Raw genomic sequence first — 57,671 nt, forward strand, 5'->3', positions numbered from 1 at the left:
TTTTGCCACGCCATGACCTGCTCCAGCAAGACGGCATAAAACTGCCACGGCACCTGATTTCCGATTCGTTTAAACGTCGTCGCCGTAATTGCTGCAATATCCCATTGAAGCTGTGGTTCTCCTTGAGCCAACGCCGTTTGTAGCCATTCGCTAAAGAACCGCTGGACAGTGGCATCCACAGTTGCTGGTAACCGATTACCTTGTACCAAGTGATAGCGCCCCAACAAGAAGTCCTCAACCTGATCCCAAGCAATGGTACGACTGGCCTGTTGGCTTTTCTTTCGTTTAAGCTGTCGGAGTTGTTTTAAGCGACTCGACTTACCATAATTTCCTGGTCGACTCATCGTTTAACCCCATTTCATGACTTGTTTGCTTTTTCTCGTGGTTGATACTTTCTGAAGTAGATGATGGTCATAACCACTAAGAACACCACACCTACCAGAATTGAGACCCGGGTTTCTGGATTCAGAAACATGAAGATCAACGTAATCGCTAAAAATACTAGCGTAATATAGTTAGACCAAGGCGCAAACGGCATTTTAAATGGATGTTCTGCCATGTGCTGCTGGTTTTGCTTACGAAAGGCAATCTCACTAATCAAAATCACGAACCATGGCACCATGCCGGGTAACACGCTGGAACTGTAAACCATCACGAAGATTTGACTGGCATCCTTGAAGTACATGGGCAAGACCACATTTAAGACCACGCCGATACCAATCCCAATGGAGATCGCTACCACGGAGTAAAAAGGCACACCGTGACGATTTAACAAGGTCATCTTCTTCGGTAATTGATGCTTCTCCGCCAGGGTAAAGGCCATCCGACTGGCACTGTAAATCCCCGAGTTAGAACCGGACAACGCCGCCGTGATCACCACAAAGTTAATGATGGAAGCCGCTGCGGTAATCCCGATCTTCGCAAACGTCTGAACAAACGGTGACCCAATTTGGTTCAGCTGATTCCACGGATAGATGGCGACAATCACAAAGATAGCCCCTACGTAAAAGATCAAAATGCGGGCCACCGTCGACCGAATTGCGGCGACCAAGGTGTGTTGCGGATTTTCCGCTTCACCAGCCGTGACGCCAATCAACTCAATCCCTTGATACGATGCCAACACAATGGCTAGCGCGTAAATAAAGCCCTTGGCACCGCCAGTGAAGAAACCACCATTACGCCATAAATTACTGATACCAATTGGGTGACCCCCGTTACCAAATCCAAATATAATGAGACCTAAACCAGCAATGATCATTAAAATAATCGTAACCACTTTAATCAAGGCAAACCAAAATTCTAGCTCGCCAAACATTTTCACCGAAATCAAATTGGCGATACAGAGAAACGTAATGGCCACTAATCCTGGAATCCAATCCGGTAAGTTGGGCCACCAAAACCGGAAATAACCACCTAACGCGATCATTTCACTCATTCCCACCACAATAAATTGAAAAATATTACTCCATGCTGTGAGAAATCCAAAGACTGGATGCATGTATTCCGACGCGAACGTGGCAAAGGACCCGGTTGTAGGGTGCACGTACAACATCTCACCTAGAGCTCGCATAATCAAATAGAGAAAAACACCCGAAATAATATAGGCAATGAGGACGGATGGACCCGTCCACTTAATGGTGGAACCAGACCCCATAAATAGTCCAACGCCAATCGTACCGCCCAGTGCAATCATCTGCATTTGACGGGCGCTCAGTCTTCTTTGCAATCCAATTCCCTCTTTCTGTTCAAAATATTAAAACTTTATTAGGAAATGCTACCTGATTTAGACGTTTTTCGCAATCGTTTTTTCCTATTTTGATTACAAACCAGCCCAACTCCCTACCCAGTATGCCGCAAAATCGGGATTCTTTCAATGGTTCTCGCTAATCCTTGATTCTTTCCGCCAGTCTTCTAAACATGCGTTTTATATGAGTCGTTGTAGCCGTTTACCTACCTGATCCGCCTTCCAGACACGTGTCTCATATGAGTCGCTGTGGGAAGTGGCAAATGGGCTCAGTACCGTCATTATCCTTAGGGCGCGTTCTTGGTGCGCTTAGGATAAGGCCGAGCTTTAAGACAAGCGGGCAGACCCCACTTCAATTCAAAAATAAAAAAAGCGCATCTCATCATGAGACACGCCATCACTTTGCTTACTTCGTTAATAATTTTTCGTAGACAAAGCAAATGTCGGACGGATTGTAAACACCAACAATTTCGCCGACCTTTTGAAAGCCAAACTTTTCAATCAAGTGTTGCATCTTCTTGTTATCTTTGTGGGTATCAATCCGGATACTTTCGCTTTCAGGATGGTGTTCACCAATATAGCTAAACAGATCTTGGAATAATTTAGACGCATAGCCTTGGCCTTGGTGGTGGGAGAAGATGGCTACCCGGTGAACCGTCACGTATTTATCCGTTGGCTTTAGCCATTCACCTTGCAACGTATCATAGGAATGATCAGGGGCTTGCACAATCGCCGCCACCCCTAATGTTTCGTGGTCATCACTATTGTAGATCACGGCCCGACCATTGGCGATGTCATCCTTAATCACGTCACGGTTGGGATAGTTGTCTTGCCATTGATCAATCCCGGCATCGGCTAACTGTTGCTTGCCATCTTCGATAATGTCACAAACTAAATCCAATTCTTCAATCTTTGCCTTACGTAAGTACATTTTACCTTCACCTCGTCATTAAATTCTCTAAGCTAAACTGGTTAACACACGTTGGGCCAACTGATCGACACGTTGCCAATCGGCATCGTCGGGGTCCTGATCGATCTTCACGGAGTCGGCAACCTGTTCACCGTTGCTAGAATTTAACTGCATGGTCAAATAATCGACCGCGCGACCGAAGTGAATGTGTGTTTTGGAACTGGAACCTAGCACGGCAAATTTTGTCCGCCCCAAATCAACTTCTTTTAGATCTTCAAAGAAGTCTTGGGCCTCGTCCGGCAGGTCACCATCATGGTACGTATACGTCACTAAAATAATCGCATCGGATTCGGATAATGCAAACGCATCGGCTTGTGAGATTTCTGTGACCACCGTTTGGACTTTAGACGCTAATTGCGCTTGTAAATGTCCGGCAATGGCTTGGTTCCGACCAGATTGACTGGCATAAATAATTTGAATTGCTGACGTCATAATTTAGGGTCTCCTCGTTCAAAATAGACTAGCGCCTGTCACAATTTCGCTAGAAACTGCTAAGTATTATAGCCCTTTTTGGCAAGATTCCCTAGTAAAAAGACGCAATTTCGGGGGATTTTTTTCTGATTCCGCTTGCATAAAGACACTGATATCACGCGGTTAATTTTAGTTTACTCGGTTATTCATGCGGCCGCACTAGACAAAGCACGGCTTTTGCCTTGTTAGTAAGTCAATCCTTGTAAATCACCATCCGCCAATGTATTGGTAACCCCGGGGACCGCGAACCCATTTAATTGCCGAAATTCGCGCCGTAATTGCTGGTAGCCGGGTAAATCTGTCGTAAAGGTTGCTGGCGTTATTTGTGGCAACAACTGCATCACTTGTGCCTGCACTGCTGGCGACAACTCGGCGGCATCTGGACGTAAGCGCCCCCGCGCATCCAGCTCACGGTGATCGCCGTAGATCATTTGCCGCATTAATCGGTCAATCTGCTGGACGGGGACTTCATGACCCCCAGTTGCTTGCTCAACTTGATACAACGCCATGCAGTAACGTGAAAAACCGGGGATCACCATGGAAGCTTTGGTCGTCACTGACCGATTAACGCTGATCAAGGCCTCACCACCACTGGGCGCTAATAACGTTTGCAGGCGCTGGGCACTGGCTTCGGCTGCCCGCTTAGCCTGACCCAGTGTACCATCATGATAGATTGGCGCCATGGCAGTTGGCCCTTCATATGAATATAAAACCGTCTTAAACTGGGGAGCTAACACCCCGGCGGCCTGTAACGCGTGGACCCATAATTCCCAATCCTCGCCCCCCATGACATGAATTGTGGCGGCCAGTTCGGTAGCAGTGGCCGGAGGCACAGTCGTCGACACTAATTTTTCATGCTCCAAATCTAGCGTCGCATCCGTGACGGCTCGGCCCAGCGGCTTAATCACTGAGCGCCAGACCTCGGTGGGATTCACCGGATTCACGCGCTTAGGCGCAGCTATCGAGTACACCAGCAGATCGATAGCGCCACCAAAGTGCGTTTGAATCTCCTCGATCACTGCCCGTTTCGTGGCCGGCGAAAAAACATCTGCATTCAAGTTGCGGGCGATATGGCCCGCCTGCTCAGCGGCTTGTTTAAAGTAAACTTGATTCCACCAGCCAGCACTGCCTAAAGACTCACCTTGTGGTGGCCGATCATAGCCGACTGATAATGTGTCAGCCCCGGCGCCAAAAGTTGCCGTTAAGCGGCTGGCTAGTCCATAACTCGATGAACCGCCCAAAACTAAAACGTGGCGGGGTCCCGGATAGGTTCCCTGATTCGTAATCGCTGTCATTTGTTGGGTCATCATTGCTCGTAATCCCAAGGGGTTCACAGACCGCGCCACATTACCTGTTATTTTTTCAGTCAACTGCACGTGGGTCATCATGTCATCACCTTTTTACTTATTTCCTCTAACTTACCACTTTGGTCGCGAAAAGCGGTAGATTTACCCTGCTAACGTAAAAAAGCGCGCCACCAATAATCAAACACTTGGTGAAACGCGCTAAATTCATTTATTTTTGGCAATGATTACTTCGTCAGATCGGAGTCGGCTAACAACTGACGGACTTCATCAGTCGTATGCGTCTCCATCATAGCGTTACGTAGGCTCGCCGCATTACGCTGGTTGCGCACATAAATTTTGAAGAACCGCTTCAATGACGCAAAACGCGAGGTATCAAATCGTTGGGCAAACTCATCGTAGAGATCCAATTGGTAATTTAGTAGACCCAACAGTTCTTTAATGTCATGTTCTTGTGGTGTCGCTTCAAACGCAAAGGGGCTAGTGAAAATCCCCCGCCCAATCATAATACCATCAACTCCGGGGTGCGCCTGGGCTAGTGTCACACCATCCGTATAGTTTTCGATATCCCCATTCAATTGAAGTAACGTATCCGGCGCAATCTCATCCCGCAACTTAACGATGTCATCAATCATTTCATAATGGGCCGGCACCCGACTCATTTCCTTTTTCGTCCGCAAATGAATCGTCAATAATGGAATATCTTGTTGGAACAAGAAAGTTAACCAGTCACGCCATTCATCCAATCGGCTGTACCCCAGTCGTGTTTTGACACTGACTGGTAGTCCGGCCGTTTTAGCACCTGCAATTACCGCCGCTGCACTATCGAAATTACGGATTAGATCACTACCACCATGATTTTTGATAACCGTCGAATCAGGACAGCCCATATTGATATCAATGGCCTCATACCCCAAGTCCTTGACCGCCTCCGCAGCCCGAGCAAAGGCTTCACCATCATTCCCCCACAATTGGGCGACTGGCATGTGGGCCTCTTCAGGGGCAACGTATAGCCGGCCAGCCACGGTAAACTTGGCTTTGGGATGGGTAATGCTAATGGCATTGGTGAACTCCGTAAAAAAGACATCCGGCGCCGCAGCTCTCGCGACGACCCGCCGAAAAATAGCGTTGGTAACGGCCTCCATGGGCGCCAAACTAAAAAAAGGTCGGTTTTCCGCCCGCGCGTGGTCAGCAATTTGTTGCCAATAAGTTGAATCAGGCACGATAAAGTCTCCTCTATAACTTAAATTTGATGTTTAATCCGGTTTAACGCAGTTCCTACATTTTAACACGTTTGGTCTTAGAAACCAGCAAAAAAGGCCGTAACCGCAGTCACCGCCTTTTTACTGGTTTCTCCCCTACTCGTCTGACCACCACTTATTGTGTCACGGTAATATCCCCATCATCCGTGGACAATCGGTACTGCGCACTGGCAGCGCGCCGCAACCAGTAACCACTAGACCGCGAGTGACCCACGACATGAATTTCATCATCGCTATCCGTGGTCGTCACCTTAGCTCCCGCGGCTGGCGCAATTCGCGCTGAAATATCGCCATCAGTCGCCGTTGCCTTTAGAGTCCCCATTAGTCGATTATCGTGTAACTGAATATCGCCGTCACTAGCGACCACGTGACCACCGCCCAATTGGGTTGTGGCTAAGCGAACATCGCCATCTCCACTGATTACACGGTTATTGACTGCTTTAAAATGGCTCTGCGTGAGGCTAACGTCCCCCTCCTCAGCAGTTAAATCCACGCGATCTGCTTTGACCTGTTTACCACTAATATCACCGGCAGTCGTATCCACGGCTAAGGTCTTCGTTACGCGAACATCATTAAAACTGACGTCATCTGTGGACTTGACGGAAATTTGTTTGACGGTCATCTTTTTTAAAGATAGCTCTCCACCCTCACGCTTAGAAATGATGCTATCTAACCGCTGTGTTTTAGGTACCGTGATGACGACACCGCGTTTATCACCGTTACTACTAAAGTTAATTCCGCCACCATCACTCCCAAAGCCTAAAACATAGTTCATTGTTGTCGAACCCCCGGTAACTGTCAGTGTCCCCTGACTGACCCGTGCGCGGAGCCGATTATTAGCACTACTGAAATTATGTAGCGTCACCTGGCGTGTGTCGCCTTGGCGAATCGTAACCGGCGCTGTCGTATCAATCACAATGCGTCGATAACTGTCTAACCGCTGGCGTTGTTTTTTCTGTTGAATCACTTCAAATCGCCGATCTTGGTGGTTCCACACAACCGGCTTGTCGCCACGATGTTGCCAGCCCCAGCCTAACAAGATCGCCCCTAGAATTAAAAGACCTCCGCTGACCATTAAACTTCGCTTCATAGTTTTCGCCCCCGTTCTGCGCGACTTCGTGGAATAAAACGGTCATAAATCCCCTTGGCCGCCCACGATAAGCCACTAATCAATTTGATTCCCAACCACTTGATGACTAACCAACCTAACAGACTGGCGCCCAATGACAGACAGCCAACACCGAGATAGAAGACCCCCGTCCACGGTGCTTGAAATAACATCACAATTCCCACAATCGTGGCTACGACACCTACAATCACGATGCTAGCAAAAACAGCTAAAGCCGCGACCGCTAATCCAAATAAAACAGCGGCAAAAGCAATAAATAGCGCACCAACTACCAATAAAATGGGAATCGTAATAGGCGTCGATAATAGTGCCAAAATAATTAACCAAACTGTTTTAACATTATCTTTAGTTGCCTGTACCGAGGAACGTGTTCGTCCTGAAGCCTGATCTCCACCTTGTTCTGATAAACGGATCGAGTAATCCGCCAAAATCTTGCGCGCTAATGACCGCGGCGTCCCCAACTCATCAACTGCTTGCTGGTAAGTCTCAAGGTTAGCATCTAATAAGTATTCTCGATAATAATCCACAACATCATGTTGCTCCGCCGTTGTTAGTTGGCCGATCAGGCGATGGACCGCCTGTAAGTAATCATTCATGTGTGTGTCCCCCTAATAACGTCGTAATCGCTGGCTGAAACGCTACCCAGTCCGTTTGAATCTCGGTTAAGCGCGTACGACCCGATGCCGTTAACTGATAATAGCGTCGGTTACGCCCCTGAAAAGGCTCATCATAGGTTGTTAACCAGCCATTCTTTTTCAGCCGTCGCAAGACCGGATACAACGTTGACTCTGAAATTGGAATCTGCTGGCGCACTTCTTGGGTTAGCGTATAACCGTAATAATCTCCCCGAGTCAACAGGCCCAAGACGCAGCCGTCTAATAGTTCAGTTGGAATTTGAATAGCCATTAATTTTCCTCCTCAATACTATACGACGTATAATATAGATTCACTAATAATATACGACGACAAAAATCATCTGTCAATGTGCATCTATAAAAAATAAATAGCCACTTTCATTGACAATTTATTGAGCGGCCAACATACTGTAATCAATCTCGTGGAAGTGAGGACCATTATGACTAATCAAGCTTTGTTAATCATCGACTACACTAATGACTTTGTTGCAGATTCGGGAGCCTTAACCTGTGGTCAGCCGGGACAGTTGCTAGCCCCCACCATTACGGAGCTGGCCCAGCAAGCCCAGCAAGCTGGCGACTGGGTGTTACTCCCAACCGATGTCCATACCCCCGATGACCCTTATCATCCTGAAAGTCGCTTATTTCCGACGCATAACGTTGCGGGGACCTGGGGGCATGAGCTCTATGGCCCGGTCAAAGACTGGTTTAATCAAAACCAGTCGGCAGATAATGTCTGGCAGTTCGCTAAGACCCGCTACAGTGCCTTCGCCGGTACTGACCTTGATTTGCGCTTACGCGAACGCCGTGTCGATACGTTAGTCTTAACGGGCGTCTGCACCGACATCTGTGTCCTACATACGGCTGTCGATGCTTACAACTTGGGCTATCAATTGGTCGTTCCAAAGAATGCCGTTGCCAGCTTTGATGCAACTGGACATACTTGGGCCCTTCGCCATTTTGAAACGGTGTTGGGTGCTGAGATTATTTAGACGTTAAAAAACCGTTGCCCACAGTTGAAGGGCAACGGTTTTTCAAATTAATCGAGTACAAATGTATTGAATGAGTTCGGCGCTAGTGTTACCTGAATTCCCTCATCCGGTTGATCAGGATCGGCAAAGGTAAACGGTAATTCGCGATTTAATGCATTCTGGACAACGACGACCACTTGCCCATCCGGATTGCGAAAAGCCTTTCCCATTGAGTTAAAATGTCCCGTTGTCGCTAATACGCGAGCCCCTGGCTTCACATAATGTGCATAATGCCGCATAACATAATATTCAGGATTACGGGTGACTGCTTGTGTCTTAGAATCAATTGAAAACATCGAGTTTTGGTGCCATCCCCATGTGCTAATGGTATCACCTAGAATCATATTCCAATACGTGTAAGCTGTTGCTCCTGCTGTGAAGTAATGGTTGACCAAATGGAAAATATATTCAGCATATTGCCACGTATTTTCACCATAACCACATTCCGATTCAGTCTGAATCAGCTCCATTTCTGGCCACGACGCATGCGTCCGTTCGATAGCATGTTGCCCAGCCCATTGATACCCAATTCCTGTGATATATTTTCGTGCCTGGTCATCAAATAAAATATTATCAACGTAGCGGTTATAGTTATCCATTTTAATGCCGGATGCATCAAATGACATGTCTTCTGGACCATTCAGCGTCCCCAGAAATATTTCAGTATCCAAGTTATTTTGCTTGAACGTCGGGCCAAGATAATCTCGAATAAAGATACGTAAGTCTTCACTATGCCATCGACAGGATGGAAACTTCTGGTCGGCAAATACTTCATTTTGCGGACAAACACGTTGAATATGAATACCTAGTTTTTCGTAAGCCCGAATGTACTTGACGAAATAATCCGCATACGCCTGTAAATTCTCAGGTGTCATCACAATTCGTCCAAAGTTATAGACTTTAGGAAACTTCATCCAAGTCGGCGGTGTCCACGGACTGGCAAATAATTCCAAATTTGGTTGATAACGCTGGGCATTTCTAATATAGGGAACCAACGTCTGTTCATCATGGGCTACTGAAAAATCATCCAGTGCATAATCCCCATCGCTTTCATCATAACTGTACCAAGTTTCTGCGAAATCATTCGCCCCAATTGGGGTCCGATTAAATGTAAAGTTCAGCCCTTCTGGTGAAAATAAATCACGATAAATCATTTGCTGCTGATCATCGGGTAACTTACTGAGGGGTAGGTACCCCAGTTCATTAAAACAACCGCCAAATCCCCGCAATTTCTGTAACCGTTCTCCTGTCAATTGCAAATCTGGCGAGGTGGTTGCTGTAATCGTTGTGGGTGTTTTCTCAGTTAAATACGCATCCGGCGTACTTTCAATCCAAGTTGTCATCTGTTATCCTCCTCAATATATTTGTAGCGCTTACAATCTTCCAAATTATTTAGTTGATCGGATCATCTGAATGAAGATACATGCTAATAAGACAAAGACAATCGCGATTGGGAAAACCAACTTGTAGCCACCCATAACAACAACGATACTGGTCACAATGGGTCCAACCGTTTGTCCCAGGGTTGTCGCAATATTTAAGATTCCCAAGTCTTTACCAGCCTCTTCTTTATTCGGTAAAACATCAATATTCAAGGCCTGGTCGACCGCACCATAAACGGCATATCCCAAACCGGCAAAACCGGCAAATAAAATCATTGAGGTTGCCGAACGCATTACCCAAGGTAGCAGGTAGCCAATCGCTAGTAAAATAGCAGAAACAATAACGGGTAACTTTCGTCGACCGATTGCATCAGAAATCGCACCAGAGGCTAAAGATCCAACTAATCCCACAATCATCGTAACAACCGACATCACTGAAATGGTAGCCGCTGCATTAGTTTTTCCTTGGCCAATGTAGCTTTCCAAAATATATAACTGATAATTCAGAATCATATAATAACTAAAGATTAACAGCGTACGGCCTAAAAAAGCTAACCAAAAATCACGGGCACCCTTTAATGGTGGTCGAAATGATGCTAGTAATTCACTAAAACCACCCGCAACAGCTGGTAAATCTTTCGAAGATGGTTCAGTCGGCCAGACAATGACTGTACAAATGCCCGCAACCCCCATTAAAACACCGGCAATCACAAATCCAGGAATTTGTAAGGTGATAAAATAAGCGCCAATTAGAGTTCCCAAGGAAGTTCCACAAGTCGTTCCAGCAGACATAAATGCTGACATCGTTGCTCGCATATCGTCTGAAACACGATCAGATAGTGTTGCAATAACTGGTGCGATCATCATATTTAAGCCAACCATGCTAATACAATAAGCCACGCCAATCGTCCACGCGTTATTCAAAATTCCAATTGCAAATAAGGAAATTCCGCCAACAAGTCCACCACCAATAACCCAAGGCGTCCGTCGACCTAATCGCGACCGCGTACGATCGGATAAATTTCCAAAAACTAAATTAGATAGTAATGATGCAATGGCTGTTGCCGCATTAAGAACACCAAAAATGGCTGTTGAAGCTGTCGGTCCCACTAAATCCTTCAGATGTTGTGGTAATAAAACAGCAGAAACAATTCCTAAACCACCCATCCATAACAGCGCGAAGATAAAGAAGCTAATAGAAAACCGAACTTTGTGAGCTTTACTCATCGTTAATTTCGATACAACTGTCTCGCTATTTTTTGCTGTATTATCCATGTTTTTTCTCCTTTTATACGGACTCAACAATCGCTACACCCCACGGGTTTAATACTAACTTGTTGACCACTTCTTGATTGCTCAACAAGTCAGTGCCGCGAACTGGATTCGATACGAGTTGTGTTTCACTTGAGTAGTTGAAGTAGTAGGTCACCGTCTTACCTAAGTCATTCGTTCCCTGCTTAATAATGACTGGAAAGGCCGCAGTGAACCGTCGTAATCCTAACTCTTGCGTATAATCAGCCACTAATTGAGAAATTACCGCCGCAGACGGATAACAGCCTAGATAAATTACCAACCCTTGACCGTAATGATTTTTAGTGATTGCTGCATAATTTGACCAGTTAGGATCATCGTACGTTGCTAAAATCTCCGCTGTATCAGGAATTAATAATTCCATCCAATCCTGTAATGACGTATCTGCAATCTGTCGCAAACTTCGAGACTGACCAACTAATTGTGTGCCATCTGGATCTACAAATAGGTTGTAGTGGACCCCCGTTGAGCGGGTAAGTCGGCCCGGTTGTTGATCCATGCGTACTTTGACGTGTTCATTTGTGAAACCTGACTTAAACGTATAGATCACATGTCCACCACGTTTTACGTAGTCATCGAGTTTATCCAAGAAAGCATCGCTCACACTATACAAAGCCGGCACAACAATTAATTGATAGTCCTGTAATCGAATATGAGTCTCATCAGTTATGTCGGTCCGAATATTCAATCGATAAAATTGATCATATAGCGATCGGAAGAGGTCATTATAGTTATGATTATCAGAAAATGGAAAGGCATTGAGTGCTGTAAAACTACGATTACTAGCCAAGAAGGCAACATTTGCCTTAATTTTTAAATTGACCAAATGACTTGAAAGACGCTTCAATTCCGTGCCGGTTTGTTTAACCTCGTCATAAATTGGATTCGGCTGAAAATCATGGCTGAGAATCCCCTTCCAGTAAGTCTCTGCCGAATTATGAATCGAATGCCAGTGCCAGTATTCCACCATATTAGCCCCCGAAGCTAGATGGCTATAAGCCAATTGGCGCAACTGTCCTGGATAAGGAACCTGCTGCTTAAAGGCTTGCGCCTGAGTTTCCATTACCAAATAATTATCATGCTTTAGTGTTCGCAACTCATCACCCGCAAAAGAGAGTTCAGTTCCCGTCAAGTGCTTACGCGACGGGTGATAAATATCACCTCCGGCATAAGTCAACGCGGCACTAGCATCAAAATGATTGACTTCTGGTTGAATACCATATGAATAACCACGCCATTCAAAATCAAAATTATGGGTAACAAATTGATCAGCGAGACGATAGTCATCAACCAGAGAAACCTGCCAAGATAAGTAATCTGTGACTAGTTTCTGCCGATAAGTCTCAAAGGCCGTTTGTAGGCTTCCGTTAATTGTGCCGTCCATTGAGGGAAAATCTTCCCATGCGTTAATCCGATTACTCCAATAATCCAGTCCAAATTCCTGATTTAATTGTTTTAAATCGCCTTTAAATTCACGCTTTAAAAACTGAACAAACCCTTTTTGAACATTATCGCTTGACGTACCATAGTGTTTGGTTTCGTTGTCTACTTGGAATCCAATGACTGTAGGGTGGTGTGCAACATGTTGCATCATTTTCCGAATGATTCGTTCAGCATATCGTAGAAATGTTGGATTTGTAATATCAAAAATTTGCCGAGCACCATACGGTTTACGCTGACCATCAACCTGTACCATAACTTCTGGATACGTCTTGGCCAACCAAGTTGGAATAGCGTAAGTTGGGGTACCAACAATTACATGAATCCCGGCAGTATGCATAGCATCAAGCACTTTATCCAAAGGTGAAAAATCAAAAACACCATCCTGCGGCTCATAAGTGCTCCATGTACTTTCACCAATGCGAACGACATTGATGTTAGCAGCTTTCATCATCTCGATATCCTTATCCAATCGATCAACAGGTAAATATTCGTAATAATAGGCCGTGCCATATAAAATATCTTTCATCACTTGTCCCTCACTCATCGTTTCTGTAAACGCTTACCTGGTAATTATTACCGATTAGTGTATGCTTGTACATGGCTATGTTCGGCTAAAAAAGACCCAAATCAAACCTTTGGGAGAAAGAAATTGACTATGGATATCCTAAAAAATGCACATCGCCTACCAGTTCTCGATTGGAATTTAAATTTTTTTGGCGGTCATTATCAGCAGGTCGCTAATGATTGGTTCGTTCCACAAGATAAACACCAAGCCTTTGAATTAATTTTTATCTTGCATGGTCAGGAATGTCTCACTATTGAGCACGAAAAGTATCACTTAAATCAAGGGGATTTTGTTCTGATTCCCCCTGGATTTCGTCACACGGCACAAGCTATTGACCAACTAACTTATTTCTGTTTTCACTTTGATTTAGATGAGCCCAATTTCATTGTGCAATTGATTCAAAACTCCCCCGTGTTTTTTCCCAAAATGGATCCAATCAACCGAGAAATTCGCCCAATTTTAGGTGCAATGGTTGAGTTAGTTTCACCAACCACGACCTATTCTTTCGAGGATAAAATGCAAATTCAAATTTACCTGTCACAAATCCTTATGGCCTTCAATCGCTTGATTCCAACAAAAACCGCTAGCACCAATGCTAATCAATCTCGCTACGCTAAGATTATTGCGGAAACCCTCAAATCAACACTTAACGAGGCTATTCTTCATCCGATCGATGAAACATCCATTCAGATTTCAATTGCTGATCTTATGTCCTCTATTGGTATCAGTGAAGGCTATGGGAACCGCCTATTCAAGGAGGCCTATGGTTTTTCACCCCAACAGTATTTATCGACGCTTAAGTTAAAATGGGCTAAAAAGATGCTACTCAAGCCACAATTTAGTGTCAGTGAGATTGCCCAAACACTGGGCTACCAAAATGCTTCACATTTTAGTCGCCAATTCAAGCGCTGGACCGCTATGTCGCCCAAAACCTATCGTCAAATTGTCGCTAAAAATTAGGGAGTTTCAGCCTATCATGCTTCCAGTTTTGCTCACAAGTCATTTGCACTATTGGATCCTCAGTAAGTCAGATTTGGGTCATTTTTCGTTCAATTCAGTACTTTCAGCTATTATGGATTCCTGATACACTGATTCTTGTAAGCGTTTTTATAAAATGACAAAGGAGCCTCTCTATGACAGCCATTCCTTCTAATGATTTTATTGATCAACTGACTTTGACCGAAAAGGCCAGTCTGGTTTCCGGCAAAGATTTTTGGTTTACTGCTGGCGTCGAACGACTAAACTTGGAAAAAATTATGATGACAGATGGTCCTTCGGGTTTGCGAAAGCAAGCCAGTAGCGCGGATGCTTTGGGTCTTAATCAAAGCGTCAAAGCGGTAACCTTTCCAGCTTCAGCACTGACTGCTAGTTCCTTTGACCGCAGTGCTTTAACTCACCTCGGGCAACATCTGGGGACCGCGGCTAAAGCCGAAGGTGTCAGCATTTTATTAGGCCCAGGTATTAATATCAAACGTAGCCCATTAGCCGGTCGAAACTTTGAATATTTTTCAGAAGACCCCTTAGTGGCTGGTGAACTGGGTGCTGCATACGTAACTGGCGTCCAGAGTCAAGCTGTCGGCGTTAGTGTTAAACACTTTGCCGCCAATAACCGTGAAAATCAGCGGTTCACCTCATCCTCAAATATGAGTGAACGAGCACTGCGAGAAATTTATCTCGCTGCTTTTGAACGGATTGTGACCAAAGCCCATCCTGCAACCATCATGTGTTCTTACAATGCGATTAACGGCACCCTAAACTCACAAAACTTCCGTCTATTAACGACAATCTTGCGTGATGAGTGGGGGTTTGATGGCGTTGTCATGTCAGATTGGGGCGCAGTTGCCGACCATATTGCGGCATTGCGAGCTGGTCTTGATCTAGAAATGCCCGGAAAGGGTCCTCAATCTACAACAGAAATTGTCGAGGCCGTACAGCACGGCGACCTAACCGAGGCCACTCTCAATATTGCTGTCAAACGTGTTCTTAAAATGATTCACGAGTGGCATGTGGATAGCACGCCACATGCTTACGACCAAGAAAAACAACATCAATTTGCTCGCCAACTGGCGGCTAATAGTTTTATTCTGTTAAAAAATGACCACCAAGTCTTACCATTAGATAATCTCCAAGATGTCACAATTCTAGGCGAATTAGCGGAAAAGCCACGGTACCAAGGTGGTGGTAGTTCCCACGTCAATGCTTTTCGGGTTACAACACCGCTCTCAGTAGCTCAAGCTGCTGGCAACACAACTTATCAAGCCGCTTATCAAGTTAACGCCACGCAGTCTGACCCCAATCGATTGGCACAAGCCGTAGCGGCCGCTAAAAAAGCACCCGCCGTTGTTATCTTTGCTGGCGTCCCTGAAGCATTGGAATCAGAAGGCTTCGATAAGACCACCATGGCCTTACCCGAAAACCAAAACACCCTGATTTCCCAAGTTGCTGCCGTGAACAACCGTACCGTTGTCGTTTTACAAAACGGTTCGGCTATTGAAATGCCTTGGGCAGATGACGTCGCAGCTATCCTAGAAACCTATTTGGCTGGAGAAGCTGTTGGTGAGGCCACTTGGGACGTATTGACTGGTGCAGTCAATCCCAGCGGAAAATTAGCGGAAAGTTTTCCATTTAAGTTAGCCGATAATCCGACTTATGGAACCTTTAATGCCAGTCCGTTAACGGAAGATTACCATGAAGATATTTTTGTAGGATACCGCTACTACGACTTGAAGCAACGGGCTGTACGCTATCCATTTGGCTTTGGTCTCAGTTATACCCATTTTAGCTATCATGATCTTAAGGTTACTGTCCAAGATCAGCAGGTGACGTTACGTTATCAACTTACTAATGATGGTCCGGTCGACGGACAAGAAATTTCTCAAATTTATGTGGCTAACCATGCCAGCCATATAGAGGTGCCGCGCCGTGAACTCCGTGACTTTGTCAAAACCGCTTTGCGTTCTGGCGAAACTAAAACAATTACTCGAATACTGACTCGACGTGATTTCAGTTGGTACAACGCCCGAACGGCTTCCTGGCAAATGGATGACGGTAACTATACGATTAGTGTCGGTCAATCATCTCGTCAGCTAAACCTCAGCCAAGATATCTCACTTACCTGGAATCCCAAACATTTGGCCCCCATTACCGCTAATACCTACATTGGGGATATCATGGCTCGACCAGATCTGCGTCCCGCTCTGGAACAAACAAAAATGGCAACCAGTCTTGATCAACTGGCTAATGATGACACTAACAGTGAACTCATGAAAAATATGCCACTCCGAGCTGCCATCATGGTCGGCATTGATGCGAGTCAGCTCAAGGAATTTTTACGCCTCACTAATCAAATTCAATAACCATAAAAAACGGCAGTTAACGTGTGCTTCACCACGTTAGCTGCCGCTTTTTTGTTTACCCATTCAACATTGTTTATCTTAAACATAACGTGTACAATAAGAATGACGCTAAGCCCGCATTTTGGTGGCTCGGTCATTCATTTATCATACATATTCTAAGGGGGAACCGTTTATCATGAAACGATTCATCAGTAGCATCGTGGCGTTAGGCGTCGGCCTAATTCTTAGCGGGTCGATTGGGGCCGCCGCCAGTACCACACCCGATGCCCAAAGTTCGTCTACCGTCACCCAACAACCCGTCTATCGTCCCGTCAGTCAACGTAAGGTTGTTAACTACTATACTAAGATTGGGCCAAATCAAACTCATAACTACAAGGTTTATCGTTCTGGCGGCGCCAAATCATCCGCAGCGAATGCCAAACCGATTGCCACTGGTCGGCAATACGCCAATCAGTCGGTTCACATCACCCGTGAAGAAACCATGGCCGATGGTAGCTGGTTAAAGTTCACCACAACAACGACGAAACAAGTTGGGTGGATTCACCGTAATGGAACGGTCAAAACTTACCGCTACCTAAAGGTGCCACTAATTGGTCAACGGCCACAATTACCAACGGGCTGTGAAGTAACTGCCACCACCATGATGCTCCAATATGCTGGGGCCAAGGTCACTAAGACCTCATTAGCCAATGAAATGCCCCGTAGTTCCAATCCGAATAAGGGGTTCGTTGGTAATCCTTATGCCAAATCCGGCTGGTGGATCTATCCCAAGGGCTTGATGCCACTGGTTAAAAAGCACGTTGGGTCGGCTACCAATTTGACTGGTGCGTCCTTTAACCAATTAAAGGCCAAGATTAATGTCGGACATCCCGTTGTTGTCTGGGTGGCTAACGTTGACGGCTTTGTTAATCACGCGATCACCCTCACCGGCTACAGTAAGACGCGGGCCTATTACAACGACCCTTGGACCAAGAAAAAAACTAATATGACATTAACCAGCTTACAGACACACCGCAAGCACGATGCTTATCGCGCATTAAGTTACTAACATAAGGGGAACTTCTCATGAAAAAATTAGGTTTATTGATTTTAGCCTTAACCAGTTTGGGACTCGGCAGTAACACTGTTGTTGCCCAAGCTAACACGAAATATTACACTGCCAATCCCGGCATTATCCGTACCAAAAAGACGGTCGTCTACTACCAAAACGCCGCCAAGACTAAAAAAGCAGCAACCATCAAGGCCAATCACTATGCCAAGATTATAAAAGTGGTGACAGTTAAGGGCCACGCTCCACTGCTCAAAACCAATACTGGCAAATACGTGACGGCCAACAAAGCCTTCGTTGCCAAAACCGCGGGTTATCAAAATCCTAAGAAGTACTACCAAGTCAATTACACCCAGATCAAGCCTTACGGCAAGGTCGGCTACACCGTTAAGCGCAACTATGAAGGCATTAAGACCTGGAAAATCATGAAACACTTGGGAACGGCCAACGGCTATAACAAGTACAACACCGCAACTTACTACGCCGTTCGTTCATTTCAAAAGAAGCATCACCTAAAGGTCACGGGTAACGTTGACGAAAAGACGTGGGTGAAGCTAGGCTTCTCCAAATCCAGTTGGACCAGCATTGATCGTTATGTTGCCCCACTGGGTGCCCACGCTTGGAATGGCCGTCAAGACCACATCGAAGCCATGATTAAGCAAGCCTACAAATACATGGGTAATCCTTATCTAGTTGGCTCTTCCACGAGTCCTGCTTATGGTACCGACTGCTCTGGCTTGGTCATGCAAGCCCTCTACGCCGGGGGTATTAACCCAGCACCAATCAGCTCTATTCATCATGCCTACCCCGGAAATGAATGGAACTCACGGAATCTGTGGGCTAGCAAGAAGTTTAAGCACGTTGCCTACAGCCACAAAAAACGTGGCGACTTGGTCTTCTACTATCAACCAGGTACCCACACCATCTGGCACGTTGCGCTTTATTTAGGCAAGGGTAAGGTCATCGAAAGCTGGCCACCACGGATCATGGTCCAACCCATCAAGAACGGCCAACGCTCTAATGTCGCTGGTATTGCGCGCGTCTTTAATTAAATAAGCATGGTCATTGGGCCGAAGATTCTCAGACTGAGAATCTTCGGTCTTTTTGACTAAAGACAACTAAAAAACCGTGGACCACCAGCACTCGTGCTGGCGTGTTCCACGGTTTTAATCTGCTTAATTTTCTGGCTTAAACGCCCGTGTCGCCGCCACGGCCTGTTGCCAGCCCGCGTATAGCTGCTGACGCCGGTCTTCTGGCATATCTGGCGTAAACAAGCGACCGTCATTATGAATTGCTTTGACCTCATCCAGGTTCTGCCAAAAACCGACAGCCAATCCGGCCACGATTGCCGCCCCCATCGCCGTCGTCTCTTCATCGGCTGCACGCCGAACTGGGGTGTTGATAATATCAGCCTGGAACTGCATGAGGTAGCGATTCCGTGAGGCCCCCCCATCGGCCATCAATTCTGAAATTTCAATACCGGTATCTTGCTTCATCGTGCGCAAGACATCGCGCGTCTGGTAGGCAATCGACTGCAAGGTCGCCTTCACAAAATCATTGCGATTCGTTCCCCGGGTAAGGCCAAAGACAGCGCCCTTCGCATCAGGATCCCAGTAAGGTGCCCCTAATCCGTTAAACGCGGGTACCACATAGACTTCATCGTTATTGATCGACGCCATAGCCGCTTGCCGGGATTCCGGCACATTACTGATAATCTGCATGCTTTCATGCAGCCAAGCCAACGCCGTTCCCGCGACAAGGATTGACCCTTCTAGGGCATACGTAATCTCACCATCGAGGCCATACGCAATGGTCGTCAATAAATTATGCTTAGACAATTGTGGTTCATGCCCCGTGTTCATCACGACAAAGGCCCCATCCCCGTACGTGTTTTTCACCGTACCGGGTGTTAATGCCAATTGTCCCAGTAACGCAGCTGATTGGTCCCCGATGATGCCGGCAATTGGGACTTCCACGCCATAAAATTGGAAATTCTGGGTCACACCATAAACTTCTGAACTCGATTTTACTTCTGGCAACATCGCGACCGGAATATTTAGCCACTGCAGAATTTCTGCATCCCACTGCAGCGTATGAATGTTAAACAGCATCGTCCGACTCGCATTACTGTAGTCAGTCACGTGAATGTTGCCGCCCGAGAGCTTCCACGCCAACCAGCTATCAACCGTGCCAAATAACAACTCGCCCCGCTCAGCGCGTTCCTGGGCACCAGGGACGTGATCTAAAACCCACCGCACCTTCGTGGCACTGAAGTAGGCATCCACCACGAGCCCGGTCTTTTCCTTAATCGTTTCTGCTCGCCCAGCCGCCACTAACTCTTTGGCGAGACTGGCCGTCTGCTGACTTTGCCAGCCGATGGCATGATAGATGGGTTCCCCGGTCGTCTTGTCCCACACAATCGTGGTTTCCCGTTGGCTACTGATCCCAATAGCTTCGATATTTTCGGGGTGAATTGACGCATCAATTAGCGCACTGGCAATCACCGACAACACACTGTTCCAAATCTCATTTGCGTCAGATTCGACCCAGCCTGGATGTGGGTAATACTGCGGCACTTCCTTGTACCCTTCGATCACCTTGCGGCCCGTGTGATCAAAGATTAATGCCCGTGTACTACTCGTACCTTGATCAATCGCCAATACATAATTTTCCGGTTGTTTAAGTCCCATCTGCTTGACTCCCTCCAAAATTCCATCATGACGAAACCGGTTCCAAAATCGTTGCACTTATCATAGCACGACTCTTGTGAAAAACGCCAACCTTTACTCCCGGCTTTTGGCGCTTTGATGGTTTCTTAAGCTTTATACCACGAGTTTTTTCCCTGCTAAAAAGGACGTCGCAAAATCACGATCGGTTTTCACTTGCTTGCCAAATTCATCAATCAACGCGTGAAATTCTTGGCAGTCGGTCAATGCCAAGGGAAACTGACTCAATACCCGCTTTTGAAATGCGGGATACGTCTTAGGCATCGCAGCTCCGAGCCAGTCAAACAGCCGGCGGGCATACGTATCCACCATAAACGTGCCATGATCGAGCGTGTACATCAAAATATAATCAGCGGTCTCGTGACCAATCCCGGTAATGGCCAATAATTCCTGACGTAACTGCTGACCATCCCGTTGCTCCAACGCGGCCAAATCATCATCGGCCTGCCCCAGCCACGCGGCCAACGATAAAATTGCGGCCCCTTTCCGCCGATAAAAGCCGCTGGTCTTAATCAAAGGCATCAGTTCCGCCGCTGTCAGCTGCCGTAGTGCTGCTGGTGCAAACCCCGTCGCCTGTTTTAAGTTCAGTAATGCCGGCTCAACGTTTCGCCAATTGGTATTTTGAACTAAAATCGCCCCCAACATGATCTCAACCGGCGTTTCAGCCCACGGCGTCCCTGGCCTAAGCCACGGTTGTGGGCCCATTTCAGCCGCCATTAGGTGATAGAGTTCCTCCACAGTCATCTGCGATAAGTCCTTTCTTCAATGCGTATCTACCTCTATGTTACCCAGTCCGAGCCAAAAAGGCCACTAAAAAACGGGCTCTCGGAAGAACCCGCCTACTACTTGATAAATTTATTGATCGTTACGTTTAATCACTAGGCGAATATCAGCATCGCCGTCTGGGTTCAATTCTTCTTGATAATCAAAGTTAGCGCTTTCGAAATACTTCTTAATTTCGTTGTTAATGGTTGCAACCTCGCGCACGTCTTGGTCCTGTCGGGTCAATAAAAGCGTGTATTCCTTGGAATCCTCATCGACGTTTTCAAAGCTATATTCCACCGCTTCGGAATTCAAAATTTCTTGAATCAACTGCCGTTCTGTCATCACGTTTACCTCGCTTAAATTTATTAGATTACCTCTTTATTGTAAAGTTATTCTGGAAATTTGTGAACTATTTCGTCACGAAAATACCAGATCGTTGGGTGACAAGAGGTGACACGCACGCGTATACTTAGGCATACTTATATCTGAAAGGAAGCGACGCCATGCGTCCACGCATAGCTCTCCCCGCTGATACACTCGACGAGGCTACGAATATTATTAATGAACGAAATGCCGCCTTCGCCCCCCGCCCCGTCATTGAGGCCATCGTGAAGACCGGCGGCTTACCCGTTATCCTCCCCAGTATTGACCCAGCCGATGTTGCCGATTATTTGCCCCTCTTTGATGGTGTGGCTTTCCTCGGCGGCTTCGATGTTGACCCAACCTTTTTCGGCGAAGAACCGCACGTCCGCTTGGGGAAGACCTACCGGAAACGCGACCTTTTTGAAATCGAATTGTTAAAACAAGCCGTAGCGGCTGATAAGGCTATCTTAGGTATTTGCCGCGGCTTGCAGTTAATCAACGTTGGCCTTGGTGGCACGCTGTATCAAGACCTTAGTGAAGATCCAACTGCGCAGATCAAGCACAGCCAGGCCGCTGCTGGTAATCAACCTAGCCATCACGTCACGGTGACTTCTGGCAGTACTTTGGCCACGTTAACAGGCGAGCGACCTTACGTGAACTCACGCCATCACCAAGCTGTTAACCGCGTCGCTCCGGCACTCACGGTAACGGCTCAAGCAGACGATCAAGTCGTTGAAGCACTGGAATCTACGGCCAGTGATCAAATTTTAGCCGTCCAGTGGCATCCCGAAAACATGTACAAGCACCATGCGGAATCGCGCCAGATCTTTCAAAATTTTGTGGATCGATCAGCAGCGCGGATGCCGCGCATGTAAATTTCTGGTAAAAGCACTTTTCATTGTGGGCGGCTTCAACTAAACTAGACTTAATATCAAAAATGAAAGTGGGCGACAGCAGTGGCGAAGATGCAGGACTTTGGACAACGAATGCGCTTTTTAGGGTTCTCCATTGTCCTGAATTCCGCCGCTAACGCTCTGACAATCTCGACCAACCTGGGGAGTGCGGTTTGGACCGGATCATCTGTCAACCTTGCCAACTGGATTCACGTGCCACTGGGTACAACGCTCTTCTTATACGGCATCGTCATTACACTGTTGAATCAGGTCTTGCTTGGCCAATTTGATCGGCGCCGCTTCGTGTCTAACCTACTGTACATCGTGCCATTTAGCTACCTCGTTGAATGGATTGGCTATTTCTGGGATTGGCTGGGCGTTGGCCAGTTGAGCCTAACTGGTCGTGTTATTGTCGATATCATCGGCCTATTCGGCGTGGCGTTTGCCGTGTCGATTTATAACCGCTGCAATATCATTATGCACCCTAACGATGACTTAGCCTACATTCTCCGCTTTAAATACTTGCGCGGGTCGGCCGTGATTGCCCAGTGGGCGAGCTACACGCCGCCACTGATTATTATCATCTTATCCTATCTCTTTACCGGGCAGCTTCACGCGATTGGGTTTGGAACGGTTTGGGCCTTGGTTACACAAGGGATCGTGATGGGCTGGGCCGATACCCACGTCTTTCCACAACTAAAACATCATGTTGATGTGTCATAAAAATAGCGACTACGGTAGTTGACCGTAATCGCTATTTTTATGACCGGGCTTATTGATAAGACCGGGCTAATTTTTCAAAATTAACGGTTCCCAAACCAGCCGCCTGATTATACACTTTCCCCGGCTGACCCACATAATACAGGTTCCCATTATTAGTTGCCGCATCAAGCCGAGTAAACGGCGAGTGGTCGGTTTGTGCCAAGGCGTAGAGCTGGGGATTCCAAAGGCCCATCCGCTGCGAGCGATCACTGTTCATGACCGCTGCCATCGCGGCAAATTGTGGTGCAACCGCACTGGTTCCCCCCATTAATTCCCAGCCATCATTCTTCGAGTAGATATCATAGCCCGTAATCGGATCGGCATTCGCTACCACATCGGGGTAGTTCCGTCCACTTCGATAGCCGTGAATCAACTTGGGACCTGACTTGGGGCCCACCGCCGTGAGATACTTGCGTGCATTATAGGTATTGACACCGGCAACACCTTGTTGGTATTTGGGAGTTCCATATAAACTGGAAATACCGCCACCGCTGGCCGCCGTCAACTCTTCTAGTAAGATGGGATGTTTGATAAACTGCAAGGGGTGCTGATGATAACTCTTAAAGAAGATATCGCCGCCCCACGTCCGTTCGCGGGTAACATTCACACTAATTCCTGGTGCAAATGTCTTTTTACTTGGCAGCGTACTACCACCGGTTGCCGTCACCCACGGACTATCGGCTGGAAAATCAGCTTCAATTCCCGGCATCGCTGACGATTCACTTAAATTTTGACCATAGGCTCCTGTGTCACCACTCGCCACAAAGGTCGAAATCCCCTGAATTGCTCCTTGAGCCAGTAAGGTGTTCATGATGTCGCCGTATAGCGGCGTTAACAGATGGTCGCGGTTCAAATCCCGTAAGATATTTTCTGAAAGTCCCCAACTAAGTGACAGGGAACTGGCACGATTCTCAGCAAAGGCCGTGGTGAACGCATCCAGCCACCCAATATCACTGAACTTGGCCGTATAAACCCGAACCTTCGCTCGGGGCGCAATCGTGCCAGCCTGTTCGGCATCCAGTGCCGTTTCATCATCACTATCGTCTCCATTGTCCATGACCGTAGCGCCACCCGTGGTTTTGGTTTCTAAGCGCCCCGTTGTGGGTACCCCCGCTTGCCGCCAAAAGTGTTTAATGGCCGCCGTCGGCACGTGACCAAAACTAATAATCCCTACTGTTTGGCCGGCCCCTTGTTGACCACTGGTCGCTAAGTTTGAGGCGTGATACTGTTTCAGAAACTTAGTGGGTGACCGTTTAGCGGTTAAATGCTTGACTTGAGCAGGCGATTTCGTAGTCAGACTCTTGGCAATCATTAGGTTCGTTACCCCAACAACTGCCCGGATGGGTTGGGCCACCTGCTTAGGCAACCGTGGGTTCTGCTTGGAAAACTGGATCTTTTTGCCGTGATACCGCGCAGTCTTGAGGTTTACCGCAAAGGCTTTATTAATCGTGGCGACATGACCCTTAACCCGGATTAACAGACCATTATTGGCTGCTGTGGCTTGCAAATGGCAGGCCCGAAAATAACGGGTCAAACGACTCGTAGTCGCACTGGATTGGCCGAACTTGGCACGAAATTGCTGCGGTGTTAAGTACCCCTTAAATGACTGACTATCGGTGGTGTTCACAGCCAAAGCCAGCTGACTAAGCGTTTTAGTTTGCCGTGGCTTTAACACAATATCCAACGACACCGTCTTCTTCTTAGCCACTTTCTTCACGTGGTACAAGTGTTGGAGCCGACTCTGGCGATACGGTGTGGCAACTGTCACCAACTTGGCTGCCTGTCCCTGTATCCCCCCGAAGCAGATGAGTCCGACAACCAGACTCGTCACAATTAATCCCATCTTTTTCATAAATGTAATCCCCCCTGATGGCTATATTATACGCTAGTTAACATGGGGCTTTACACAAAAAACAACACCACTAAATCTTTTTGCAGATAAATCAATATAAACCTGCTAAAACAAAAACGTATGACATTGACTACTTCTAATCAACGTCATACGCTCCACTTTAAAGTTCTCCTGTCAAAATAAACTGCTTAATCTCGGCCAACGTCTGCTTGGTCTCGGGTAACTTCCGCCACAAAATATAATCGTGCAGCATTGATGGCATCTGATGCGCCTGAAATGGCGTTCCACTAGCCGCTTGCAGTTTCTGCAAGAGTCGCTCATCATCCGCCGCCAACAATTCATTGGTGCCATAATACAATAACACGGGTCCCAGATTGTCGAAGTTACCATAGATGGGGCTGACCACCGGATCGGTCACCGGGTGGTCGCCCGCATAGTCAAAACCAATCTTTTTTAACGTGGCTAGCGTCAAGTAGGGATCTCGCTTAGCCGCCAGCGTAAGGTCGGGGTTCATCATACTCAAATCGGTCCATGGCGACACCAAAATAGTGCCCGCTGGCATTGGTTCTTGATGCTTCGCCAGTTGTTGAAGCAACGTTAACGCCAGGCCGCCCCCGGCCGAATCACCCATCAAGAAGAACTGATCGTCAGGGTACTGGGCGCGCAAATAATCATAAGCGTTCATCGCAAAGACCACCGTTTCATCTACCGTGGCTTCTGGCACCAGCGGATAGTCGACGTATGTTACCCGTAAATTGGCCTGTTGGATCAACGTTTCCATCAACTCACGATGGCTATCAATCCCTTGCATGGTATAAGCCCCGCCATGAAACAGTAATACATGTTGGGGTAACGGTGCCCCCGTGGCCGCGGTCAATAATCGGCCACCAAAAATTTGCCGTTCTTTGGTCACAATTGACGTTGCAAATTTTTCAGGAATGACAGCCCTATTTTGCCGACTAGGTTGCAAAAATGCCTGTTGAATCTGTTGCTTGAGCTGACTGTGCTGGGTCTTGAATAATAACCATTTCCCACGCAAACTCACGACTTATCACCCTATCTTTTACTTATTCTCAGCGTCAATTCTCGAAAACTCTTATTGCCAGTATACAGCGTTTGCGTGAAAAACGCTCTTAGAGAATCAATTACTAGGTAATTTATCCCAAAACCGTTAGAATAAGGGTATGTGACAGTTGCTAACGAAAGGGCAGGGAAAACGCATGACAAATAACCGAAATCTAAACGTGACCGGTGGCTTAAACTTCCGTGAACTAGGAGGCTACCCCACGCTAGACAATCAAACGGTCAAATGGCATAAGCTATTGCGGACAGCAGGTCTAGCAGGCTTAACACCGGAAGATCAGCAACATCTCAGTCAATATGGTGTCGTGGCCGATGTCGATTTTCGGTCAAAAGACGAGCAAACAATGGCCCCGGATCGGGTTCCGGTCGGTGCAACCTACCATTTTCTACCCGTTTTCCCAGCTGACGATCAGACCGATGCTTCGGCAACAGAAGCCGAACTCGAGCAGCGCTTCAACGGCGATGACCAAGCGGGTTATCGTCACATGGTAGATGTTTACCAAAAGATGATCACCTTACCTTCTGCCCAAGCCGCCTATCATGATTTCTTTGCGACTTTGTCCGCTAACGACACGGCGCAACAATCCGTGTTGTTCCATTGTACGGCTGGTAAGGACCGGACGGGCATTGGCGCTTTCTTAGCGTTAAGTGCCTTGAATGTCGACCCCCAAGTGATCAAAACAGATTACTTGTTGACCAATCAAAACGTCATGCCCAAAGTTGAGGCGCAAAGTGACGCTGCTCGTCGAGACGGGCACACCGAAACCTTTGTCACCAACATTCGGGCGCTTTCGACCGTCAATGCCGACTATCTAGACGCCGCCATTAAAGTGATTAACACGCAATATGGTGGGGTGCAAGATTACCTCCACGACGTGTTGAAGCTATCTCGTAACGACTTGAATAATTTAAAGCAACTCTATTTGGATTAGGCAATCCGACCAGACTAACCGTATTTGCGGGTAGTCTGGTTTTTTACCGCCAACCCTTATGAAAGGACCTGATTATCGATGAAGAAACGTACCTTGACCTTAACGCTCCCACTTATTGGTATCGCCGCCACTTCCCTAGCCGCCAGCGAACACCTCTTCAACTTTGCCTTTAAGCGGGTCAATTATGTTCCGGAAACCTCAGCTGACAAACAGAAATACGCAGACGCCTACTACGCCTACGTCGATTGGTACCAGCACGTGACGAAAGAAAAATGGTACTTACACGAACATGACCCCAAAAACCGAATGGTGGCCGAATACATCCCGGCTGCAACCCCTAGCCAACAAACGGTCATCATCTCACATGGCTACAAGGGCAACGGTGAAACCATGGCGAACTTCGCGCAAATGTATCATCACCTCGGCTTCAACGTCTTACTACCCGACGACCGTGGTCACGGCGAAAGCGCGGGTGAATACATCAGCTTTGGGTGGCTCGATCGACTGGATTATCTACAATGGATTCAGCAGGTCATCGACCGCTCAACCGCCGATGTCAACATCTTATTATTTGGTGTCAGTATGGGCGGTGCCACGATGGAAATGTTATCTGGTGAAACTTTACCCCCACAGGTTAAAGCAATCATCGCCGACTGTGGTTACTCCAGTATTGAGGCTGAGTTAACCTATCTGCTCAAACGCCAATTTCACTTACCCAAGTACCCGATCGAACCGCTCGTCAGCACAATCTCTAAACGCCGCTTGGGGTACTATCTCGGCGACGTAACGTCAACCGATCAGCTTCGTAAGAATACGCGGCCGATTCTTTTTATTCACGGCGAAAAGGATGTTTATGTCCCCGTAGGCATGGCTTACGAAAACTACGCGGCGACTCACGCGCCAAAACAGCTTTGGATTGTCAAAAATGCGTCGCACGCTGAGAGCTTCTGGATGAACCCAGAACGCTACCAACAACGAGTGACCGCCTTTCTGCAAACTTACTTTAAGTAATTCGCCCCATTTTCTTCACACTTTAGCTTTTCTTTACTAATTTATCGCAAAGTCATCATGACTTGCCCCGTTTATGTTCACAAAATCCGGGTATATTAGTAACCATAGTAATTAGCCAATAACTGTTACTAGTCAAATTCTATATCCAATCCCTTTTAGATTCTCTTCCCCCTAAGAGAATCATTCCTTGGTTAGGTTCCCTCAAGCCTAACCACTCCTCTAAATTGCATTCGCCCCCCTTATGCGAATGCACTCCTCATGATGGCCGCACCGTCTTCCCCGGATAGTGCGGTTTTTATTGTCCCATAATCAAAACACGCTAGCCCTGGATTTCATCCACTGGACTAGCGTGTTTTCGTTAATTAGCGTTTCATCGCATCCCAAATAAATTGATAGATCTCTTTGAAGCTATACTTATCAACCGGATAACGTCCCAATTGCAAGTTAGTGGTATGCCGATTAATGATCGCAAATACCAAACTCATGTGTAGACTGACCGGCAAATCTTTCAAGACCCCCTCATCAATCGCCGCCTGAAGTAACTGACTAACCGTATTATTAGGCGTCAATTCATTGGGCAATAAGTCGGGTGACTGGCCCCGTAAAAATTTGATTTGTTGAATCAACGTCAGACTATCCGGATTGGCCAATGAAAAATCATAGACTTGTTGAATGTACAGCCGAACGCGCTCCTCTAATGGTATTTTCTGATCCTGTAGGCTAGCGATCTCGGTAGTTGCCAAAATCTTTTGCGTTTCCCGTTCATAGACGCTATCGAGTAACGCCTGTTTATCCTTAAAGTAGAGATAAACGTTCGATTGGGCAATACCCACTCGTCGGGCCACCTTAGTCGTTGATACGCTAGCAGCACCTTCAGTCAGAATAATCTCAGCAACAGCATCTTGAATCTTTAATTGTTTACTCATATCTTTTTCAAGACGGTAAGGGCGACCATCATGCCCACACAATTGCCGATTAACCCAAAACGCCTGTACCCGGTCATCACTGGGTACAGGCGTTTTTCAATTTTCTAATCACAAATTTAATCGAGCAGGCCTAGCCGTTTAAAAATCTCATCCACGCGACGCAAGTGATAGTGGTAATCAAACGCATCGGCAATCTGTGCTGGTGTCAGACGGGCAGTAATCTCGGTATTGGCTTCCACCAGTGGCCGGAATTGCCGCTGTTCATCCCACGCTTGAGCTGTCAATGGCTGCACCAAATCATAAGCCGCTTCCCGACTCAATCCGCTTTCAATCAACTTCAATAACAAGCGTTGACTATAAATCAGGCCATAGGTCCGATTCATGTTAGCTTTCATCATCTCAGGAAAGACATCTAGATTGGTCAAAATCCGATTAAAGCGACTGAGCATGTAATCCAGTAGCGTCGTACTTTCTGGTAAGATCATCCGTTCAGCTGATGAATGCGAAATGTCGCGTTCATGCCAAAGGCTAACATTTTCATACGCCGTCACGACCGTGCCCCGTAAGACCCGCGCCAACCCGGTAACATTTTCCGAGCCAATCGGATTACGTTTATGAGGCATCGCCGATGAGCCCTTTTGTCCGGGATTGAAATGCTCTTCAACTTCATGAATTTCAGAACGCTGAAGGCTACGAATCTCCGTCGCAAATTCTTCAATACTCGTTCCAATTAAGGCTAAGGTCGCCACGTAGTCCGCATGCAAGTCTCGTGGCAGCACTTGACTAGCAATGGGCTGGGCACTGATTCCCAGTTGCTCACAGACCGCCGCTTCAACTTCCGGTGGTACATTCGCAAACGTCCCCACGGCCCCACTGATTTTCCCGGTTTCCACACCAGCGGCTGCCCGATCAAATCGCTCTAAATTCCGTTGCATCTCGGCATACCACCGAGCGATTTTCAAACCAAAAGTCGTGGGTTCCGCTTGAACGCCATGGGTGCGACCAATCATGACCGTCTCTTTATAGGTTAATGCCAGATTTTTAAGTGTCGCAATTAGCGTCACGATATCTGCTCGTAAAACGGCATTAGCCTGCTTTAAACGATACCCTTGTGCCGTATCAACGACATCCGTACTCGTCACGCCGAAGTGAATCCACTTTCGTTCAGCACCTAAAGATTCAGAAACATTCCGCGTAAAAGCTACCATATCATGGTGCGTTACGGCCTCAATATCCGCAATCCGTTCAACATCAAACCGCGCATTTGCCCGAATCTTCTGGGCATCGGCAACTGGAACCTCTCCCAACTTTGCCCACGCCTCGTCAATAGCAATCTCAACTGCCAACCAGGACGCGTATTGATTTTCTAATGACCAAATCTGACCCATCTCTGGTCGTGTATACCGTTCCAACATCACGATTTCCTCCTAATTATGCATTAAAAAGCGAACATTAATGGTTATTTATCATGATTATCCGGTAAATATCATAACATAGAACATCCCACAATTGCTATTAATATCGGTGTAAGTTTCCGGTTTTATTTGTTTCTATCCGCAATTATCAGAACTTTAAGACGCTTAATTCAAAAAATAGTTCGCTTTTAGGTTGATTTTTGATTCCGAACTTGGTACACTAATTCTTGCTGGGTGTTCGGCTCAGTAATAATAAACGATGAGGTGTTTGCAATGTCATCAACAGTAGTAGTTGGTAGTCAATGGGGCGATGAAGGAAAAGGAAAGATCACGGATTTTCTAAGTGAGAAGGCTGATGTCATTGCCCGCTACCAAGGCGGTGACAATGCGGGCCACACCATTGTCTTCAATGGTCAAACGTTCAAATTACGCTTAATTCCATCCGGTATTTTTTATGCCGACAAAACCAGTGTTATCGGTAACGGGGTCGTCTTGAATCCGCAATCGCTGATTGAAGAACTCACCTACCTCCACGATAATGGCGTTGCCACGGATAATTTACGGATTTCTGACCGTGCTCACGTTATCTTGCCATACCATATCTTATTGGACCAAGCGCAAGAAAAGGCTAAGGCCAGCAAGATTGGCACCACCAATAAAGGAATCGGCCCTGCTTACATGGATAAGGCTGAACGAATTGGCATTCGGGTAGCGGATCTCTTGGACCACGATATCTTTGCGGAAAAGCTACACCAAAACCTGATTGAAAAAAACAAGGTGCTCACCAAACTATATGATGAAGAACCACTAAACTATGACGATATTTTTGAAACTTACTACGCTTTAGGGCAACAGCTCAAGGGCTACGTGACTGATACATCCGTTGTCATCAATGACGCGCTAGATGCCGGCAAGAATGTTCTTTTCGAAGGGGCCCAAGGGGTCATGTTGGATATTGACCACGGAACGTATCCCTTCGTTACGTCCTCAAACCCCGTTGCTGGTGGCGTAACCATTGGTTCTGGCGTCGGACCAACTAAGATCGATCACGTGGTCGGTGTCTGCAAAGCCTATACTTCCCGGGTTGGTGATGGTCCATTCCCAACCGAACTCTTTGACGAAATTGGCGATACTATCCGCGAGACGGGTCACGAATACGGGACGGTTACTAAACGACCACGGCGGATCGGTTGGTTCGATAGCGTGGTTCTCCGGCATGCCAAGCGGGTCTCTGGCTTGACGACCCTATCACTCAACTGTTTAGATGTCTTAACCGGCCTCAAGACAGTTAAGATCTGCAAGGCTTACCAGCTAAACGGCGAGACCATTTACCATTACCCTGCTAGTCTAGTGGACCTTGACGCGTGCCAACCAGTCTATGAAGAACTTCCAGGTTGGGACGAAGATATCACCCACTGCCGGTCAGTCGCCGAATTACCAGCTAATGCCCAAACCTACGTTAAGCGGCTGGCAGAATTGGTCGGTGTGGAAATTGCCACCCTCTCTGTCGGCCCCGACCGTGAACAAACGAACATTTTACAAGATGTCTGGAACGCCTAAACTTTAATGAAAGAGTGATTGCCTATGCACCCTGCTGAAGTATTTGATTATGAAGATATTCAACTAGTTCCCAACAAATGTATCATTGATAGCCGCAGTGAAGCCGATACCAGTATTGAATTCGGCCCCCGCCGCTTTAAAATCCCCGTGGTTCCCGCTAACATGGAAACCGTCATCAATGAACCATTAGCGGTCTGGCTAGCTGAACACGATTATTTCTACGTTATGCATCGCTTCCAGCCCGAGGATCGCCGGGGATTCATCGAACGGATGCAAGCCAAGTCACTCTTTGCGTCCATTAGTGTGGGCGTCAAGCCCGAAGAAGTTACCTTCATCGATGAACTGGCTACGGCCGGCTTAACGCCCGAATACATCACGATTGACATTGCCCACGGTCACAGCGATGCCGTAATTCGGATGATTCACCATATTAAGCAGCAATTACCGAATAGCTTTGTAATTGCCGGCAATGTGGGCACGCCGGAAGCCGTTCGTGAATTGGAAAATGCCGGCGCCGATGCCACTAAGGTTGGGATTGGCCCCGGTAAAGCGTGCATTACCAAGCTTAAAACTGGCTTTGGCACCGGGGGATGGCAGTTAGCGGCCGTGCGCTTATGTGCCAAAGCTGCCCGGAAACCGATTGTCGCTGATGGCGGGATTCGCTACAACGGCGACATTGCCAAGTCCATTCGCTTCGGTGCCAGCATGGTCATGATTGGCTCCATGTTAGCTGGTCACGAACAGTCACCCGGTAGTCTACTAACGATTGACGGTCGGACTTTCAAACAATACTGGGGCTCCGCTTCTGAAAAACAAAAGGGCGCCTACCGCAACGTTGAAGGTAAGCAAATGCTGGTACCTTACCGTGGGGACATCGACCAGACGCTCACCGCGATGGAAGAGGATTTACAATCTGCCATTTCCTATGCCGGTGGCCGCAATCTGCTGGACATTCGCACGGTGGATTACGTCATTGTTAAAAGCTCCATCTTAAACGGTGATAATTACTAATCTACCTTTCTTACACGCTAAAAAAGCAGTACCGACAGAATTTGAATTCTGCCGGCACTGCTTTTTTGGTGATACTTTAGTTCCGGTTTAAATACTCTGATCAACTTTACCTTCGGCCAAGGCCTTGGACAAACGCTGATTTCCCTTATGCAATTCATAGATCGTCCAGATTAGCAATGCAATAATCGCCGCATTCAGAGCCCAAGCAATCACATCAGCGGTCATTGTTTCACTAGCCGTGATCCCATCGCCGTAAAAACCTTGAATCGAGGCCGGCATGTTATACAAGTTCAACCCGGTCAAAGTCAAGACGGAAAGCCACCCGAGCCACTTCACCCAAGCCGAATTCTTAAACCGCTCGCCCATTTCCAACTTACTATCCGTCATCATCAATAACGGTAGCATCGAGAATGGTAACGCGAAGGCTAAGAAGACTTGCGAGTTATTCATCAAATCATTTAACGCGGTATGTTCATCAATAGCACTCTTACCACTGGTCATCATGACACAGATCAAGACGGGAATAACCGAGATTAATCGCGTAACCAATCGCCGTAACCAAAGTGGCATCCGCATGTGAACGAAACCTTCCATGATAACTTGACCCGTCAACGTTCCAGTAATCGTGGAATTTTGACCCGAAGCTAATAGAGCGACCGCAAACAAGGTTGATAAGGCTCCCGTCTTAGCAACGCCGGCCAACACCCCGTTACTCATGGTATTGGTGTCAGATAAGGCCTGGAATAAGCCGAAGAACGATGGATCTTTAACCGCACCACTCTTGAAGACGGCCACCCCCATGATTAATAGCAAGGCATTAACAAAGAAGGCCAAAGTCAACTGAATGTTAGAATCCCAGCTGGAGAACCGAACCGTCCGGGCAACGTCTTCCTCATCATCATGATTGATTTGCCGCGTTTGCGAGATTGCCGAATGCAAATATAAATTATGGGGCATTACCGTGGCCCCGATAATCCCCAGCGCCCCAGAAATTGGCGTTTGACCACCGATTTGAGGAGTTGAGGCAATCGTCTTCGGGCTCGGAATCAAGCCGGCAAAAACACCACCCCAATCAGGATTAGACAAAGCAACTTGGTAAGCAAAGACGACCAAAATAACTAAAATCAAGCAGACCACAATGGCTTCAATCTTACGGAAACCAATCTTTGTTAGCAACAATAATAGCAAGACATCAAATACTGTAATGAAAACCGCAATCACTAATGGAATATGGAATAGCAGATACAGCGCAATCGCTGCCCCAATGACTTCGGCAATATCCGTCGCCATAATCGCAAACTCTGTCATAATCCATAACACAATCCCCAATGATTTACTGGTTCGGGCACGGATGGCCTGGGCCAAGTCCATTTGACTCACGATCCCAAGTTTAGCCGCCATGTATTGTAATAACATCGCGATCAAACTTGAAATCAAGATAATGGACATTAGTAAGTACTGGAAATTCTGGCCCCCAGTAATTGACGTGGACCAGTTACCTGGGTCCATATACCCCACCGCTACCAGGGCACCCGGACCAGAATACATAAACAACGCTTTCCAGAAGCTGATATTTTTGGGAACTGCCACACTACCGTTAATCTCCTCCAACGAACGCCCGTTGGCATAAGAGATTAATTTGTGTTTCTTTTGAACATTATCACTCAATTTTAAGACTCCCTTCCTTAAATCCATGACCCATTGTACATTAAAATTTATGATTTTAAAATACTTTTTAGGCATACAAAAGTTTATTCAGCCATTATTTAAGCAAAAAAATTGCTTTCAAAAACTTTTATCATCTGACTATAACTCAGTAATATCAAGGACTTAGGCAGCTAATGAAATTTAAATATTAAAGTTCTGTATCCCTTAATATTTTTTGTAAAAAATCGAATTTATCCCACTATGGCCGAACAATTTTATTTAAGAAGACGGATTTTGCTTGACTTGTTTCGTTAGGAGTGAGAAATTAAAAAAGAAGACGGTTTAACTTGCAACGATTGTCTAAACCGCCTGAAGCTTGGTCTGCCAAGTAAGTGCACATACCAGCTTCTATACGAAAGGAGTGTCTCCATCTATGACTGAAAAGAAGATTTTTACCAAAATCCTCGTGGGGGTCGATGACTCGGCTGATTCACAGTTGGCCTTCAAGTATGCGATTAAGCGGGCCCGCTTAGAAGACGCGGAACTCTACATTGTTTCCGTTTTGGAAAGCGACGACCGCAGCGTCTATGAAGCCCTAAGTAAGGACTTTATTCACGGTGAACGTGCCCAATTAGTCGAACACGTCAACGAATACGTCCAGCAGGCGCATGAAGCAGGCGTTGAAAACGTCTTCCCCGTTATTGCCGAGGGCGATCCTGGTAAGGAGATCGTGAACACGGTCATTCCAAGTATCAAGCCCGAAGTCCTCATTGTCGGCTCGCTGGCCAAAAAAGGACCCAAAAAGTATCTGGGAAGTCAGGCCGCTTACATGGCGAAGTACGCGCCAATTTCCGTTCTCGTCGTCCGGTAAGCTAAAAGCCCCACCAAACCAGCGCTCCCGTTAGCGACGGTTTGGTGGGGCTTTTAACATCATTAGCTCTGGGGGGAGTGACCACCATGTTAAATCACCATACATATCTTAAAATCATTGCTGAATGTAATTTTGCCCGACCACGGGTGAGTAACAAACAGATTATAGCCTTCGCTAACGTCTCGCCAGCCACCGTCACCGAGATGACGCGCCAACTTCAAAAGTGTGGCCTGGTTAATCGTCACCGCTACACCGGCGTGACGCTAACCGACCAAGGCCGAGAATTAGCAACGCGCTTGCTTTATAAATATCGCCTCTGTGAGGTCTTCTTAGCCCAGCACTTGCACCTACCTTTAAGCCAAATTCCCGAACAGGCGTGGCAAATGGCTGACACTTTAGAACCACCAACTGTAACCGCCCTAGCGACCTTTCTGGACCATCCTCAGCAAAGTCCTTTTGGTGGGGATATGACGACTGATTTGCTCAATGACGCTACCGTCATGCCCCTCAGCCAGCTAAGTGATCGCACCCCAACCAAGCTGGTCAGCTATTTAGAAACGCCCAGTCTGGTGGCTTATTTTCAACACTGTCACCTCACAATTAACCAGCCTCTTTGGTTGCTTCGTCGCGATGAAGACCTGAATTTTCTCTACTTGGAAACCACGGCCCACGAAGAAATAATCGTCAACTTATCAGCAGCCGATTACCTGTATGTTCAAAAAAAGCCAACCAATTAATGCGGTTGGCTTTTCCATTACGGCAAATAACCGAACAAATGGCTGATTAAGCCACTGTCCCAAAAAACATAGAGGCCGATCAACACATAACACAGTTTCATCAGCTGCTCACCGCGCTGCGCCATGAGCGTCTCCACCGCTGGAACCTGAGCCACGCCTTTAACCAGCAGGACGGCCCCCACCGTTAATAGACTAATAAATCCCAATGCAAGCATAAAATGCGGCAACGTTTCACCTACCAACACTGGCAAGAAGATTGCTAGATTGCAGCCCGAACAAACGGAAAGGTACGTGACCAGAACGCTCCACACTGGCGACCGACTGGTTTTATGCCCATCTGCATCGTCTTCATCATGGAAGGCCATATAGATCGGCAGGAAACCCAAAATCCCTAGTAACCATTCTGGCAAAACTAGTAGCAGTGCCTTGCCAAGCAGGTAGCTTAAAATCAGCAAGACCCAATTTCCCAGCAGGTAACCCCACACAACTTTGATCACCGGATACCGTCTGAGTAAGAAGATCAGCATGAAAAAGAAATCCAAGTTAACGCTTAAAAACGTTAATAATAAAATACCATAGTGCACCGTTATCGCTTCCTTATCAGGTCAATACATATATTATATGTCACATGTGTTATATATAAAAGAAAAACTTCCTAATTGGCAAACATGGTCGCACCGTAACTGGCGATGTATTCAAAATTGGCGTTCAAAAAAGAGGGGGGACAAAAGGTGGCTAATGCTCGCCAGCTGCCTTTTGGCGCACGTTTCGGCACTCAATATTTGGCAACGCAAAAAGAGCCCGAGACTTTTGTCCCCGACCCTTCTCATATTCGTATCAATACTGATTGGGCTTCTTGTAGCTTTAGATACCGCGTCCATTCTCATCCGAGATCTTCGTGACACGGTAGCTGGCCACAATCCCCAGTAAGTCCCGTCGTTGTCGGGTTAACGTTATCTCAATTCCGGAGTTGTCGCCCTTAAGGTTGGCCAAATAGATGTGCTGGTGATTGCTCATGGTTAATTCTTCGCTTATGGCAACGGCCTGACCCCGTTTTAACTCAGCGGACAACCGATCAGATGTGGTTAGTTCCCTTAGCCGGTTACGCTGGATAGCCCGGTTAACTGACTTCTCGGCTGTCTGGGATGGTAAATAGTCCTCAAAATAGGCATTAGCACTTCCCAGCAATAACAACCCAATAATTACCGCGAAGTTAACGGCCCGTGCTGGTTTAGAGAAAAAATTAACCAGCAATTCATAGCTCGACCGGCGCTGCCAGAGCCAAACACCGCCAGCTACCAATCCATACACCACAAACGTCATGAAGTAGGCTAGAACAACCACGACTAACGTACTGGCTATGCTGACTTTAACAATCCCGGTAGCGGTATCGTTCATCGTGGTTTGCGATGTCATGATCGCCTCGCCAACGATGACAACGCCTAAGAAAAACAAGCTCAAACATCGCTGATAGATTATCATTAGCATTCGTTTCACACGATCCCCCCGCTCCACAAGGCCACACCGGGATGACTTACCGTCGATCCTGCCATAACCGATAGGCCAACACGAATACACCACAGAATAATAAAAAGAGACGCGTAATAAAGTCAATTCCCCATCGAACTAGCCAGCTCTCTTTGCCCTGCGCATCACCGATTCTGGTGACACCAAACATGCCCGTATTGGCATAGCTTGAACCGAGTCGCATCGCTTCTTGTTCCGCATTCTTTCGTGGCTGATTGAGTTGTCCCTCAAAATCCCGCGAGTTCTCAATATGGTGCCGCGTCACCAAATAAATGGCCGGAAAAATGACGATATAGCTCACGATCAGGTAAACATTCCACCAACTCAATTGGAACCGTAATGCCTGTTGCGCCACATCATAATTGCTAATTAACATAATCAAAACAAATGGAACCAATCCTTTTAAATACAACTTGGCAATCTGCATGCCATTCATCTCCCTAAGCTTAAAGTTACCCACATGTTATGCATACATCATTTATTTCTCTAAGAGTTTAAGACCCCAGCATGATTGAGCTTATAAGACTTCTACCAAATTACTAAGCCACAGGATAAACCACATGTACCCGATAAAACTTTGATCCTACTTTAGGCTTATTAACTGCCAATGTATTTAGATTGATCTCCCCGTTTGATGCATCAAACGCTGTCTTAACCTTATAATACCGCCAAGCTCTTTTCCCGGAATAGCCATATACGCTACCCCCGGGTACCTTCTTAGGCGTCTCTGTCAATGCAATAATCGGGTGACCATTCTTCAGAATGGTAAAGCGCACAGCCTTTTACGGTGTGTTGGGTATCAAAAGACACACGCCCGTTATTCCCGAAATAGTAAAAACTACAATAATCAAAAATGTCGCAATGAGGATTCTTCTTTTTTTCATAACAGCCTTCTTCCTCCACCGAATCATACTAATTAATGGATACCCGTCTTAATTATTCGATAATTTTTAATTCCGCTACGCCACGTGAAGTGTGTTTTGTAATCGTCCTCTGAAATTCATCTATTGCCTATCTTTATTTATGTATAACGCCGAGATATCACGCAATTCGTGATCATCCCGGCGTTGTGTTCTTCACGCTAGAAAACCATTTACTCCTCCAAGAGTTTAAAGGTTCAGCGCTACCGAATTTAGCTACATGAAACTTCTACCAAATAGATGATTAAAACCATTCCCCAATGGTGCTGATCAGCCGCTTACCTATCCATACCTTATGATATACTTATTATTAACAAAATTATACATAAATTATCAATTATTTAGTACGAAGACCTATGTTACAAATAAAGAAAACTGGCTAGCTGATAACAGTTTTCCTAAACTACAACCTATTCCAATTTAATCGCCTGATCTACAAAAAAACACCACGATTGGTTGTCATCGTGGTGTTTCTATTTTAGTAATCTCGCTTTTCGCCGGCCTTCACTCGTTGCCAATCCGCCGTGACATTGGCACTCATCACCGGTAGGATTCGCTTTAACGTAGCCACATCATCTGCCGACAAACCTGCTAGGGCCACTTGATTAGAATAATCATTTTCACGTTTCAAGATGGGATAGATGGCCTGGCCCTTTTCAGTCGGGTACAACACCTTACTCTTCTGGTTACCAGGTAGCGGTTCGCGATACACCAAGCCACCGTCAATCAGTCGCTTAACCGCGTGCGCCGTTGTGGTGCGATCAATCCTAATCAGCTCGGCCAACTGGCCCTGAATGATCCCGGGGTGTTCACATATCCGCGCCAGATAGGCGTACTGGCCACGGGTCAGCTGATATTGCTTGAACTCAACGTTAGCAATCGAATCCAACGCCCGCGCAATACTGCCCACTTCCCGTAACACGTCAGTCATGAGTCGCCTCCAAACGCATATCTAAGTGTGGGATATCATCCTCCAAATAAACCGCTGAGACCGGTTTGAACCCAAATCCGGCATAAAACTTTTGCAAATACGCCTGCGCCTGAATCTGAATAGGCTTGCCCGGAAACCGCTTGGCGATTGCGTCCAACGTTGCCTGCACGATCTGCTGGCCCAACCCAGTACCTCGATAAGCTTTAACCACCAACACCCGGCCAAAGGTCACCGAATCACCGCGATCCATGATCCGCGTGTACGCCTGCAATTGACCAGCATCGTCCGTTAGCTGGACGTGAAGGTCATCAAAATCATTGGCATCCACTTCTTGATACGGGCAATTCTGCTCCACAACGAAGACGGCAACCCGTTCCTTTAGCACCTGAACCAGTTCCTGACTGGTCAATTCATTGGTCTGCTTGACTGTCAGCATGGCCATCACCCCTTTTAGTTTCTGGGGCTAAGTGTACCACGATATTGTTGCATAAGCAACAATACAATTAACTTTCAACCTATCCCTGTACGATGCCTAAGTCTAACATCGACTGCGCCGTAGCAATGATGGCCGTCTTGGCCGACCGTGGCTGCCATCCCAACAGATTCACCGCTTTAGCATTACTAGTTTCCGCGTATTCACCCACGATAGAAGCAATCATCTTCAAATCTGGTTTTACCAGAGCTGCTGCTTTAATTGCCGCATTAGAGATTGTCTTAGTGGGTAACTTAGATGCAAACTGCGGAAAGGCTACCCGTAAAATATTCGCGACGTCTAACATAGATAACGTTTCTCCGGTAGTCGCTAAGAACCGTTCACCAGCTGCTTGCGGTTGCGTCATGGCTAGCAAGTGGAGACTAGCGACATCCCGCACGTCAACGTATCCCAAATCAACGTTGGGAACGGCCTTCACCTGCCCCTCCAGTAATTGTTGAATCTGGACATTAGAATGGGAGTAATCACTCGCCAAGACAGGACCCATCACACCAACTGGATTTACAGCCGCTAGCTCCATCCCTCGTCCTGCCGTTTTAATAAATTGCCAAGCCGCTTGTTCAGCCAATGTCTTGGATTTTTGATAAGGGTGAATTTTCTTCGCCGTCACATCCGACCAGTCCGCTTCGGTATAGGGGGTCGTTCGATGATGATGGCCCGCAAAGATCGCCCCATAAGCGGAGGTCAAGACCACCCGCGAAACACCGGCATCACGGGCAGCTGTCAACACCCGCAAGACCCCGTCGATAGCCGGGCGAATCATCTCATCTTCATTCCGGTAAACCCGGTTAGGGGTCGGTGACGCCACATGAATCACGTAAGTCGCTCCCGTCATCGTTGCCGCCCAATGATCGTCACTGGTTAAGTCGGCTTCCGTAATCTCCAAGTCGGTTAGATCAGTCACACCACCGGTTGCTAACATCTCATGAATTAAGGCTGTCCGTTTCAATGACCGGACTGTCGTTCGCACGGCATACCCCTGCTGGAGTAATTGTAAAATAATATGGATAGCAATAAAGCCACTTCCACCGGTTATAACGACTAATTCTTTTTTCATCATTATTCACGCTCGCTTTCGTTTCACTTGTAACGTCTGTGAAAGTAGCATACAATGACCCCAGACCTAATTCAAGGCAATCACGAGCATCTATGACAGAACGGAGTAATTGTAATGGCAGCGACCAAACACGCCCAACAAATTAAACAAGATTCACAAGACTACTTAGCGACCGCCCTCCTCCAATTATTAGCCACCAAAGATTTAGCCGACTTAACGGTCACTCAAGTGGTGAAGCGGGCTGGCGTTAGTCGCATGGCCTTTTATCGTAACTTCAATACCCTTGACGACGTGCTCACAGCTTACTTTGGTCCCATCATGACAGCCCGCTTTGCGGATATCGCCAAGCTACCGACAGCCGACAAGTTGCAGGCACTTGGCGACTTCTTCACCAGTTTCTCAACAACCCTCAAACTCTCCGCAGACCGGGGATTTGAACACATTATCCGTCAGGTCTTCAATGATAATATGCGGACCTTCTATGCGACTAACGCGACCTGGCACGGGATCACATCGACTCAGCAGACCTACTGGATTAGTTTTATGAGTGCTGGTGTCTACGCCATTTGGCGGGATTGGTTGTTGGGCGGACAACAAGAATCATTGACCACCATTCACGATCTCATCGCTACTTTCCAGCAAACTACCATGATGGGACTGCTTCAGCAGGATAAATCCTAACTTTGACGTTGGTAACACCCCACCTCAATCATCATTCTGCTAGACACGAAAAAGGTTCCGCAACCCGACTATATCCGTCGTTGCGGAACCTTTTTCGTCTATTCATTTAACTCAAGTATTTTTCCAACCACTCGACATAGTAGCGCTCACGGCCGATGGCATGATCCAAAATCAAATAATGCCCGTACGCCTGGTCAATGGCCGTTTGATCCGGAAAAACCGTCTGCTGGCGCTCTTGCAGATGGGCCAGTTGCGCCCGGTGTAAAGCCGCTTGCTCCTGCAACATTGGCTGCAAACGGGGATCATCGCTGGTCTTAATGAAGTAGAGCTTTAAAATAAACTCGTCCTTGGTCGCCGTCAACTCTGGCGATGGCTCGCTCACCCACGCAACCAACTTATCATGCCCGGTCGGCGTTAATGAATACTGCTTTTTAGCCAGCTTTTCTCCACTAACGGTGTCCTCATGGGTAATGTCACCGGCGGTTTCTAAGCGTTTAAGCATCGGATAAATCTGGCTGTGTTGCGCCTGCCAAAACTCACCGATCTCATGTTCAAAGGCCTTGGTCAAGTCATAACCCGTCTGTGGCCGCTGATTGAGCAGTCCTAAGATAATATATTGTAATCGATTTCGCTGACCGATAATGGCCGCCTCCTTGCCTGACTGTTGTCTTCATTGAACCAGTTTCATAAAAAAACTGCAAGAAAATTATTGACGTTTCCGAAATTTCGCGTTACAGTAATCACATAAACAAAAACATGTAATTAATTACATGTTCGTTATTAAAAAGGAGCGCTTTATGATGACTAAAGAATTCAAAACATTAGACGACTTTTTAGGTACCCACTTCATCTACACCTACGACAACGGCTGGGAATACGAATGGTACGCTAAGAATGACCACACCGTTGATTACCGAATCCATGGTGGCATGGTCGCTGGGCGGTGGGTTACTGACCAAGCAGCCAACATTGTGATGCTGGTTCCCGGCATCTACAAAGTTGCCTGGACAGAACCAACGGGAACCGACGTTGCGCTTGATTTCGTTCCCAACGAAAAGAAGCTAAACGGTACCATCTTCTTCCCTAAGTGGGTTGAAGAACATCCCGAAATCACGGTAACTTATCAAAACGAACACATTGATTTAATGGAAGAATCCCGTGAAAAGTATGACACTTATCCTAAGTTAGTCGTACCCGAATTTGCCAACATCACGTACATGGGTGACGCTGGTCAAGACAACGAAGATGTTATTAGCGAAGCCCCATACGCCGGCATGCCCGACGACATCCGGGCTGGCAAGTACTTCGATAGTAATTACAAGCGGATCAAGAAATAAGCTTAACTTTACTTAAAACGCGTGCCCCTTTCTAGTGGAAAAGAGGCACGCGTTTTACCGTTCAACTGACTAACGTTCATGATTATCGCCTAAATAACGGCTTTTAATCTCGAATTGTCTATCAATAATTGTTCTTTGATTCGGTCCTTGATATGCTAAGAGTAGCTAGTTTTATGGGGGAGATTTAGATGAAAAATTTAAGGAACAATCTTGATTGGTGGGTCAAATTTATTATTTCATTAATTGCCTGCCTCGTTATCGACTGGGCAGCCAGCCAATTTTTAGGAACTGCACTTTGGGCCCTCATTATCGAATTCTTCTTGACGTGCCTGCTACTGCTGATCGCTATCATTTTGGCGGACACCTGGCATCAGCCCCGCTAACCCTACGGCCCAAAATCGGGTATACTGAACCTAACTCTTAGTAGAAAGTAGGTCAGCGTCTATGGCAAATTACATCAAGGAAATTCGCGAACTCGTCGGTCACAAACCCATCATTCTTAATGCCTCTGGTGGTCTGGTGACCAACGAGCGACACGAGACTTTACTGAATCTACGGACCGATACGCATAACTGGAGCTTGCCCGGTGGTTACTTAGAATACGGCGAGACCTTTGCGACCGCCTGCATCCGCGAAGTCAAAGAAGACAGCGGCTTGGATGTTGAGATTATCCAGTCACTGGGAATCTTCGACCAAGGATTTACGACCTATCCAAACGGTGACGTCACCCAAGTGATCTCCCAACTGTACTGGGTAAAGCCAATTGGCGGGCATCTCCTATCAGCAGCCACGGATGAGACACTGGACCTCCAGTACTTCCCTCTAGATGACCTACCACCCTTGTTAAACCAGCAAACTGCTGACATGTTAGCAGCCGCCCAAACCTACTTTGCTCAACAAAATCACTAATGACCTCTAGCGCGCGATATTTTCGAGCGCTTTTTTTATGCGTTTTCACGACGCACAACTACTCGCCATCCATACTCCAAATAATTAAAAACAACCCCATAGCAACGCCTAACAGCTTAACCGACCAGTTATCAAATGACCATGAGAGCGCCTCGGCTATCCAAAAAGCAATGCCAAACCAAAATAGCCAACGCCGGTAAAAGTGGTGGTTGAATTTTTTCCCCATACGTCACACCTCCGCTGTCAGGATAGCACGGTGGTGTCCGGCAGCAATTGATAATGGCTTACTTTTGCCAGTCAGCCAACTAGCCAAAATATTCTGCCGATTAACTTAGCTTTAGCGTATAATAATCATTATGTGAAGTTTTAATCCATCATGCAACCGAGTCCACTATCTCTTTCTACCATAGCTAAACCTGCTGAACCTTTATTGATACATATTTATAAGCGCCGTTTTTCAGAAAAAGTTGCTGACGATGGATTAAGGCTGTCATGCAATCTGACTTACTGGAGGAATTTTCATGCATCACACGCGTTTTACTCTGCCCGCTGATAACCAACCCGGCGGTCAGCCAAATCAATTCTGTCCCAACTGTGGTCATCCCGTGGCTGAAGGTGATACCTTCTGTGAAAATTGTGGTTATAATCTTAAAACCGCAACCCCTGAAGCCCATACGGCAACGGCTCAGCCTAAAACCCCAACGCCGCAACGTTCTCAGCGACGGCCGATGACGAAGAAAACCAAACGTTGGGGCTGGGGATTAAGTATTATTATCCTCTTACTGGTTATCTTTGGCATTTGGGGTAATCATTATTACTCTCGGCAAGCAACATTGAACCGGGTGGTAACCCATCTCAGAACCGGGAAAAATCTCACAACATCAGTCACCACTAATAGTTCCGCTTTAAAGCTGACGAACTCTTCAATGAAGCCTTTGTCACGTTATTACCAACAGCATCCCAAGGCATTGGCAACCCTGAAAGCTGAATTGGAAAATGGTGGTGTAAGCAGTGATGAAACACTAACTTACGGCCAAAATGGGCATCATCTGCTGTTCTTCCCTAAGTATCAATTAACCGTTAATCCGGTAAGACCAACCATCACAACTAATCACAAGGATACTGTCATTAAACTCGATGGCAAAAAAATCGCAACTGCTAATAGTGATTATTATTCCAAAAAATTACCAGCCATGGTTCCCGGCCAGTATACCTTGGCGTCCAACGGCACTGTCAGTGGCCACCAGATTACCAATAAGGCCAGCTACCATATCACCACTAACGCCACCTACGACCTTAGTCTAAAAACAATTTCCGTCACTTTCAAGACGCTAGCCAACTCAACCGTTTATCTAAACGGTAAAAAACTTGGTGTAGCAGACAGTAGTGGCTTATTGACAATGAAAGATGAGCCTTGGTCTCAAGATATGAAAGCCTATGCGACTTATAAAGTTGGGCACAGCCTCATTAAGACTAAAACAGCTAACCTTACCGAAAGTGACGACGGCTACGACGTTGCGCTTAACTATCCAGGTCTAATCGACAAGGATACTGCCGACGATCTCATTAGTGACGTCTTCTCAATGGTTGATGACCTAGCTAATGAAGGTGACGACGATGATAGCGTGACTAGCGATGACGATTCATCATTACCCGATTACTTCATGGACGGTACTAGCAATAGTCAGTACCAAGAACTTGTCAAAATGGCTGAGGGCTACTATAAGGATGATGACGTTGATTCCGTTGACATGGACATCACCGTTAAAGATGTGGCCCCTGGAACTGATGAATCTAGCTTAGTCACCTACACCGTTAAGTACACCTTCTACCACGATGACGATGAACACATTCAGGTATATGCCTACACGGCCACTGTCAAACCAGATAGTGATAATGACTCTGGCAATACGAATAAAATCACAAAGATTTCCGCTGCCCAAAAGATCAGTGACACCTCAAAGAGTAGCGACGACGACTAAAGGAGTTTATCAAGAATAATGACTAATACAACCAAGTTTTGTCCGCATTGCGGCAATGAAGTTCAGGCTAATGCCAAATTTTGTCCCAAATGTGGTCAACCATTGACAGCCAACTCGCAAAATACTTCCGACAAACAACCAACCGCGAACCCAACTGACCAAACAACATCGTCAGCTACTTCTACTCAGCCCAACCCCTCACTCGAGCGGGCCAAACGCTTCTCTGGCAACTTTTTCTCATGGTGGTTAGCCACGATTCGCCAACCAGCGACCCTGCAAGCTAACACACATCGCTACTTCGGGATCACGGCCTTTCTTCTTGAGATTCTAGTTGCCGTTCTTACGGTGGCAACACTGGCACACCGCTTAGCCTACGCCGCAAACAGTACCCTGAGGAGTTTAACCGACCAACAAGTTAACTTCGGCGGCACTATCTTCAAGGCGAGCTTCTTTCTTTTCATCTTTTTGGTACTAGGGTGCGCCATCTACGTATCATTAGCCTATGGTTTTCGTAAATTGCTTGATATTAACCACACCGAAACTTACTGGGACTTTACCAATCGTTTTGCTAGTCTGACCAATCTGATTTTGATTTTCAATCTCATTGTGTTCGTACTCTGCTTACTAACCAGTAGTGGGAACTTCGGCAGTTTTAATGTCATGTTACTATTCTTCTCGCCCGTACTACTTATCTTAAACCTTGGCTATATCTACAGTATTATTGCAGATGTAACCACAACTCGTTTGGATAAATTTTATACCATTCTTTTGGCCGAAGTTGCTTTAAGCTTGGCCTTGTTCATTCTTTTCGTTATTGCCGGCAGTCTCCTTGGTGGCTCCATTGGAAGCTACCTGGAAGACTTCGAACATAGCTTTTACTGATTTCTAAAACGTCGGGCTATTGGCTCGGCGTTTTTCAATAGCCGCGAAAGTGGTATTCTAAGACATAACACGTATTTCTAGGAGGACATCTCATGAGTTTGATCTATCTAAGACAGGCCACACTAGCTGATTTACCCACTATCATGCCAATTATTGCCAATGCCAAAGCGCTCTTAAAAGCCGATGGCAGTCCCCAGTGGCAAGATGGTTATCCCGATGAAGCCGCGATTACCGCTGATATCAACAATCAGCAGAGTTGGTTATTAATCGTTGATGGTCAAGTTGCCGGTACCGCTGCCCAAGTGGTCGGTGACAACGCTGACTACCACGAGATTACCGGGACCGGTTGGCAAAATACCACCGACACCTATGCCACGATTCATCGGATTGCCTTAAGTTCGGCCTTTGCTGGTCAACACCTGAGCCACTATTTCTTCTCTAACCTGATCAGTCAGGCCTATCAAACTGGCATCCATAACTTCCGCATTGACACCCACAATATGAACAAGCGAATGCAAGCTATTGCCGCTAGTTTTGGCTACCAATACCGCGGCATCATTCACGTTGCCGAACCCGGCGACAACGCTCGTCGTGCTTACGAATTAAACTTAGACTAATTGGCAGCTTAACAAGCTCTTGGTTAGCACCTATAACAGGTAGTTTCAGTATCATTCTGAAACTACCTGTTTTTGATCACCAATTTACGTCCATGTTTTAAGTTCTCCGCCATAATACGTCCCTTGTTTAACTTTATCCCCTAATCGGTCTAATTTCTTACAACTAGACCCGCTAATTTGTGAATGCGCTTCACGAAACCGTTTTCTCAAAAGTGTTACTATTTTTGCTATCTTATCAAGCCATTATGAGGACACTTTCCCTAATCTGGGGCTATCTAGACCATCGTTCACACATCATTACGGCTATAAATTGATTCCCACATGCTGTATAATGGTCACTATCGTATGTCTCTTTTAAATTACCGTAGAAAGGAGATCTTCAATTCATGTATCGATTCTTTGTTCAGCCACAAGTTGACGCCATCACGCAAAAACTTGCCGGCTATGAACTTCTTCTGCGTTCATATTCGCATGACTACTGGGTAACGCCTAAAGACTTCACGGCACTACCGATGGAACAACAAGTCTCGCTATCCTACCAAGAAATTACTAATATTTTACAAAACCATCCAGATAATCCGGAAATTTCATTAAATCTCAACCGTCAGCAGTTCACTGACAGCCGTACCATTGGCCACTTGATCCACTTGAAAAAGTCGGTTAAGAATTTGAAACTGATTATTGAATTGACTGAGACTCCTTCATTAGACGAGCTACACCGCTACGTGGCACTATACCGATCATTTGGTATTAAGCTCAGCTTAGACGATGTCGGCACTGACAACCCGTGGTGTCCCAGTGTTCAAGACGTCTTACCGTTCATGGACAGTATTAAATTTGCCATGCAGAACTTCCGCTTACAACATCGACAGGGGGAACTGATGGGCAGCCTAGACGCTTGGCGCCAAATTGCTGACATCTACCACCTCGGTTTTACCTTAGAAGGCATCGAGGATAAAGCTGATGTTGCACTAGCACAAAAGTACAATGTTAAAGTGGCGCAAGGCTATTACTACAGTAAACCCGTTCCTTATTGCGGGTAGCGTTCCGCTTAAACAAAACTCGTTACGTGCATTAGCACCTAGCGAGTTTTTTTTATTGGCTCATTTTAAAGCCGAAATTGGCTACGTTGCAGTGTCGGCATCACCTGCTCTTGCATGACCGCCACTAGTTCGGCTGGTGACTCCTGTTTACCAGAATCCAGCCACTCCTGCAAGATACTAAGCACCGCACCAGTTGTCATGGCAATCAGGTAACGTTGCGCTACTGGTGACTGATTTTTAATGCCATAATATGGCAGGATATTGTCAGCGGCATTCTGCCGTAATTGATTCTTGATTTGATTCTGAATCTCAACTGAACCTTTCCGGGATAGCAGCAATGTAATCAGATCGCCCTGTTCATTAATCAGCGTTAACAGCTCCGTATATAAGGTCTCCAGGCCGTTGCCCCGATTCGCGTAAAATAATCGCATCCCCATTTTGACCAGATCACGACCGTAGCTGTCAACCAGGTCATACTTATCGACAAAATGGAGATAGAAACCACTCCGACTCACCTGCGCGGCCTGACAGAGATCCCTAACCGTAATATCATCAAAAGCCCGTTTCTTTAATAGCGCAATTAAAGCTGTGTAAATCTTGTGTTGTGTTTTGACATAACGATAATCCTCGGTTCGCTCACCCAAAATTATCCCTCCCATAATCACTTTTTCAGATGTGTCCATTATAATGATTAATCAACCTGCACGCAAAAAGAAAGCGGGTTTTTACATTGAAAAAGTGGTTTAAACATCCCTTAGCATACGTTGCCATTATTCTAGCAATGGTCTGTGGTCTCATCTTTGTCTTGGCAGCAGTTCCCGGATTCAACAAGCTCCCCAGTGGGACCCAAAACCTTCGCGTTGTTGTCCTAGATCAGGACCAATCATCTGTCTCCAAGAATATTGCAACGCACTTAGAAAACAAACTGCCCTTTAAAATGGTCACGGCGACCTCATTTGCTAACGCCAAACGCCAGTTAAATACGCGGCAGGCTGCCCTCATTATTCAAATCGATAAGGGTTTCTACCAGCGAGTCACCCGGGGACAAGCGCCTAAGCTGACGTATACCGTTAATCAGTCGAACGGCTTGCTACAAAACATGGTGACCAAAAACGTCACTACTCAAGTCACTACTCAAGTTGCCTCCCAATTAACTACGGCCAAGGTCACCCAGATGCTCGCACAATCGACTGGCAAGGCCCTCATGCAAAAGCAACAAGCCGTGGCTAAACAGCAAGTTAAACAACAACTCCAGGCTTCCTTGGCAAAATCACCTCAGCTAGCACAACAACCGGCACAATTGAAAAAACTGCAACAACAAGCAATTGCTCGGGTAAAGCGCCAGCAACAACAACGCTTAATGCCCCAAGTTAAAAAGCAAGCAGCCGCAACCGCAGCGACCTTAACGGGTCAAGTTGCCACGACCACAACTAAACTGCACGCGTTACCAACCAATTATCAATATCAATTTGCTCCTATGTTTCTGAACTTAGGTGCCTATCTAGGAATCATGCTGATGAGTCTCGTCTTAACCCTGATGTTCATGAGTGCTCGCCACGTTATCGGTAAATGGTCTGCCTTACTTGCTGTCCAGCTTAACGGATTCATCGGCGTTCTAGTCGCCCCACTCGTTACGCTAGGAACGCTCCGCTGCCTAATTAGCTTCTCCAGTTCGGCTTTCTGGCAACTATTCGGCGTTCAGGTACTCTTTGGCTTAGCGGTCTTTGAATTTACCTTAGCCATTGCCTTTCTGTGCGGTGGTCTTCCTTCCATGATTCTTCAACTGCCACTGCTAGTAAGTCAGGTGGTAGCAAGTGGTGCGATCATCCCACGGCCAGCATTAAACGGCTTTTATCGCTGGTTGAGTACCCACACACCGATGTCTCAAGGTGTATACTCAACATTTAATGCGCTCTATGGCGGGGCTAACAGCGGCTATACCAGTGCGTTATGGTGGTTGATTAGCCTGAGCTTACTTGCCGTCATCCTGATTGGGTGGCTGGGTTATCGTTCGACCAAAACGAATCCGTTATCCCGGTTGGTTCCCTTTACGGCTGGCAACTAATAGCCATTATAAAAATGGACCTGCTAGAAGTTAAGTCTTCTGACAGGTCCATTTTGGTTCGTTCATGTTAAGTACGGTTGAATCAGCCGCTCACTAGTTGGCACAACTTGAAAGGTGGTCAACGGCCGGCCACTGCTCTGATAAACAATCGCTGAGGTCAGATAGCCCATAGCTACCAAAAAATCCACGTATTTCTTGGTGGAGACCCGGGATAACCCCGTTTGATCTGCCACATCTTGATTAGAAAACCCCGGCTTTAAGGTTGCCAGCGCCGTGACGATTCGCTGTAGCGATAACTTGGTTAGCCCCTTGGGTAATTCGGCAGTGGTCGTTGTTGAAACCGGCACCGTTGCCCCCAAGAACAAGCTATCCAAGTCGGTCTGTGACACCGTGTGCTTATCATCCACTGCCAATAACCGCGTGAATTTAGCCATTGCTTGTTGAAACCGGTCGAACGTAAAGGGCTTAATTAAGAAATCCAACACACCATAGTTCACGGCTTCCTTTAACGTTTGTTGGTCATTAGCCGCCGTCATCATAATTACTTGCGGATGCAGCTGACGGCCTAAGAGCTCAGCCAAAAATTCCGTCCCACTTAACTGGGGGAGATACATATCTAATAGAATTAACGTATATTCTGCTAAATCCGGTCGTGCCAATGCTGCCACTGCACTCGGACATTCCACAATCGTTGCCGCCTGTAATTGGGGAATGCGTTCTAAGAAGCGGTGGTTAATCAACCGCACCATCGGATCATCTTCAATAATTAATATTTTCATTTTGGCGCTCCCGTCTCCACTTGAATCGTCACCACTGTCCCTTGGGGAGAATTGGCCGTTATGGCTAAAGTCCCCTTCAGCGTGGTTACAGCAGCCATAATCAAGCTCATCCCATATCCCCGCTGTGGCCCCTTAGTTGAGAAGCCTTGGGTAAACATCTGGGTGCGCACCGCTGGACTAATCCCACTGCCCGTATCCGTCACGACAATTGTTAATGTGCCAGTTGCCGTTAGTACTAACCGCAGCGTCACCTGATCGGTCGACTTGGGTGCTGTAATTGCCGCAATCGCATTATCTAATAGATTACTGACAATCCGTAAAGCGAGAACTTCCACCCGATTTTCGAAGGTCACCTGAGTCACCGCCGATTGGGCATCGATAGTCAGTGAAAACCCTTGTTCCTTAGCCTCTTGGCGTTTACCCAAAATGAGCCCCACCATGGCCGGCCACTTAATTTTGTCCGTGACTGCTCCGACGTCTTGGTGATAGGAATTAGTAATTTCCTGCATAAACTGCAACGCACGGGGATACTCAGCCAGCTCCAGTAAGCCATTGATGACTTGTAGCTGATTCATAAACTCATGCGTTTGGGCCCGGAGCGACGAGATGTAATGCTCCGTTCCGGCTAATTTATCAATCAAGCCCGTAATGGCTGACATATCACGAATAAGCGAGACTTGTCCGATTACCCGTCCCCGCACTCGGAGATCATTGGTCGTCACCAATAGCCGTTTATCTTGAAACGCCACTTCACTCCCACTGGTCTGCCGGGTCGCTGGCGCAAATAAGAGTGCCCGAAGTGTTGCCGGCAAGGGGTCATTCAGTGATAACGGCTGACCAAACAGGTGCTGTGCCGTTTGATTCGCAGAAATAATGCTCCCATTGCGGTTAATTGCAACGATTCCTTCCGGCAATGAATCATCAATTAACTTTTGCCGCGCAATCCGTTCGGAAATCTCGCTAGGTTCCATGCCTAATAACAGATAGCGGAGATACATGCCCAATAAAATGGCCAAAATGCAGCCAATCAGAAAGCCCAGTAACCCGCCCAGCAAGATAGGCCGGGTCTTATGCTGTAACTGCTGATCCAAATTCTGTTGGGTTAGGCCAACACAGACGACCCCAATAACGCGGCCACGGTCATAAACTGGCAGGAATACCCGATACTCTGGTCCCAGTACGCCAGGCTTTTGGGAATAGTGAATCTGACCACGTAATGCTGGGGCTGGGTCCTTAACTGAACTAAAATGATGGCCCACACTCTTCGCTCGTGGATGTGATAAACGAATTAACTGGTGGTTCATCACCACAATAAAATCTACGTCATCGCGACTGACCAACGGTTTAATCACTGTTTGTAAATTCGTATCAGCTCCCGCATTGGAGGCACGAATGACCCGTTTAACTGCCGGCATTTTGGCAGTCGAACGGGCCACCCGCAGAATTCGTCGCTGAATCGTTTGCTTATTCTCCGCTACCGTATCCCGGTGGATCAGGACCACCGTTGTTGCCACTGATACCCCAATTGCCAGTGCCATGACGGCAATCACAATGGCCCAAAACGGGAGTTGTTTCTTCAATTTCTGCACATCCGCCACCTCATTTGCCAATATACCTGACCAGGCCGGTTTGTCGCAACTGAAACGCCCGCGGCAAAAAAGAGTCCGAGACAAAAGTCCCGAGCTCTTGTTGTCTCACGCTCACTTGATTAGGCGTGGATGGCGTTAGCTGTCTTCCCCGTCGTTAAGATATCATGAAAATTATCGTAACTAATGCGAATCATATCTTGTAAGGCCGGTTCCGTATACGATCCCACATGCGGCGTAATCAACACTTTAGGATTAGCTCGTAGTAAGTCTTGAACCCCTTGGTTAGGCACTTCATTGACACTGGCGAATTGCTTACCAATGATTGCCACTTCGTCAGCAACCACGTCAGTCCCGTAGCCACTAAGGTGACCATCCTCAAGACCTTTAAGGATGGCTGGCACGTTAGCCAGTTCCCCCCGGGCCGTATTAATGAGAACGGCACCGGACTTCATTTGCTGAATAAAGTCAGTATTGACTAAATCTTCATTCTTACCTGGGAAATATGGCACATGAATCGAAACAATGTCACTTTGGGCTAATAACGTTGGTAAATCCACTAATTCAGCCAGCTCTTTAGCGGCATCAGATGGATACGGATCATATGCCACAACTTTGGCACCCAAGGCCTTGTACAGCTTGGCTTCCGTGTAGCCCAAGCGACCAATCCCGACAATTCCGACCGTTGCCGTGTGGATTTCCTTGCTAAACATCGCATTGGAGATTGTGAAATCTGCCTGACGGGTTTGGCTGATCGCTAAGTTCACGTGGCGGAACAGTGTCATGCCGAGTGTGAAGGCCAATTCAGCCACAGCGTATGGCGAGTAACCCGGCACACGGGCCATTTCAATGCCCAGATCAGCGGCGGCCTGTAGGTCCATATGGTTAAACCCAACAGAACGCGTGAAGACGTATTTAATCCCCCAACCCGCAAAGGCCTCGAGGTTTTGCCGGTCAACGACACAGTTACCCCGTACTAATACGGCATCAGCGCCTTGAGCCGCTGTCACGTTGTCGTGAGTCAGGAGTTCCTCAACATAAGTCATGTCAAAATCATATTTATTTAGCTTATCGAAATACGGTTGCTCGATCGGTCGGACGCCGTAAGATGTAATTTTTACCATACTAGGAAACTTCCTTTCTTTAATGGAACACGCCGAGTCCACTCACCACTTGGAGAATGGCAATCCAAACTGGCATCATCACTACCGCACAGATGGTCGAGATAAAGGATGCATTGGAAGACAAGACTGCTTCTCGGTCAAAGCTAATGGCATACGCAGAAGCTACAGAAGCCGTTGGCGTTGCCATCATAACAACTACCGTGGCAACAGCGACGAAACTCAACGGTAAAATACCGGTGATGTCCAAGAGCCAAAGGATCACGAGATTTAATAGCGGTACCAAGATAACTTTATTTAAAGCGTAATACCAGGGTGTCTTGTCCTTAGCCGCATCGGCAAAGGAAATGGACCCCAGCGTTACCCCGATTGCCAACCAAGCCAGTGGTGAAGATAAGTTCGCTAAGTAAGTCAGGGGTTTGTAAAGCCACAGTGCGGTCTGATCGATCCGATAAAAGGCAACGGTCGTCATCCCAGTGGTTTGTACGCCGTTAATCGCGGCATGCACTGTCACTTGGGGAACGAGGTGTTGGGCTAACCAGAAGAAGAGCCCCAAGAAAGTTGCGATCACAATGGGATTGGCAAACATCTTCTTGATATTCTTGGCTTCCATCTTCAACCCAGACATTTTGATGTAGGCGTATGAATAGAGGAAGATCCGGTACCCGATGTTAAAAATAGAACTATACATGACCCCTTTGGCCCCATAAACGGCGCCGACAATCGGAATCCCAAAGAAAGTTGTGGAACCAAACGTGGTTAAGATTGCTAAAACTTCACGTTGTCCCTTAACATAACGTTGATACATGAAGGGCGTGATAAAAATCAAAAGAATATAAATCACAATTCCCCAAACTAAGACCCCCATACCTTGCTTAAAAGCGTCGCCATCCATGGGTTGCATGAAGGAGTTAAACGCTAAAGCTGGAATTGCCACAGTCAGTGCGACCTTGGTTAACACTTTACCAAAGTTCTCGCCAAAAGTCCCCCGGCGCCGTAGGAAGAAGCCGAGAAGAATAATAAATATGGTCGATGTGATGGAACTAATAATTGCTGCATTTGTGAACGTTGATTCAACTGCTTTGAGCACGCTCATGGTTGTCGCCTCCGAATTAATTTATCTGATGGCTTAATCATATATCGAGTTTGCTCACTTTTATACATATCGAAAGTTATGTAAGTAATGTAAGTTTTGTAAGTAGTTATGAATATTGCTGAATCCGTCACAAGACCAGTATATTTTGTCCCTCACTATCCTTAATTGGCTAGCATACTGAATCCATAAGAAAAGGCCGTGCCCAAAGGCCCGACCCTAACTGATTCTATTCTACTGATGCTCACTTTCCACTCTATCGACCATTAGCCGCGATGGATGCTGCTGTCGCACTGCGATCATCTTTAGATGGTAGTCGTTTGAGACCAACACCGGTGAACCCGCTGAGAATGGAGAACACAGGTGACAACAGACTGAAGAAACAGAATGGCAGGTAAGCCAGTGTAGAGACGCCTAACGTGTTAGCCGCGAAGACGGCCGCCACGCCCCAAGGAACCAAGTAGTTGATAACCGTGCCCCCATCTTCAAGCACCCGGCTCAGTGCCAAGTTATCTAAGCCACGCGCGTTGAAGGTTTCCTTAAAGGCTTTCCCTGGTAAAATAACGGAAAGGTATTGTTCCCCAACAAAGATGTTGACGCCGATCCCGGCTAGAATGGCGGCTGTCACTAATGAACCGGTTCCGTGTAGGCGTTTAGCCAATGGGATCATGACCGTCTGAATCACATTGAACTTCATCAGCAATCCGCCAAGGGTGAGTGTCAGAATAATCAGTGACACCGTCGACATCATGGCACTAATCCCACCCCGGGTGAGTAAGGCATCCACACTGCCGTTACCCGTCTTGGACACAAATCCGGATTCAATCATCGTCGCAATACTGCTCAACGATGTCGTGGGCTTTTCAATAAAAATCATCACAATAGCTAACCCAATATTTAACAGTAACGTGGGAATGGCCGGAATCTTCCGCCAAGCACAGGCAAACATAACCAAAATCGGAAGAACTGCCCACCAAGTGATCGAGAAGTGGGTATTCAACGTGGTCAACGTCGCATTAATCTTGCCCATGGCATTCGCATCAGATGCCCCGTTTCCCATGAAGAAGTAGAGCACCAAAGAAACTAAGAATGCTGGAATCGTGGACCACATCAAGTTTTTAATATGCGCAAATAATTCAGATTCAGCAATGGCTGAGGCCAAGTTCGTTGAATCAGATAGCGGCGACATCTTATCGCCGAAGATCGCGCCGGAAATGATTGCCCCAGCTACTAATGCTGGATTGAAGCCCATCGTCGTCCCCATCCCGAACAGGGCAATCCCGATAGTTGAAATGATCGTAAACGCACTCCCAATGGAAGTACCAATGATGGCACAAACTAGGAAAACAGATGGCACGAACCATTGTGCCGAAATCAAATGGAAACCAAAGACCATCATGGATGGAATAATCCCGGCGGCAATCCAGACACTAATCAAGGCCCCAATCAGTAAAAAGATAAAAATGGGAATAATCCCAGTTTTAATACCGTCAATAATGCCATCATGAATGGTATCCCAATTGGCACCGCGGACCTTCGCCCATAGAATCACCAAGGAAATAACCAATAAAACTGGGGTGGTTGGTGATAATCCAAACTTGATAACCCCTAACCCCATCACTACTAGCATGGCTAGCAAAATCATCAAAGCCTCTGTAAAACTAATTGGTTTACCCGTTTTCGTTGAATTTTCTTTCATGTTAATCGCTCCTCTTAGCTCAAGTTATGTACAAAAAAATCGCCCCTGCTGCATCTTCTGCAACAGGGACGATTTTAGACTAAACCGTGGTACCACCCAACTTGAGCCACTGGTTCTAGACCCAGTCACTCCACTCACTAGAAGGTAACGGCTCTAGTTATTTCCCGCCTGGCGGACCAGGACATCCCACTGTATTTCGTCGTAATCACCCTGATCGGTTCGCAGCAACCACCGACTTTCTGACACCCAGATGACACGCTACTTGGTAATGGAAATTAGCGTTCGTTATTTGATTGACTTTGATAATAGCACGATGAGAAATGCCCGTCAACCTCTAATTTTATTTTTATCTTTAACCCATCAACCTAGCCCAGAAATGGTGCCGGGTATTCCAGCATGCCGCCGACATGGGCTAAGGCCCCGGCCGTCAGGGGTTTGATGAGGTGACTGCCCATTGGGACAGGCAAGCTATTATGAATCGCAAAGTCTTCAGCCATCACGTATCCGCGGCCGCCATAATAGGTCATATCACCCACGACGCTCACTGCCGCAAAGCCAGCCATTCTAGCCCGCGTCTCTAATTCACTGAGCAATTCACTCCCCACACCTTGGCCTTGCCAATCAGGGGCCACCGCTAATGGGGCCAGCGCCACAATTGTCGTTGTATGCCGATTCCCACGAATCATCACCGGACTTAATAGCCCATGGCCCACTATTGTGTCAATGGACGGCTTGGCCACAACT

The 57,671-nt window shown here is 46.8% G+C and carries 57 protein-coding genes (2 of these 57 cut by a window edge); 22 read left to right on the top strand and 35 right to left on the bottom strand.

What is annotated here, in order from left to right; genetic code table 11:
- The 9 genes from ACP4IT_RS01565 to ACP4IT_RS01605 form a co-directional block, all read right to left on the bottom strand.
- A protein-coding gene (locus ACP4IT_RS01565) for a hypothetical protein (RefSeq protein ID WP_011667044.1) crosses the window boundary here: on the bottom strand, window positions 1-344 show its 5' portion. Its footprint begins 319 nt before the window's first position; the window shows 344 of its 663 coding nt (coding positions 1-344); the start codon lies at window positions 342-344; the stop codon falls past the left edge of the window.
- Between the two features lie 14 nt (window positions 345-358).
- Window positions 359-1,726, bottom strand: coding sequence for an amino acid permease (locus ACP4IT_RS01570; protein ID WP_024855231.1), 1,368 nt, complete (start codon window positions 1,724-1,726; stop codon window positions 359-361).
- A 424-nt stretch (window positions 1,727-2,150) separates the two neighbouring features.
- On the bottom strand, window positions 2,151-2,675 hold the full coding sequence (locus ACP4IT_RS01575) for a GNAT family N-acetyltransferase (protein ID WP_011667042.1): 525 nt from the start codon (window positions 2,673-2,675) through the stop codon (window positions 2,151-2,153).
- Window positions 2,676-2,702: 27 nt separating this feature from the next.
- Window positions 2,703-3,146 (bottom strand): flavodoxin domain-containing protein, encoded by a 444-nt coding sequence (locus tag ACP4IT_RS01580; protein ID WP_011667041.1) that lies wholly within the window; start codon window positions 3,144-3,146, stop codon window positions 2,703-2,705.
- A 224-nt stretch (window positions 3,147-3,370) separates the two neighbouring features.
- Window positions 3,371-4,573 carry a trans-2-enoyl-CoA reductase family protein gene (locus ACP4IT_RS01585; protein ID WP_156646520.1) on the bottom strand — a complete coding sequence of 401 codons (1,203 nt, stop codon included), beginning with the start codon at window positions 4,571-4,573 and terminating at the stop codon, window positions 3,371-3,373.
- 143 nt (window positions 4,574-4,716) lie between these two features.
- Window positions 4,717-5,712 (bottom strand): tRNA dihydrouridine synthase, encoded by a 996-nt coding sequence (locus ACP4IT_RS01590; RefSeq protein ID WP_097558399.1) that lies wholly within the window; start codon window positions 5,710-5,712, stop codon window positions 4,717-4,719.
- A 154-nt stretch (window positions 5,713-5,866) separates the two neighbouring features.
- Window positions 5,867-6,841, bottom strand: coding sequence for a DUF4097 domain-containing protein (locus tag ACP4IT_RS01595; RefSeq protein WP_011667038.1), 975 nt, complete (start codon window positions 6,839-6,841; stop codon window positions 5,867-5,869).
- Window positions 6,838-7,476, bottom strand: a complete 639-nt coding sequence (locus ACP4IT_RS01600; RefSeq protein WP_011667037.1) for a DUF1700 domain-containing protein — start codon at window positions 7,474-7,476, stop codon at window positions 6,838-6,840. The genes ACP4IT_RS01595 and ACP4IT_RS01600 overlap by 4 nt, the downstream gene beginning before the upstream one ends.
- Window positions 7,469-7,786: a PadR family transcriptional regulator gene (locus ACP4IT_RS01605; protein WP_011667036.1), complete on the bottom strand. Its 318-nt coding sequence runs from the start codon at window positions 7,784-7,786 to the stop codon at window positions 7,469-7,471. The genes ACP4IT_RS01600 and ACP4IT_RS01605 overlap by 8 nt, the downstream gene beginning before the upstream one ends.
- Before the next feature lie 166 nt (window positions 7,787-7,952).
- Between ACP4IT_RS01605 and ACP4IT_RS01610 the strand changes: the two genes are divergently transcribed.
- Window positions 7,953-8,507: a cysteine hydrolase family protein gene (locus ACP4IT_RS01610; protein ID WP_041816435.1), complete on the top strand. Its 555-nt coding sequence runs from the start codon at window positions 7,953-7,955 to the stop codon at window positions 8,505-8,507.
- A gap of 47 nt (window positions 8,508-8,554) precedes the next feature.
- Here ACP4IT_RS01610 and ACP4IT_RS01615 read toward each other — a convergent pair whose 3' ends face one another.
- The 3 genes from ACP4IT_RS01615 to ACP4IT_RS01625 are packed head-to-tail and all read right to left on the bottom strand — an operon-like array spanning window position 8,555 to window position 13,208.
- Entirely contained in the window at window positions 8,555-9,889 is a 1,335-nt protein-coding gene (locus ACP4IT_RS01615) for a glycoside hydrolase family 30 protein (RefSeq protein WP_015473144.1), read from the bottom strand.
- Between the two features lie 45 nt (window positions 9,890-9,934).
- Window positions 9,935-11,203: an MFS transporter gene (locus tag ACP4IT_RS01620; protein WP_041815097.1), complete on the bottom strand. Its 1,269-nt coding sequence runs from the start codon at window positions 11,201-11,203 to the stop codon at window positions 9,935-9,937.
- Between the two features lie 13 nt (window positions 11,204-11,216).
- Window positions 11,217-13,208, bottom strand: a complete 1,992-nt coding sequence (locus ACP4IT_RS01625; protein WP_426855154.1) for a beta-galactosidase — start codon at window positions 13,206-13,208, stop codon at window positions 11,217-11,219.
- Between the two features lie 129 nt (window positions 13,209-13,337).
- On the opposite strand from ACP4IT_RS01625, the gene ACP4IT_RS01630 reads away from it, so the two are divergent.
- From ACP4IT_RS01630 to ACP4IT_RS01645, 4 genes are all read left to right on the top strand, one after another.
- On the top strand, window positions 13,338-14,207 hold the full coding sequence (locus ACP4IT_RS01630; protein ID WP_021740865.1) for a helix-turn-helix domain-containing protein: 870 nt from the start codon (window positions 13,338-13,340) through the stop codon (window positions 14,205-14,207).
- A 173-nt stretch (window positions 14,208-14,380) separates the two neighbouring features.
- A complete protein-coding gene (locus ACP4IT_RS01635; RefSeq protein WP_015473139.1) occupies window positions 14,381-16,603 on the top strand; it encodes a glycoside hydrolase family 3 C-terminal domain-containing protein in 2,223 nt (740 codons plus the stop codon).
- Between the two features lie 175 nt (window positions 16,604-16,778).
- On the top strand, window positions 16,779-17,651 hold the full coding sequence (locus ACP4IT_RS01640; protein ID WP_011667034.1) for a C39 family peptidase: 873 nt from the start codon (window positions 16,779-16,781) through the stop codon (window positions 17,649-17,651).
- A gap of 17 nt (window positions 17,652-17,668) precedes the next feature.
- Window positions 17,669-18,703, top strand: a complete 1,035-nt coding sequence (locus tag ACP4IT_RS01645; RefSeq protein ID WP_426855155.1) for a DUF5776 domain-containing protein — start codon at window positions 17,669-17,671, stop codon at window positions 18,701-18,703.
- Between the two features lie 123 nt (window positions 18,704-18,826).
- Here the strand turns inward: ACP4IT_RS01645 and glpK are convergent, their stop codons facing one another.
- The 3 genes from glpK to ACP4IT_RS01660 form a co-directional block, all read right to left on the bottom strand.
- Window positions 18,827-20,341 (bottom strand): glycerol kinase GlpK, encoded by a 1,515-nt coding sequence (glpK, locus tag ACP4IT_RS01650; protein ID WP_011667032.1) that lies wholly within the window; start codon window positions 20,339-20,341, stop codon window positions 18,827-18,829.
- Between the two features lie 132 nt (window positions 20,342-20,473).
- The gene (locus ACP4IT_RS01655; RefSeq protein WP_041816400.1) at window positions 20,474-21,121 is read right to left on the bottom strand and encodes an endonuclease III domain-containing protein; all 648 of its coding nucleotides are present in this window, start codon (window positions 21,119-21,121) and stop codon (window positions 20,474-20,476) included.
- A 111-nt stretch (window positions 21,122-21,232) separates the two neighbouring features.
- Window positions 21,233-21,484 (bottom strand): hypothetical protein, encoded by a 252-nt coding sequence (locus ACP4IT_RS01660; RefSeq protein WP_011667030.1) that lies wholly within the window; start codon window positions 21,482-21,484, stop codon window positions 21,233-21,235.
- A gap of 161 nt (window positions 21,485-21,645) precedes the next feature.
- On the opposite strand from ACP4IT_RS01660, the gene ACP4IT_RS01665 reads away from it, so the two are divergent.
- Both ACP4IT_RS01665 and ACP4IT_RS01670 read left to right on the top strand, forming a co-directional pair.
- The gene (locus tag ACP4IT_RS01665) at window positions 21,646-22,380 is read left to right on the top strand and encodes a gamma-glutamyl-gamma-aminobutyrate hydrolase family protein (RefSeq protein ID WP_011667029.1); all 735 of its coding nucleotides are present in this window, start codon (window positions 21,646-21,648) and stop codon (window positions 22,378-22,380) included.
- Between the two features lie 81 nt (window positions 22,381-22,461).
- Window positions 22,462-23,121, top strand: coding sequence for a hypothetical protein (locus ACP4IT_RS01670; RefSeq protein ID WP_015473133.1), 660 nt, complete (start codon window positions 22,462-22,464; stop codon window positions 23,119-23,121).
- Between the two features lie 49 nt (window positions 23,122-23,170).
- Here ACP4IT_RS01670 and ACP4IT_RS01675 read toward each other — a convergent pair whose 3' ends face one another.
- Together ACP4IT_RS01675 and ACP4IT_RS01680 are read right to left on the bottom strand one after the other, a co-directional pair.
- Complete coding sequence (locus ACP4IT_RS01675; RefSeq protein ID WP_015473132.1) at window positions 23,171-25,012, bottom strand: S53 family peptidase; 1,842 nt, start codon at window positions 25,010-25,012, stop codon at window positions 23,171-23,173.
- Window positions 25,013-25,172: 160 nt separating this feature from the next.
- Window positions 25,173-26,057: an alpha/beta hydrolase gene (locus tag ACP4IT_RS01680; protein WP_011667026.1), complete on the bottom strand. Its 885-nt coding sequence runs from the start codon at window positions 26,055-26,057 to the stop codon at window positions 25,173-25,175.
- A 175-nt stretch (window positions 26,058-26,232) separates the two neighbouring features.
- On the opposite strand from ACP4IT_RS01680, the gene ACP4IT_RS01685 reads away from it, so the two are divergent.
- Together ACP4IT_RS01685 and ACP4IT_RS01690 are read left to right on the top strand one after the other, a co-directional pair.
- A complete protein-coding gene (locus ACP4IT_RS01685; protein ID WP_024525872.1) occupies window positions 26,233-27,027 on the top strand; it encodes a tyrosine-protein phosphatase in 795 nt (264 codons plus the stop codon).
- A gap of 78 nt (window positions 27,028-27,105) precedes the next feature.
- Complete coding sequence (locus ACP4IT_RS01690) at window positions 27,106-28,038, top strand: alpha/beta hydrolase (RefSeq protein ID WP_011667024.1); 933 nt, start codon at window positions 27,106-27,108, stop codon at window positions 28,036-28,038.
- A 362-nt stretch (window positions 28,039-28,400) separates the two neighbouring features.
- Here ACP4IT_RS01690 and ACP4IT_RS01695 read toward each other — a convergent pair whose 3' ends face one another.
- Complete coding sequence (locus ACP4IT_RS01695; protein ID WP_172757495.1) at window positions 28,401-28,964, bottom strand: TetR/AcrR family transcriptional regulator; 564 nt, start codon at window positions 28,962-28,964, stop codon at window positions 28,401-28,403.
- 116 nt (window positions 28,965-29,080) lie between these two features.
- On the bottom strand, window positions 29,081-30,379 hold the full coding sequence (purB, locus tag ACP4IT_RS01700) for an adenylosuccinate lyase (protein ID WP_011667022.1): 1,299 nt from the start codon (window positions 30,377-30,379) through the stop codon (window positions 29,081-29,083).
- Between the two features lie 273 nt (window positions 30,380-30,652).
- Between purB and ACP4IT_RS01705 the strand changes: the two genes are divergently transcribed.
- On the top strand, window positions 30,653-31,939 hold the full coding sequence (locus ACP4IT_RS01705) for an adenylosuccinate synthase (protein WP_011667021.1): 1,287 nt from the start codon (window positions 30,653-30,655) through the stop codon (window positions 31,937-31,939).
- Window positions 31,940-31,963: 24 nt separating this feature from the next.
- Entirely contained in the window at window positions 31,964-32,950 is a 987-nt protein-coding gene (locus ACP4IT_RS01710; protein WP_011667020.1) for a GMP reductase, read from the top strand.
- 87 nt (window positions 32,951-33,037) lie between these two features.
- On the opposite strand, the gene ACP4IT_RS01715 is transcribed toward ACP4IT_RS01710, so the two are convergent.
- Complete coding sequence (locus ACP4IT_RS01715) at window positions 33,038-34,645, bottom strand: Nramp family divalent metal transporter (RefSeq protein WP_369707312.1); 1,608 nt, start codon at window positions 34,643-34,645, stop codon at window positions 33,038-33,040.
- Between the two features lie 385 nt (window positions 34,646-35,030).
- Between ACP4IT_RS01715 and ACP4IT_RS01720 the strand changes: the two genes are divergently transcribed.
- Both ACP4IT_RS01720 and ACP4IT_RS01725 read left to right on the top strand, forming a co-directional pair.
- Window positions 35,031-35,468 carry a universal stress protein gene (locus ACP4IT_RS01720; protein ID WP_021742033.1) on the top strand — a complete coding sequence of 146 codons (438 nt, stop codon included), beginning with the start codon at window positions 35,031-35,033 and terminating at the stop codon, window positions 35,466-35,468.
- 86 nt (window positions 35,469-35,554) lie between these two features.
- Entirely contained in the window at window positions 35,555-36,205 is a 651-nt protein-coding gene (locus tag ACP4IT_RS01725) for a metal-dependent transcriptional regulator (RefSeq protein WP_011667017.1), read from the top strand.
- A gap of 17 nt (window positions 36,206-36,222) precedes the next feature.
- On the opposite strand, the gene ACP4IT_RS01730 is transcribed toward ACP4IT_RS01725, so the two are convergent.
- The 6 genes from ACP4IT_RS01730 to ACP4IT_RS01755 form a co-directional block, all read right to left on the bottom strand.
- A complete protein-coding gene (locus tag ACP4IT_RS01730) occupies window positions 36,223-36,789 on the bottom strand; it encodes a cadmium resistance transporter (RefSeq protein WP_011667016.1) in 567 nt (188 codons plus the stop codon).
- A gap of 280 nt (window positions 36,790-37,069) precedes the next feature.
- On the bottom strand, window positions 37,070-37,693 hold the full coding sequence (locus tag ACP4IT_RS01735; protein ID WP_011667015.1) for a hypothetical protein: 624 nt from the start codon (window positions 37,691-37,693) through the stop codon (window positions 37,070-37,072).
- A gap of 46 nt (window positions 37,694-37,739) precedes the next feature.
- Window positions 37,740-38,159, bottom strand: coding sequence for a hypothetical protein (locus tag ACP4IT_RS01740; RefSeq protein WP_011667014.1), 420 nt, complete (start codon window positions 38,157-38,159; stop codon window positions 37,740-37,742).
- 971 nt (window positions 38,160-39,130) lie between these two features.
- On the bottom strand, window positions 39,131-39,583 hold the full coding sequence (locus ACP4IT_RS01745; RefSeq protein WP_011667013.1) for a MarR family winged helix-turn-helix transcriptional regulator: 453 nt from the start codon (window positions 39,581-39,583) through the stop codon (window positions 39,131-39,133).
- On the bottom strand, window positions 39,576-40,019 hold the full coding sequence (locus ACP4IT_RS01750; protein ID WP_011667012.1) for a GNAT family N-acetyltransferase: 444 nt from the start codon (window positions 40,017-40,019) through the stop codon (window positions 39,576-39,578). Before ACP4IT_RS01750 ends, ACP4IT_RS01745 begins: the two co-directional genes overlap by 8 nt.
- Window positions 40,020-40,098: 79 nt before the next feature.
- Window positions 40,099-41,133: an SDR family oxidoreductase gene (locus tag ACP4IT_RS01755; protein ID WP_426855159.1), complete on the bottom strand. Its 1,035-nt coding sequence runs from the start codon at window positions 41,131-41,133 to the stop codon at window positions 40,099-40,101.
- A gap of 114 nt (window positions 41,134-41,247) precedes the next feature.
- On the opposite strand from ACP4IT_RS01755, the gene ACP4IT_RS01760 reads away from it, so the two are divergent.
- Window positions 41,248-41,814, top strand: coding sequence for a TetR/AcrR family transcriptional regulator (locus ACP4IT_RS01760; RefSeq protein ID WP_011667212.1), 567 nt, complete (start codon window positions 41,248-41,250; stop codon window positions 41,812-41,814).
- Between the two features lie 106 nt (window positions 41,815-41,920).
- Here the strand turns inward: ACP4IT_RS01760 and ACP4IT_RS01765 are convergent, their stop codons facing one another.
- Window positions 41,921-42,454: a PadR family transcriptional regulator gene (locus ACP4IT_RS01765; protein WP_024855242.1), complete on the bottom strand. Its 534-nt coding sequence runs from the start codon at window positions 42,452-42,454 to the stop codon at window positions 41,921-41,923.
- Window positions 42,455-42,614: 160 nt separating this feature from the next.
- Between ACP4IT_RS01765 and ACP4IT_RS01770 the strand changes: the two genes are divergently transcribed.
- From ACP4IT_RS01770 to ACP4IT_RS01780, 3 genes are all read left to right on the top strand, one after another.
- Window positions 42,615-43,151, top strand: a complete 537-nt coding sequence (locus tag ACP4IT_RS01770; protein WP_024855243.1) for a phenolic acid decarboxylase — start codon at window positions 42,615-42,617, stop codon at window positions 43,149-43,151.
- A gap of 188 nt (window positions 43,152-43,339) precedes the next feature.
- Complete coding sequence (locus tag ACP4IT_RS01775; protein ID WP_011667209.1) at window positions 43,340-43,534, top strand: hypothetical protein; 195 nt, start codon at window positions 43,340-43,342, stop codon at window positions 43,532-43,534.
- Between the two features lie 61 nt (window positions 43,535-43,595).
- Window positions 43,596-44,060, top strand: a complete 465-nt coding sequence (locus ACP4IT_RS01780; RefSeq protein ID WP_011667208.1) for an NUDIX hydrolase — start codon at window positions 43,596-43,598, stop codon at window positions 44,058-44,060.
- A 58-nt stretch (window positions 44,061-44,118) separates the two neighbouring features.
- Here the strand turns inward: ACP4IT_RS01780 and ACP4IT_RS01785 are convergent, their stop codons facing one another.
- Window positions 44,119-44,286 (bottom strand): hypothetical protein, encoded by a 168-nt coding sequence (locus tag ACP4IT_RS01785; RefSeq protein WP_011667011.1) that lies wholly within the window; start codon window positions 44,284-44,286, stop codon window positions 44,119-44,121.
- A gap of 295 nt (window positions 44,287-44,581) precedes the next feature.
- On the opposite strand from ACP4IT_RS01785, the gene ACP4IT_RS01790 reads away from it, so the two are divergent.
- From ACP4IT_RS01790 to ACP4IT_RS01805, 4 genes are all read left to right on the top strand, one after another.
- Entirely contained in the window at window positions 44,582-46,042 is a 1,461-nt protein-coding gene (locus ACP4IT_RS01790) for a zinc ribbon domain-containing protein (protein WP_011667010.1), read from the top strand.
- A gap of 18 nt (window positions 46,043-46,060) precedes the next feature.
- The gene (locus ACP4IT_RS01795; protein ID WP_156646530.1) at window positions 46,061-46,924 is read left to right on the top strand and encodes a zinc ribbon domain-containing protein; all 864 of its coding nucleotides are present in this window, start codon (window positions 46,061-46,063) and stop codon (window positions 46,922-46,924) included.
- A gap of 92 nt (window positions 46,925-47,016) precedes the next feature.
- Entirely contained in the window at window positions 47,017-47,541 is a 525-nt protein-coding gene (locus ACP4IT_RS01800; RefSeq protein ID WP_011667008.1) for a GNAT family N-acetyltransferase, read from the top strand.
- A gap of 386 nt (window positions 47,542-47,927) precedes the next feature.
- Window positions 47,928-48,584 carry an EAL domain-containing protein gene (locus ACP4IT_RS01805; RefSeq protein WP_011667007.1) on the top strand — a complete coding sequence of 219 codons (657 nt, stop codon included), beginning with the start codon at window positions 47,928-47,930 and terminating at the stop codon, window positions 48,582-48,584.
- A gap of 65 nt (window positions 48,585-48,649) precedes the next feature.
- Here ACP4IT_RS01805 and ACP4IT_RS01810 read toward each other — a convergent pair whose 3' ends face one another.
- Window positions 48,650-49,228 (bottom strand): TetR/AcrR family transcriptional regulator, encoded by a 579-nt coding sequence (locus ACP4IT_RS01810; RefSeq protein ID WP_011667006.1) that lies wholly within the window; start codon window positions 49,226-49,228, stop codon window positions 48,650-48,652.
- 86 nt (window positions 49,229-49,314) lie between these two features.
- Between ACP4IT_RS01810 and ACP4IT_RS01815 the strand changes: the two genes are divergently transcribed.
- Window positions 49,315-50,649 (top strand): ABC transporter permease, encoded by a 1,335-nt coding sequence (locus ACP4IT_RS01815; RefSeq protein WP_011667005.1) that lies wholly within the window; start codon window positions 49,315-49,317, stop codon window positions 50,647-50,649.
- Window positions 50,650-50,711: 62 nt separating this feature from the next.
- Here the strand turns inward: ACP4IT_RS01815 and ACP4IT_RS01820 are convergent, their stop codons facing one another.
- The 6 genes from ACP4IT_RS01820 to ACP4IT_RS01845 form a co-directional block, all read right to left on the bottom strand.
- Window positions 50,712-51,428, bottom strand: a complete 717-nt coding sequence (locus ACP4IT_RS01820) for a response regulator (RefSeq protein ID WP_011667004.1) — start codon at window positions 51,426-51,428, stop codon at window positions 50,712-50,714.
- Complete coding sequence (locus ACP4IT_RS01825; protein ID WP_011667003.1) at window positions 51,425-53,017, bottom strand: ATP-binding protein; 1,593 nt, start codon at window positions 53,015-53,017, stop codon at window positions 51,425-51,427. The genes ACP4IT_RS01820 and ACP4IT_RS01825 overlap by 4 nt, the downstream gene beginning before the upstream one ends.
- A 119-nt stretch (window positions 53,018-53,136) precedes the next feature.
- Window positions 53,137-54,138, bottom strand: a complete 1,002-nt coding sequence (locus ACP4IT_RS01830) for a 2-hydroxyacid dehydrogenase (RefSeq protein WP_011667002.1) — start codon at window positions 54,136-54,138, stop codon at window positions 53,137-53,139.
- Between the two features lie 19 nt (window positions 54,139-54,157).
- On the bottom strand, window positions 54,158-55,231 hold the full coding sequence (locus ACP4IT_RS01835; RefSeq protein WP_011667001.1) for an AEC family transporter: 1,074 nt from the start codon (window positions 55,229-55,231) through the stop codon (window positions 54,158-54,160).
- A 253-nt stretch (window positions 55,232-55,484) separates the two neighbouring features.
- A complete protein-coding gene (gene nhaC / locus ACP4IT_RS01840; RefSeq protein WP_108477322.1) occupies window positions 55,485-56,927 on the bottom strand; it encodes a Na+/H+ antiporter NhaC in 1,443 nt (480 codons plus the stop codon).
- 365 nt (window positions 56,928-57,292) lie between these two features.
- Window positions 57,293-57,671, bottom strand: the 3' portion of a protein-coding gene (locus ACP4IT_RS01845) for a GNAT family N-acetyltransferase (RefSeq protein WP_024855249.1). 155 nt of this gene lie beyond the right edge of the window; only the last 379 of its 534 coding nucleotides appear in the window; its start codon lies beyond the right edge, outside the window — the gene reads right to left on this strand; the stop codon is at window positions 57,293-57,295.

Origin of the sequence: Levilactobacillus sp. LN180102, assembly GCF_050106635.1 — a bacterium.
Taxonomy (GTDB): domain Bacteria; phylum Bacillota; class Bacilli; order Lactobacillales; family Lactobacillaceae; genus Levilactobacillus; species Levilactobacillus brevis.

What these genes read in the sequence shown, in the direction of transcription:
- ACP4IT_RS01575 (WP_011667042.1), bottom strand. Translation starts at nt 2,675, where the DNA reads ATGTACTTACGTAAGGCAAAGATTGAAGAATTGGATTTAGTTTGTGAC.
- ACP4IT_RS01580 (WP_011667041.1), bottom strand. Translation starts at nt 3,146, where the DNA reads ATGACGTCAGCAATTCAAATTATTTATGCCAGTCAATCTGGTCGGAAC.
- ACP4IT_RS01585 (WP_156646520.1), bottom strand. Translation starts at nt 4,573, where the DNA reads ATGATGACCCACGTGCAGTTGACTGAAAAAATAACAGGTAATGTGGCG.
- ACP4IT_RS01595 (WP_011667038.1), bottom strand. Translation starts at nt 6,841, where the DNA reads ATGAAGCGAAGTTTAATGGTCAGCGGAGGTCTTTTAATTCTAGGGGCG.
- ACP4IT_RS01600 (WP_011667037.1), bottom strand. Translation starts at nt 7,476, where the DNA reads ATGAATGATTACTTACAGGCGGTCCATCGCCTGATCGGCCAACTAACA.
- ACP4IT_RS01605 (WP_011667036.1), bottom strand. Translation starts at nt 7,786, where the DNA reads ATGGCTATTCAAATTCCAACTGAACTATTAGACGGCTGCGTCTTGGGC.
- ACP4IT_RS01615 (WP_015473144.1), bottom strand. Translation starts at nt 9,889, where the DNA reads ATGACAACTTGGATTGAAAGTACGCCGGATGCGTATTTAACTGAGAAA.
- ACP4IT_RS01620 (WP_041815097.1), bottom strand. Translation starts at nt 11,203, where the DNA reads ATGGATAATACAGCAAAAAATAGCGAGACAGTTGTATCGAAATTAACG.
- ACP4IT_RS01625 (WP_426855154.1), bottom strand. Translation starts at nt 13,208, where the DNA reads ATGAAAGATATTTTATATGGCACGGCCTATTATTACGAATATTTACCT.
- ACP4IT_RS01630 (WP_021740865.1), top strand. Translation starts at nt 13,338, where the DNA reads ATGGATATCCTAAAAAATGCACATCGCCTACCAGTTCTCGATTGGAAT.
- ACP4IT_RS01635 (WP_015473139.1), top strand. Translation starts at nt 14,381, where the DNA reads ATGACAGCCATTCCTTCTAATGATTTTATTGATCAACTGACTTTGACC.
- ACP4IT_RS01640 (WP_011667034.1), top strand. Translation starts at nt 16,779, where the DNA reads ATGAAACGATTCATCAGTAGCATCGTGGCGTTAGGCGTCGGCCTAATT.
- ACP4IT_RS01645 (WP_426855155.1), top strand. Translation starts at nt 17,669, where the DNA reads ATGAAAAAATTAGGTTTATTGATTTTAGCCTTAACCAGTTTGGGACTC.
- glpK (WP_011667032.1), bottom strand. Translation starts at nt 20,341, where the DNA reads ATGGGACTTAAACAACCGGAAAATTATGTATTGGCGATTGATCAAGGT.
- ACP4IT_RS01655 (WP_041816400.1), bottom strand. Translation starts at nt 21,121, where the DNA reads ATGACTGTGGAGGAACTCTATCACCTAATGGCGGCTGAAATGGGCCCA.
- ACP4IT_RS01660 (WP_011667030.1), bottom strand. Translation starts at nt 21,484, where the DNA reads ATGACAGAACGGCAGTTGATTCAAGAAATTTTGAATTCCGAAGCGGTG.
- ACP4IT_RS01665 (WP_011667029.1), top strand. Translation starts at nt 21,646, where the DNA reads ATGCGTCCACGCATAGCTCTCCCCGCTGATACACTCGACGAGGCTACG.
- ACP4IT_RS01675 (WP_015473132.1), bottom strand. Translation starts at nt 25,012, where the DNA reads ATGAAAAAGATGGGATTAATTGTGACGAGTCTGGTTGTCGGACTCATC.
- ACP4IT_RS01685 (WP_024525872.1), top strand. Translation starts at nt 26,233, where the DNA reads ATGACAAATAACCGAAATCTAAACGTGACCGGTGGCTTAAACTTCCGT.
- ACP4IT_RS01690 (WP_011667024.1), top strand. Translation starts at nt 27,106, where the DNA reads ATGAAGAAACGTACCTTGACCTTAACGCTCCCACTTATTGGTATCGCC.
- ACP4IT_RS01695 (WP_172757495.1), bottom strand. Translation starts at nt 28,964, where the DNA reads ATGAGTAAACAATTAAAGATTCAAGATGCTGTTGCTGAGATTATTCTG.
- purB (WP_011667022.1), bottom strand. Translation starts at nt 30,379, where the DNA reads ATGTTGGAACGGTATACACGACCAGAGATGGGTCAGATTTGGTCATTA.
- ACP4IT_RS01705 (WP_011667021.1), top strand. Translation starts at nt 30,653, where the DNA reads ATGTCATCAACAGTAGTAGTTGGTAGTCAATGGGGCGATGAAGGAAAA.
- ACP4IT_RS01710 (WP_011667020.1), top strand. Translation starts at nt 31,964, where the DNA reads ATGCACCCTGCTGAAGTATTTGATTATGAAGATATTCAACTAGTTCCC.
- ACP4IT_RS01715 (WP_369707312.1), bottom strand. Translation starts at nt 34,645, where the DNA reads ATGGATTTAAGGAAGGGAGTCTTAAAATTGAGTGATAATGTTCAAAAG.
- ACP4IT_RS01720 (WP_021742033.1), top strand. Translation starts at nt 35,031, where the DNA reads ATGACTGAAAAGAAGATTTTTACCAAAATCCTCGTGGGGGTCGATGAC.
- ACP4IT_RS01725 (WP_011667017.1), top strand. Translation starts at nt 35,555, where the DNA reads ATGTTAAATCACCATACATATCTTAAAATCATTGCTGAATGTAATTTT.
- ACP4IT_RS01735 (WP_011667015.1), bottom strand. Translation starts at nt 37,693, where the DNA reads ATGCTAATGATAATCTATCAGCGATGTTTGAGCTTGTTTTTCTTAGGC.
- ACP4IT_RS01740 (WP_011667014.1), bottom strand. Translation starts at nt 38,159, where the DNA reads ATGCAGATTGCCAAGTTGTATTTAAAAGGATTGGTTCCATTTGTTTTG.
- ACP4IT_RS01745 (WP_011667013.1), bottom strand. Translation starts at nt 39,583, where the DNA reads ATGACTGACGTGTTACGGGAAGTGGGCAGTATTGCGCGGGCGTTGGAT.
- ACP4IT_RS01750 (WP_011667012.1), bottom strand. Translation starts at nt 40,019, where the DNA reads ATGCTGACAGTCAAGCAGACCAATGAATTGACCAGTCAGGAACTGGTT.
- ACP4IT_RS01755 (WP_426855159.1), bottom strand. Translation starts at nt 41,133, where the DNA reads ATGAAAAAAGAATTAGTCGTTATAACCGGTGGAAGTGGCTTTATTGCT.
- ACP4IT_RS01760 (WP_011667212.1), top strand. Translation starts at nt 41,248, where the DNA reads ATGGCAGCGACCAAACACGCCCAACAAATTAAACAAGATTCACAAGAC.
- ACP4IT_RS01770 (WP_024855243.1), top strand. Translation starts at nt 42,615, where the DNA reads ATGACTAAAGAATTCAAAACATTAGACGACTTTTTAGGTACCCACTTC.
- ACP4IT_RS01775 (WP_011667209.1), top strand. Translation starts at nt 43,340, where the DNA reads ATGAAAAATTTAAGGAACAATCTTGATTGGTGGGTCAAATTTATTATT.
- ACP4IT_RS01780 (WP_011667208.1), top strand. Translation starts at nt 43,596, where the DNA reads ATGGCAAATTACATCAAGGAAATTCGCGAACTCGTCGGTCACAAACCC.
- ACP4IT_RS01785 (WP_011667011.1), bottom strand. Translation starts at nt 44,286, where the DNA reads ATGGGGAAAAAATTCAACCACCACTTTTACCGGCGTTGGCTATTTTGG.
- ACP4IT_RS01790 (WP_011667010.1), top strand. Translation starts at nt 44,582, where the DNA reads ATGCATCACACGCGTTTTACTCTGCCCGCTGATAACCAACCCGGCGGT.
- ACP4IT_RS01795 (WP_156646530.1), top strand. Translation starts at nt 46,061, where the DNA reads ATGACTAATACAACCAAGTTTTGTCCGCATTGCGGCAATGAAGTTCAG.
- ACP4IT_RS01800 (WP_011667008.1), top strand. Translation starts at nt 47,017, where the DNA reads ATGAGTTTGATCTATCTAAGACAGGCCACACTAGCTGATTTACCCACT.
- ACP4IT_RS01805 (WP_011667007.1), top strand. Translation starts at nt 47,928, where the DNA reads ATGTATCGATTCTTTGTTCAGCCACAAGTTGACGCCATCACGCAAAAA.
- ACP4IT_RS01820 (WP_011667004.1), bottom strand. Translation starts at nt 51,428, where the DNA reads ATGAAAATATTAATTATTGAAGATGATCCGATGGTGCGGTTGATTAAC.
- ACP4IT_RS01830 (WP_011667002.1), bottom strand. Translation starts at nt 54,138, where the DNA reads ATGGTAAAAATTACATCTTACGGCGTCCGACCGATCGAGCAACCGTAT.
- ACP4IT_RS01835 (WP_011667001.1), bottom strand. Translation starts at nt 55,231, where the DNA reads ATGAGCGTGCTCAAAGCAGTTGAATCAACGTTCACAAATGCAGCAATT.
- nhaC (WP_108477322.1), bottom strand. Translation starts at nt 56,927, where the DNA reads ATGAAAGAAAATTCAACGAAAACGGGTAAACCAATTAGTTTTACAGAG.